Annotated in this window: 52 protein-coding genes and 1 tRNA gene (2 of these 53 cut by a window edge); 21 read left to right on the top strand and 32 right to left on the bottom strand. The window is 60.5% G+C overall.

Annotated elements, in window-relative coordinates:
* On the bottom strand, positions 1-837 hold the start of the coding sequence (locus F6X24_RS18310) for a gliding motility-associated C-terminal domain-containing protein (RefSeq protein WP_151089366.1). 2,832 nt of this gene lie to the left of the window's left edge; 837 of the gene's 3,669 nt are visible here — the first part of the coding sequence; the start codon lies at positions 835-837; its stop codon lies off the left edge, out of view.
* Positions 838-978: 141 nt separating this feature from the next.
* Between F6X24_RS18310 and F6X24_RS18305 the strand changes: the two genes are divergently transcribed.
* The 3 genes from F6X24_RS18305 (at position 979) to F6X24_RS18295 (ending at position 5,014) form a co-directional block, all read left to right on the top strand.
* Positions 979-2,121 (top strand): endonuclease/exonuclease/phosphatase family protein, encoded by a 1,143-nt coding sequence (locus F6X24_RS18305; RefSeq protein WP_151089365.1) that lies wholly within the window; start codon positions 979-981, stop codon positions 2,119-2,121.
* 219 nt (positions 2,122-2,340) lie between these two features.
* The gene (cysS, locus tag F6X24_RS18300) at positions 2,341-3,852 is read left to right on the top strand and encodes a cysteine--tRNA ligase (RefSeq protein WP_151089364.1); all 1,512 of its coding nucleotides are present in this window, start codon (positions 2,341-2,343) and stop codon (positions 3,850-3,852) included.
* Positions 3,853-3,982: 130 nt separating this feature from the next.
* Entirely contained in the window at positions 3,983-5,014 is a 1,032-nt protein-coding gene (locus F6X24_RS18295) for a M28 family peptidase (RefSeq protein ID WP_151089363.1), read from the top strand.
* Between the two features lie 56 nt (positions 5,015-5,070).
* On the opposite strand, the gene F6X24_RS18290 is transcribed toward F6X24_RS18295, so the two are convergent.
* Positions 5,071-5,652 carry a DinB family protein gene (locus tag F6X24_RS18290; RefSeq protein WP_151089362.1) on the bottom strand — a complete coding sequence of 194 codons (582 nt, stop codon included), beginning with the start codon at positions 5,650-5,652 and terminating at the stop codon, positions 5,071-5,073.
* A gap of 99 nt (positions 5,653-5,751) precedes the next feature.
* Here F6X24_RS18290 and F6X24_RS18285 point away from each other — a divergent pair, with 99 nt between their 5' ends.
* The gene (locus F6X24_RS18285) at positions 5,752-6,750 is read left to right on the top strand and encodes a hypothetical protein (RefSeq protein WP_151089361.1); all 999 of its coding nucleotides are present in this window, start codon (positions 5,752-5,754) and stop codon (positions 6,748-6,750) included.
* Positions 6,751-6,826: 76 nt separating this feature from the next.
* Here the strand turns inward: F6X24_RS18285 and F6X24_RS18280 are convergent, their stop codons facing one another.
* A complete protein-coding gene (locus F6X24_RS18280; protein WP_151089360.1) occupies positions 6,827-8,131 on the bottom strand; it encodes a hypothetical protein in 1,305 nt (434 codons plus the stop codon).
* A 195-nt stretch (positions 8,132-8,326) separates the two neighbouring features.
* Between F6X24_RS18280 and F6X24_RS18275 the strand changes: the two genes are divergently transcribed.
* A complete protein-coding gene (locus F6X24_RS18275; protein WP_151089359.1) occupies positions 8,327-9,961 on the top strand; it encodes an amidase in 1,635 nt (544 codons plus the stop codon).
* 45 nt (positions 9,962-10,006) lie between these two features.
* Here F6X24_RS18275 and F6X24_RS18270 read toward each other — a convergent pair whose 3' ends face one another.
* Complete coding sequence (locus F6X24_RS18270) at positions 10,007-11,416, bottom strand: FAD-binding oxidoreductase (RefSeq protein WP_151089358.1); 1,410 nt, start codon at positions 11,414-11,416, stop codon at positions 10,007-10,009.
* Between the two features lie 46 nt (positions 11,417-11,462).
* Between F6X24_RS18270 and F6X24_RS18265 the strand changes: the two genes are divergently transcribed.
* The 5 genes from F6X24_RS18265 (at position 11,463) to F6X24_RS18245 (ending at position 20,213) form a co-directional block, all read left to right on the top strand.
* Positions 11,463-12,173: a C40 family peptidase gene (locus tag F6X24_RS18265; protein WP_191906384.1), complete on the top strand. Its 711-nt coding sequence runs from the start codon at positions 11,463-11,465 to the stop codon at positions 12,171-12,173.
* A 147-nt stretch (positions 12,174-12,320) separates the two neighbouring features.
* Complete coding sequence (locus F6X24_RS18260) at positions 12,321-15,839, top strand: TonB-dependent receptor (RefSeq protein ID WP_151089356.1); 3,519 nt, start codon at positions 12,321-12,323, stop codon at positions 15,837-15,839.
* 328 nt (positions 15,840-16,167) lie between these two features.
* Positions 16,168-19,368 (top strand): TonB-dependent receptor, encoded by a 3,201-nt coding sequence (locus F6X24_RS18255; protein ID WP_151089355.1) that lies wholly within the window; start codon positions 16,168-16,170, stop codon positions 19,366-19,368.
* 177 nt (positions 19,369-19,545) lie between these two features.
* A tRNA-Ala gene (locus F6X24_RS18250) sits at positions 19,546-19,619 on the top strand.
* Between the two features lie 150 nt (positions 19,620-19,769).
* Positions 19,770-20,213 (top strand): DUF4890 domain-containing protein, encoded by a 444-nt coding sequence (locus tag F6X24_RS18245; RefSeq protein WP_151089354.1) that lies wholly within the window; start codon positions 19,770-19,772, stop codon positions 20,211-20,213.
* Positions 20,214-20,245: 32 nt separating this feature from the next.
* Here the strand turns inward: F6X24_RS18245 and F6X24_RS18240 are convergent, their stop codons facing one another.
* The gene (locus F6X24_RS18240; protein WP_151089353.1) at positions 20,246-20,659 is read right to left on the bottom strand and encodes an EamA family transporter; all 414 of its coding nucleotides are present in this window, start codon (positions 20,657-20,659) and stop codon (positions 20,246-20,248) included.
* Between the two features lie 160 nt (positions 20,660-20,819).
* Positions 20,820-21,263 (bottom strand): Fur family transcriptional regulator, encoded by a 444-nt coding sequence (locus F6X24_RS18235; RefSeq protein ID WP_151089352.1) that lies wholly within the window; start codon positions 21,261-21,263, stop codon positions 20,820-20,822.
* 151 nt (positions 21,264-21,414) lie between these two features.
* On the opposite strand from F6X24_RS18235, the gene F6X24_RS18230 reads away from it, so the two are divergent.
* Together F6X24_RS18230 and F6X24_RS18225 are read left to right on the top strand one after the other, a co-directional pair.
* Positions 21,415-23,028: an ArnT family glycosyltransferase gene (locus tag F6X24_RS18230; protein WP_151089351.1), complete on the top strand. Its 1,614-nt coding sequence runs from the start codon at positions 21,415-21,417 to the stop codon at positions 23,026-23,028.
* Entirely contained in the window at positions 23,025-23,912 is an 888-nt protein-coding gene (locus tag F6X24_RS18225) for a lysylphosphatidylglycerol synthase transmembrane domain-containing protein (protein ID WP_151089350.1), read from the top strand. The genes F6X24_RS18230 and F6X24_RS18225 overlap by 4 nt, the downstream gene beginning before the upstream one ends.
* A 15-nt stretch (positions 23,913-23,927) precedes the next feature.
* Here the strand turns inward: F6X24_RS18225 and F6X24_RS18220 are convergent, their stop codons facing one another.
* From F6X24_RS18220 to F6X24_RS18210, 3 genes are read right to left on the bottom strand one after another with little or no spacing between them, the layout of a single operon-like run.
* A complete protein-coding gene (locus F6X24_RS18220; protein ID WP_151089349.1) occupies positions 23,928-24,821 on the bottom strand; it encodes a carbohydrate deacetylase in 894 nt (297 codons plus the stop codon).
* Positions 24,818-25,198 (bottom strand): four helix bundle protein, encoded by a 381-nt coding sequence (locus tag F6X24_RS18215; RefSeq protein ID WP_151089348.1) that lies wholly within the window; start codon positions 25,196-25,198, stop codon positions 24,818-24,820. Before F6X24_RS18215 ends, F6X24_RS18220 begins: the two co-directional genes overlap by 4 nt.
* Before the next feature lie 6 nt (positions 25,199-25,204).
* Entirely contained in the window at positions 25,205-26,215 is a 1,011-nt protein-coding gene (locus F6X24_RS18210) for a glycosyltransferase family 2 protein (RefSeq protein WP_229725227.1), read from the bottom strand.
* A gap of 106 nt (positions 26,216-26,321) precedes the next feature.
* On the opposite strand from F6X24_RS18210, the gene F6X24_RS18205 reads away from it, so the two are divergent.
* The 3 genes from F6X24_RS18205 to F6X24_RS18195 all read left to right on the top strand — a co-directional run bounded on the left by F6X24_RS18205 (position 26,322) and on the right by F6X24_RS18195 (position 31,268).
* The gene (locus F6X24_RS18205) at positions 26,322-28,160 is read left to right on the top strand and encodes a penicillin-binding transpeptidase domain-containing protein (RefSeq protein ID WP_151089347.1); all 1,839 of its coding nucleotides are present in this window, start codon (positions 26,322-26,324) and stop codon (positions 28,158-28,160) included.
* 104 nt (positions 28,161-28,264) lie between these two features.
* A complete protein-coding gene (rodA, locus tag F6X24_RS18200; protein ID WP_151089346.1) occupies positions 28,265-29,560 on the top strand; it encodes a rod shape-determining protein RodA in 1,296 nt (431 codons plus the stop codon).
* Positions 29,561-29,648: 88 nt separating this feature from the next.
* The gene (locus F6X24_RS18195) at positions 29,649-31,268 is read left to right on the top strand and encodes a hypothetical protein (protein WP_151089345.1); all 1,620 of its coding nucleotides are present in this window, start codon (positions 29,649-29,651) and stop codon (positions 31,266-31,268) included.
* Here F6X24_RS18195 and F6X24_RS18190 read toward each other — a convergent pair.
* Complete coding sequence (locus tag F6X24_RS18190; protein WP_151089344.1) at positions 31,172-32,221, bottom strand: hypothetical protein; 1,050 nt, start codon at positions 32,219-32,221, stop codon at positions 31,172-31,174. The genes F6X24_RS18195 and F6X24_RS18190 overlap by 97 nt on opposite strands.
* Positions 32,222-33,439, bottom strand: a complete 1,218-nt coding sequence (locus F6X24_RS18185) for a hypothetical protein (protein ID WP_151089343.1) — start codon at positions 33,437-33,439, stop codon at positions 32,222-32,224.
* Between the two features lie 49 nt (positions 33,440-33,488).
* Between F6X24_RS18185 and F6X24_RS18180 the strand changes: the two genes are divergently transcribed.
* From F6X24_RS18180 to recO, 4 genes are all read left to right on the top strand, one after another.
* Positions 33,489-33,770 carry a 2Fe-2S iron-sulfur cluster-binding protein gene (locus F6X24_RS18180; protein ID WP_151089342.1) on the top strand — a complete coding sequence of 94 codons (282 nt, stop codon included), beginning with the start codon at positions 33,489-33,491 and terminating at the stop codon, positions 33,768-33,770.
* 185 nt (positions 33,771-33,955) lie between these two features.
* Positions 33,956-34,579, top strand: coding sequence for a thymidine kinase (locus F6X24_RS18175; protein WP_229725226.1), 624 nt, complete (start codon positions 33,956-33,958; stop codon positions 34,577-34,579).
* Between the two features lie 113 nt (positions 34,580-34,692).
* Positions 34,693-37,053 (top strand): type IX secretion system anionic LPS delivery protein PorZ, encoded by a 2,361-nt coding sequence (porZ, locus tag F6X24_RS18170; RefSeq protein WP_151089341.1) that lies wholly within the window; start codon positions 34,693-34,695, stop codon positions 37,051-37,053.
* Between the two features lie 79 nt (positions 37,054-37,132).
* On the top strand, positions 37,133-37,858 hold the full coding sequence (gene recO / locus F6X24_RS18165) for a DNA repair protein RecO (protein ID WP_151089340.1): 726 nt from the start codon (positions 37,133-37,135) through the stop codon (positions 37,856-37,858).
* 55 nt (positions 37,859-37,913) lie between these two features.
* On the opposite strand, the gene F6X24_RS18160 is transcribed toward recO, so the two are convergent.
* The 4 genes from F6X24_RS18160 to F6X24_RS18145 form a co-directional block, all read right to left on the bottom strand.
* Positions 37,914-38,627, bottom strand: coding sequence for an FKBP-type peptidyl-prolyl cis-trans isomerase (locus F6X24_RS18160; RefSeq protein WP_151089339.1), 714 nt, complete (start codon positions 38,625-38,627; stop codon positions 37,914-37,916).
* Between the two features lie 53 nt (positions 38,628-38,680).
* The gene (locus F6X24_RS18155) at positions 38,681-38,878 is read right to left on the bottom strand and encodes a hypothetical protein (RefSeq protein WP_151089338.1); all 198 of its coding nucleotides are present in this window, start codon (positions 38,876-38,878) and stop codon (positions 38,681-38,683) included.
* A gap of 71 nt (positions 38,879-38,949) precedes the next feature.
* Entirely contained in the window at positions 38,950-40,005 is a 1,056-nt protein-coding gene (locus F6X24_RS18150; RefSeq protein WP_229725224.1) for an FKBP-type peptidyl-prolyl cis-trans isomerase, read from the bottom strand.
* Between the two features lie 41 nt (positions 40,006-40,046).
* Complete coding sequence (locus F6X24_RS18145) at positions 40,047-41,102, bottom strand: DHH family phosphoesterase (protein ID WP_151089337.1); 1,056 nt, start codon at positions 41,100-41,102, stop codon at positions 40,047-40,049.
* Positions 41,103-41,285: 183 nt separating this feature from the next.
* Between F6X24_RS18145 and F6X24_RS18140 the strand changes: the two genes are divergently transcribed.
* Positions 41,286-41,693 (top strand): nucleoside-diphosphate kinase, encoded by a 408-nt coding sequence (locus tag F6X24_RS18140; protein WP_151089336.1) that lies wholly within the window; start codon positions 41,286-41,288, stop codon positions 41,691-41,693.
* A 128-nt stretch (positions 41,694-41,821) separates the two neighbouring features.
* Here F6X24_RS18140 and F6X24_RS18135 read toward each other — a convergent pair whose 3' ends face one another.
* The 6 genes from F6X24_RS18135 to F6X24_RS18110 all read right to left on the bottom strand — a co-directional run bounded on the left by F6X24_RS18135 (position 41,822) and on the right by F6X24_RS18110 (position 46,718).
* Complete coding sequence (locus tag F6X24_RS18135) at positions 41,822-42,865, bottom strand: AAA family ATPase (protein WP_151089335.1); 1,044 nt, start codon at positions 42,863-42,865, stop codon at positions 41,822-41,824.
* Between the two features lie 112 nt (positions 42,866-42,977).
* Entirely contained in the window at positions 42,978-44,264 is a 1,287-nt protein-coding gene (locus F6X24_RS18130) for a nucleoside permease (protein ID WP_151089334.1), read from the bottom strand.
* A 188-nt stretch (positions 44,265-44,452) separates the two neighbouring features.
* On the bottom strand, positions 44,453-45,061 hold the full coding sequence (locus F6X24_RS18125; protein ID WP_151089333.1) for a superoxide dismutase: 609 nt from the start codon (positions 45,059-45,061) through the stop codon (positions 44,453-44,455).
* Between the two features lie 99 nt (positions 45,062-45,160).
* Complete coding sequence (locus F6X24_RS18120; RefSeq protein ID WP_229725222.1) at positions 45,161-45,610, bottom strand: nucleoside deaminase; 450 nt, start codon at positions 45,608-45,610, stop codon at positions 45,161-45,163.
* Between the two features lie 3 nt (positions 45,611-45,613).
* Positions 45,614-46,162 (bottom strand): hypothetical protein, encoded by a 549-nt coding sequence (locus F6X24_RS18115; RefSeq protein WP_151089332.1) that lies wholly within the window; start codon positions 46,160-46,162, stop codon positions 45,614-45,616.
* A 112-nt stretch (positions 46,163-46,274) separates the two neighbouring features.
* Positions 46,275-46,718 (bottom strand): T9SS type A sorting domain-containing protein, encoded by a 444-nt coding sequence (locus F6X24_RS18110; RefSeq protein ID WP_151089331.1) that lies wholly within the window; start codon positions 46,716-46,718, stop codon positions 46,275-46,277.
* A gap of 209 nt (positions 46,719-46,927) precedes the next feature.
* On the opposite strand from F6X24_RS18110, the gene aspS reads away from it, so the two are divergent.
* Positions 46,928-48,691, top strand: a complete 1,764-nt coding sequence (aspS, locus tag F6X24_RS18105) for an aspartate--tRNA ligase (protein WP_151089330.1) — start codon at positions 46,928-46,930, stop codon at positions 48,689-48,691.
* A gap of 10 nt (positions 48,692-48,701) precedes the next feature.
* On the opposite strand, the gene F6X24_RS18100 is transcribed toward aspS, so the two are convergent.
* The 11 genes from F6X24_RS18100 to F6X24_RS18050 all read right to left on the bottom strand — a co-directional run.
* A complete protein-coding gene (locus F6X24_RS18100; protein ID WP_151089329.1) occupies positions 48,702-49,259 on the bottom strand; it encodes a hypothetical protein in 558 nt (185 codons plus the stop codon).
* A gap of 107 nt (positions 49,260-49,366) precedes the next feature.
* Positions 49,367-50,410, bottom strand: coding sequence for a phytanoyl-CoA dioxygenase family protein (locus F6X24_RS18095; protein WP_151089328.1), 1,044 nt, complete (start codon positions 50,408-50,410; stop codon positions 49,367-49,369).
* A 90-nt stretch (positions 50,411-50,500) separates the two neighbouring features.
* On the bottom strand, positions 50,501-51,007 hold the full coding sequence (locus F6X24_RS18090; protein ID WP_151089327.1) for an NADH-quinone oxidoreductase subunit J family protein: 507 nt from the start codon (positions 51,005-51,007) through the stop codon (positions 50,501-50,503).
* A gap of 123 nt (positions 51,008-51,130) precedes the next feature.
* The gene (locus tag F6X24_RS18085; RefSeq protein ID WP_151089326.1) at positions 51,131-51,715 is read right to left on the bottom strand and encodes a NuoI/complex I 23 kDa subunit family protein; all 585 of its coding nucleotides are present in this window, start codon (positions 51,713-51,715) and stop codon (positions 51,131-51,133) included.
* Positions 51,716-51,732: 17 nt separating this feature from the next.
* Positions 51,733-52,005, bottom strand: coding sequence for a hypothetical protein (locus F6X24_RS18080; protein ID WP_151089325.1), 273 nt, complete (start codon positions 52,003-52,005; stop codon positions 51,733-51,735).
* Positions 52,006-52,022: 17 nt separating this feature from the next.
* Positions 52,023-53,120, bottom strand: coding sequence for an NADH-quinone oxidoreductase subunit NuoH (gene nuoH / locus F6X24_RS18075; protein ID WP_151089324.1), 1,098 nt, complete (start codon positions 53,118-53,120; stop codon positions 52,023-52,025).
* A gap of 18 nt (positions 53,121-53,138) precedes the next feature.
* Complete coding sequence (locus tag F6X24_RS18070; protein WP_151089323.1) at positions 53,139-54,164, bottom strand: 2Fe-2S iron-sulfur cluster-binding protein; 1,026 nt, start codon at positions 54,162-54,164, stop codon at positions 53,139-53,141.
* Positions 54,165-54,233: 69 nt separating this feature from the next.
* Positions 54,234-55,571, bottom strand: a complete 1,338-nt coding sequence (gene nuoF / locus F6X24_RS18065) for an NADH-quinone oxidoreductase subunit NuoF (RefSeq protein ID WP_151089322.1) — start codon at positions 55,569-55,571, stop codon at positions 54,234-54,236.
* A 1-nt stretch (position 55,572) separates the two neighbouring features.
* Positions 55,573-55,938, bottom strand: a complete 366-nt coding sequence (locus F6X24_RS18060; RefSeq protein ID WP_151089321.1) for a hypothetical protein — start codon at positions 55,936-55,938, stop codon at positions 55,573-55,575.
* Between the two features lie 12 nt (positions 55,939-55,950).
* Positions 55,951-56,523, bottom strand: coding sequence for an NADH-quinone oxidoreductase subunit NuoE family protein (locus F6X24_RS18055; RefSeq protein ID WP_151089320.1), 573 nt, complete (start codon positions 56,521-56,523; stop codon positions 55,951-55,953).
* On the bottom strand, positions 56,520-56,737 hold the 3' portion of the coding sequence (locus F6X24_RS18050) for a HepT-like ribonuclease domain-containing protein (protein ID WP_151089319.1). The gene runs 4 nt beyond the window's last position; 218 of the gene's 222 nt are visible here — the last part of the coding sequence; its start codon lies beyond the right edge, outside the window — the gene reads right to left on this strand; its stop codon occupies positions 56,520-56,522. The genes F6X24_RS18055 and F6X24_RS18050 overlap by 4 nt, the downstream gene beginning before the upstream one ends.

Genomic DNA, 56,737 nt, shown 5'->3' with positions numbered 1-56,737 from the left:
AGAGAACACGACCGTAGGGTCGATGACCAGGGGCCGGCTGTGGTCGTAGGCCCCGAGCTCGAACGATACCCGCGCTTCGGCGGTGTTCAGGCGGTAGCGGCAGGCCACCGCGCGGCGGCTGCCAGTAGCCGGGTCAAGCTGATAGGCGTGCGGCGCCAGCTCGGTGAGGCTGCCCACTGTGGTGCCCACGTGCAGCTGGCCATCTGGGCTGAGGGCCAGCCGGGTGGCTCCCTCATAGCGCAGCTGTACCCGGCCGGCATACGCGCCGGCCGCCACCTCAAAGTCGTATTCGAGGTGCTGGGTTGCATTCTCGTAAAAGCGGGTGGCAATGCCCGGCCAGGGAGCCTGGTAGCGCACCTGCCGGTAGCTGGGCACGGCGCTCGCCCACTGGGTGGCATCGCTGCCGTGCAGGTAGTTGCGTACCTCGCCGGTAGCCTCAGCCGGGGTAAGGCTGGTGGTGGTATCAGCTCCTACAAAGCGCACCCGCAGCTGGTGGCCCCGGATGGCTCCCGCAGGCCCGGCGCCCGCCGCCCCAATGCCGGCCGCCGAGGTGGCCGCCGGGCCTGCGGTGCCGCCCTTCCAGGGCTGGGGGTGCTCAACGTGCTGTAGCAATATATAGTGCAGGCCGCCTGGCTCCAGGCACAGGTGCCCGCCGGGCACGGCAGCCGCATAGCGCACGGCGGCCGGCCACTGCCCTTTGTTCGGTACAAACTCCAGGCTTGCCGGGGTTTCGGGTGGTAGGGTGGGCATAATGGCTGGCGCAGCGGCCCGCTGCCCCCGGACCGGGCCGCTAAGTGCTACCAGGAGGCATAAAATGGCGTAGATTTTTTTCGACATAGCAAATACTATATAAGGCGCACGCGTAAAGCTAAGCTGTGGTGGCCAAGCCCTGACTATCGGCGCGGCCCGCCCGCGCCGTCGCCGTATTTTTGCCGTGCCCAAGGCGTGCTGATGCGCTGCTGGCTTGCTGTGCGCCGTTTGCTTTCCCATCGTTTTACCCTGCTGGTGCTGCTTGGTCTGCTGCTGAGCGTAGCGGCCGAGCGGGTGCCGGGCCGGCAGTTTTCACTGGCTCCGCTGCTGGCGCTCACGGTGCCGCTGTGGCTGGTGCTTACCGGTTTGACGGCGCTATACTGGGCGTTGCGCCGGCAGCGCATCACGCTGCTGCCGCTGGTCGTGCTGGTGCTGGCCTGGCCCCAGGTGCAGCGCGGACTGCCGCTACACGCAGCCGGCTTGCGGGCTCTGGCATCGGGCTACGTAAGCGACCCCCTTGCGCAGCAAGGCCGGCCTAGAGCCACCCTGCGGCTGCTTTCGGCCAACGTGCGCATTTTCAACGTGTATGCGCAGCTGCGTAAGCCCGACCCTGCCGCGCCGGCCAACTTTATCAGCTGGCTGGCCGCCAGCCGGGCCGATGTGCTGTGCCTGCAGGAGTTTTATCAGGAGCCGCCCGGTACCCGCTCGGCCGATGGCAGTCTGTTTCGGGTGGGGGAGCGCGTCGGGGCCGAGAGCGGCCGACAGGTATTCGTTTCCAAAAGCCTGACGAACAGCAGTGGCGCGCAGTTTGGCTTGGCTATTTTTTCGCGCTTCCCCATTGTAGGGCGCGGCGAAATCGCCTTCGGTCGCCTTAGTCAGAACCACGCCATGTGGGTCGATGTGGCCGGCCCCGGCCCGCTCGACACCGTCCGGATTTTCAACGCCCACCTCCAGAGTATGAGCATCGACGAGAGCGACCTGGTAAAAGCCAGCTCTTCCAAAGCCGGCTTCGAGAGCAAGGGGCGGGGCTTGCTTGGTCGCTTTATTCGCGGGGCCGCCGCCCGGGCCTGGCAGGCCGATACCCTGCTGGCGCACATCCGGCGCGCGCCCTACCCGGTGCTGCTGGCTGGTGATTTCAACGATGTGCCCTATTCTTATGCCTATACGGTGTTGGCCGGGCAGCTGCAGAATGCCTGGGCCACTACCGGCTTCGGGCCCGGCAATACGTACCACGGCAGCCTGCCGCCGCTACTGCGCATCGACCAGCAGTTTGCTGGCTCGCCGTGGCAGGTGCTGGGCTGTCGTATCCACACCGAAATTCCGTATTCCGACCATTTTCCGGTGGAGGCGGTCTATGAGTTGAAAAATTGAGCTATGAAATAACGCCTGAGCATCCGTTAGTGTGAGCGCAGCAGCGGTATGCTACCCAGACAACCCATACGAGCGCGGCTGCGTCGCGGCACTCGCCATGACCGATACTCAGCCATTTCTACTGAACTTTGCCGCACCTTCGCCGTTCGGTCATCTACATCACTCCGCGCCGGGAGCCGCCGCTAAAAGCGGCTTGCTGCTTATTGTTTACTACTGTCCATGTCGCTGACGCTCTATAACACGCTGTCCCGCAAGAAGGAAAATTTTGAGCCCCTGCACCCGCCGCTGGTGGGCCTGTACCTGTGCGGCCCCACGGTTTACAACGATGCGCACCTGGGCAACGCGCGCGGGCCAATTGTGTTCGATGTGCTTACCCGCTACCTGCGCTACCTGGGCTACCAGGTGCGCTACGTGCGCAATATCACCGACGTCGGCCACCTGGTAGGCGATAGCGATGAGGGAGAGGATAAACTTGCCAAAGCGGCCCGCGCCCAGAAGCTGGAACCCATGCAGGTAGCCCAGCACTATACCGTGCGCTACCGCCAGGCCATGGCCGCCCTCGGCTGCCTGCCGCCCGATATCGAGCCCCAGGCCAGCGGCCACATCACCGAGCAAATCGGCCTGATTACCGAAATTATCGGTCGGGGCCTGGCCTATGAGGTCAATGGCTCGGTGTATTTCGACGTGCCCAGGTACAACGCCGAGGGCCTGAACTACGGCCGCCTTTCGGGCCGCGTGGTAGAAGAGCTGCTGGCCAACACGCGCGCCGAGCTGGCCGGGCAAGACGAAAAACGCTCGCCCACCGACTTTGCGCTCTGGAAAAATGCGGCCCCCGAGCACCTCATGCGCTGGCCCTCGCCCTGGGGCGAAGGCTTTCCCGGCTGGCACCTCGAATGCTCGGCCATGAGCCGGAAATACCTCGGGGCTGAGTTCGATATTCACGGCGGCGGCCTGGATTTGATGTTTCCGCACCACGAGTGCGAAATTGCTCAGAACGAGGCCTCTAACACCCCCGGCACCGGCGCTCGCTTCTGGCTGCACAACAATATGCTGACCGTGAACGGCCAGAAGATGAGCAAATCGCTGGGCAACTTCGTGACCCTGAATGAGATGTTTCAGGGGCAGAGCGCCGTGCTCTCGCAGGCGTATTCGCCCATGACGCTACGCTTCTTCTTCTTGCAGGCGCAGTACCGCTCGCCCATCGACCTTTCCGACGAGGCCCTGCAAGCGGCGCGCAAGGGCTTCCGCAAGCTCATGAACGGCCTGCGGCTGCTGGACAGTGGGAAGTTAACGGTTAAAAGTGAAGAGCTAAAAATTGACGAGCAAAAGCTGGCTGCCAACAGCCAGCAGCTAACCGCGCTGGCTGCCAAGCCCTTCGACTTTCTCAACGACGACCTCAATACGCCCCGCGCCGTGGCCGCCGTGTTCGACCTGCTCAAGCGCTTCAACACCCTGGCGGCCAGCCCCGCCGCCCTGGCCGAAGTAAGCCCCGAAGCCGTAGCCGAAGCCGCCGCCGCCTACCGCACCGTGGTTAGCGACATTCTGGGCCTGCGCGACGAGCCCCGCGCCAGCGCCGAAGACCTGCTGGCCCTGGCCCTGGGGTTTTACCAAGAAGCCAAGTCGGAGAAAGCTTACGATAAGGTCGACCAGATTCGCACTGCGCTTAAAGGGCAGGGCATTGTAATTAAAGACACCAAAACCGGCGTCGAGTGGGCCTATAGCGAGGAGTAGCGCCTACCAGCAAAAATTTGTCTGCTGACGAAGGAAGCATCTTATCACGGCGGCTTTCATCAGCCTACTACTCAATGCGGCGCGGGCGTGATAAGGTCCTTCGCCAGCTCAGGATGACAGTCATAATTTTATGCGTTTCCAACCCCTTCGCTACTCTTTGCTCGCCGCGTCTGGCTTAGCCCTGCTCACGGCCTGCCCCTCCGAAAAGCCGGCCGAAACCACCGCGGCCAGCCAGCCGGCGGCTACTAAAGCCCCCAAGGTGCCCGCCTTCAACGCCGACTCGGCCTATGCTTACACCGCCAAGCAGGTAGCGTTTGGTCCGCGCGTGCCCAACAAGCCGGCCCATACGGCCTGCGGCAACTACCTGGTGGCGAAGCTGAAAAGCTTTGGCCTGACGGTGCATGAGCAGCCTTTTCAGGCCATGACGTTTGATGGAGTGCAGATTAGCGGCCGCAACATCATTGCCCAATACCAGCCCGCGGCGGCCCGGCGTGTAGCCCTGTTTGCCCACTGGGACACCCGCCCCTTTGCCGACGCCGACAAGCAGCACAAAAATGCCCCCATGGACGGGGCCAGCGACGGGGCCAGCGCCGTGGCCACGGCCCTCGAAATAGCCCGCGTGCTCAGCCTGCAGCCGGCCAGCCTGGCGCCCAACGTCGGCGTGGATATTATTCTGGTTGATGCCGAAGACTGGGGCCACGATGATACGACCCAGGCCGACGTGAAAAACCAGCTCGCCGGCAGTGGTACCGACTCGTGGTGCCTCGGCTCGCAGTACTGGGCCAAACACCTGCTGCCGGCCGGCTATAAAGCCGAGTACGGCATTCTGTTTGATATGGTGGGGGCCAAAGGGGGGCGCTTTACCCGCGAAGGGGCCTCGCTGAAAAATGCCCGCTCGGTAGTAGATAAAATCTGGAATACGGCCGCTAAGATTGGCTATTCCGATTATTTCCTGTTCTCCGACACCGGCGAAATCCTCGACGACCATGTATATACCAGCCAGGCGGGCATCCCGACGGTCGATATCTACGACCACCCGCCCTACGGCGGTGACTACTTCCCGGCCTACCACCACACCACGGCCGACAATATGAGCATCATCGACCGCAAGACGATGAAAGCGGTGGGGCAGACGGTGCTACAGGTGCTTTATGATGAGTAAATAGCGTAATGGGAGGACTGTCGTGCAAGAACACAGAACGACAGTCCCCCCATTCCTTATTTCCTGGTAGCGATGGCGGCCTGCTCGGCCTGCTTTACGTAGCGCTGCATGTGGGTAACCAGCGCCTCAAACACATCGGTGAGGCGCAGGCGCAGCCACGGATACAGCGGGTTGGGGATGCGCACCGTGCCGGCATCTACCTGGCGGGCCAGCAGCAGCAGGCGCAGCAGCTCGTCGAGCTGGCGGTTAAAGGCCTCTACTACGGTGCCGGTAAGACGCACCCCAGTGGGCGCAAACTGTTTGGGGCGGCGCAAGAGATTGTCGCCCAGGCCATTGTTGCGTTGGGCAGTAGCCGTAAAGTAACGTCCCAGCCAGCCGCTGCGCACCTGGGCGCCGGCTACCGAGCCACTGGCCTGCGCTAGCCGCAGGCGCGCTTTTAAGTTGGGTAAATAATATCCATTTACTATATTTAAATGCTCCAGACATTGAGCCGCGCTCCATTTATCGAAGGCCGGGCGGCGGTTGAGCTGCTCGGAGGTGAGCGGACGCAGGCGTTGGTGAGAGAGCACGCGCAGGGCCAGCACCTGGTTGGTAAGCTGGTCGAAAAACTCGTTAGTGTCGCGTGCGGAAGCACTCATAGCGAAAGAATAGCAATCAGAACGGAACGTTTGAGTTGTAATATTACGGCGAAGCCCGGGATAATACCCTAGTTCTGCACTGGCTTTTTGCTTCCGATTATGCGCTCTTATGCTTTCTGCCTGAATCGTGTGCTGGGGTTACTGGGATTATTACTCGGGGCAGTGGCCGGAGCCGCCGCCCAGGCCGTACCAAATCCGGGGGAGAAAATTGAGAGCCTGGTCACCTTCGGCCCGCAGGCGCCCGTCACGAGCGGCGACGACGACTTTACCCAGACGTTCTTCTTTCTGGTGCCCGCTACCGAGCGGCGGCCCATCTACATCCGGGTATTTGACCCCGATTGTGGCGGCCAGCTCGATGCGAAAGTGGGGCAGTTTAACACCCGTACCGAGTTCAGCCTGTATGGCGGGCCGGGCACGCACTCGGCCAAAGGAGCTACCGACCCGCGCCCGGCCAGCCCGGCCGGACCGCCCAGCGGCCGGCTAATCAAGCAGCAGACCTTTGGCGTGGAGCCGGCCTACGATGGCGGCTACTTCACCTTCGGCCCGCTCAACCCGCTGGAAGGCGAGCTGGTCGAGCAGTTTCAGGGGTATGTGTATAAGGTAGTGGTGCGGGGCGTCAGCGGCAATGACGGCAATCTTTATCGCTTTTTTCTGAGTAGCAGCCCCAATCTGAACGTGCCCATTCCGGGCGGCAACGCCTTCACCTACGAGTATTGCTTTCGCATTCCGGCCGCGCCACCCACGGGCCGGCCCGTTACGGTGCATCTCTACCCGTTTGCCAGCGAGCACGTGGTCAGCATCAAGCAAAGCAACTTTGATGTCGACAACTCGGCTACGCTTACTATCTTCAGCATTGCCAAAAACGGCCATTCCGCGCCGGTCAGCGGCGATGGCCAATGGACGAGCAGCGTGCTGCCCATCGACCCCAAAGAGTTTGGCTTATCCCTCGATTTTCGGCTGGTAAGCAAGGCCACCACGTTCAACGACGTGGTTTTCTACGTCACTGACCAGTACGATACCGCCCTGCCGTTCTTCGCCGTGCCGCTGGGCGGCCCGCCAAAGTATAAGTACGATATTGATATGAAGGTGCATCGCTAGAAACAGGTTGGGGACTTGGCTTGACTGTGCTAACTTACCGAGCAGCACAGTCAAGCCAAGTCCTCAACCTGTTTACTCAGGCTTCGTCCCGCCCACCGTTGCGGCGGGGTGTAGGACCGTAGTCGCCATCCTTGGGCTGGTCGTTTTCTGCGGGGCGAAAGTCGGCCCGGTTTTCCTGACCATAATTGCCGGCTTTATCCTGGGTGGTAACTGCATCCTGCTCGGCAGGACGAGCGCCAGGATTGTGGTCGTCGTAAGAGCCCCCCTTGGACCCAAAGCCCTGGCTGGTATTGCCTTCCTTCGAGCCGGAGGGGCCGAAGCCGTTGCGCGAGTCGCCGGTCTGAGGATTGCCGGGCTGGGCCTCTTCGCTGCGGGCGTGGCCGTAGCCATAGCCGGGGTTTTGCAGCGCATCGGGCGAGTTGACGGGCGCGGCGGCTCCCTGGCCGGCGGGCGCACCGCCCTGGCTGCCCTGGTTGTCGTAGCCCCCACGCGAAGAGCGCTGGTCCTCGTGCTGATTGCGGCCGGCTACGCCCGCCTCTACGTGGTTATCGGTAGTGCCGGCCGGCAGGCCCACGCCCGAGGTATGGCCGTAGTCGGCCGCGTAGGCGCCACCCACGGTAGGCGCCCCATTATCATTCTGAAAGGCCGCCACTTCCCCGGTTTTGTCGGGCAGGTTGCGATTGTCCTGCGTATTGCCGCGGCCATCGGTAGGCTGCTGCCTGGGAGCGCTGGTGTCGCCAAAGTCGATGCTCGTCGGCGCCGGGGTATCACGCACGGCGTGGCCCTGCTGCTCGGGCCGGGCGTCGCGGCCATCGTAGTTGCGGTAGGCATTGTGCTGCGGGCCGGGCGCGGCCGCGCCCTGGCCGTAGTATTTTTCCTCGTTGGCCTCGGCAGCCGGGCGCTCGGCCGCCGTCTCAAACTCGCGGTACTGGTTGCCAAAGCCTCCGTGGGTAGCGCCCTGCGTGCCCTGCTCGCCAAATTCGCCCCGGTTGGCATCGCTGCGCTGATTGCTGGCCCGGTCGTGGTCCTGAAAGCTGCCCTGCACATCATTGCCGAAGTTGCCGCCATAAATGTTGGGCTGCTGCGAAGACAAGGCCGGTGCTGGGGCAGCCGTGAGGTCGGCCGGATTAGCTTCGCGGTTTTCTTGTTCGCCGCCGGGCTCTACGGCTCCTTTGCCAGCTTTCATCTCACTAGCAAACAACTCTTTGCCTGAAGGGGGCTGGGTAGTATCGGTGCCCGGCTGCATGGCGGGGGTAGGTCGTTGTAAGGAACTGTTAGCTAGCGCATCCTGCGCATTATCTCCCGCTGCAGCGGGCTTGTCGGTTGGCTGGGTGGGTTTGTTGCCGGCTATTTCGTTGGGTTGGTCGTTGAGGCTAGGCATGAGAAAAGACAGAAGAGGGTGGAGGAGTCGATAGCGCGCAGCGCAACTCTGCTTACCTATACGCCCCGGCGCGGCTGGTGTTCGGCCCGGCTGCCGGGCTTCGGAAAATAGCGGGACAGCAGCCTTGCGGGCGTCGTCGGTGTCCTTACTTTTGACTTCTTACTTCTCTTGCCTATCAGCCGCTTTTTTACCTTCATGCAACGCCGCCAATTTCTTCAGCATGGCACGCAGGCCGCACTGGCCTCGACTCTGCTTCCGCTCGCCGCTGCCGCCGCGCCTACTGCGCCAGCCCTGGCCCCTGCCGACAGCAAGCCTGCCGTAGCTGCTGCTCCTTTTGCGCTTAGTGAGCTATCCATCGCCGACCTGCAGGCGCAGCTGAGTAGTGGCAAGGCCACCAGCCGCAGCCTATGCCAGCAGTACCTGGCCCGCATCGCGGCCATCGATAAAGCCGGCCCCGGCCTGAACGCCGTAATTGAGCTAAACCCCGATGCGCTGAGCATCGCCGATGGCCTCGACAAAGAGCGCAAGGCCGGCAAGCTGCGCGGCCCGCTGCACGGCATCCCGGTATTGATAAAAGACAATATTGATACCGGCGATAAGATGCAGACCACGGCCGGGGCGCTGGCGCTGGCCGGCCACCACGCCGCCCACGATTCGTTTGTGGCCAAGCAGCTGCGGGCGGCCGGGGCCATTATTATGGGAAAAACTAACCTGAGCGAGTGGGCCAATTTCCGCTCGACGCACTCGGCCAGCGGCTGGAGCAGCCGGGGTGGCCAGACGCACAACCCGTACGTCATCGACCGCACGCCCAGCGGCAGCAGCGCCGGCTCGGGCTCGGCCGCGTCGGCCAGCTTGTGCGCGGTAGCCGTGGGCACCGAAACCAACGGCTCTATTGTGTCGCCTTCGTCGGTGAATGGCCTGGTGGGGCTCAAGCCTACCGTGGGGCTGGTGAGCCGCACGGGGATTATTCCCATTTCGGCCACGCAGGACACGGCGGGCCCCATGGCGCGCTGCGTGCGCGACGCGGCCCTGCTGCTGGGTGCGCTGGCCGGCCCCGACCCGGCCGACGCCGTGACCGTATCGGCCAGCAACCCCGCGAAAGCGGCCGACTACACCCGCCTGCTGCGCCCCGACGCCCTGAAAGGCCAGAAGCTGGGCGTGGAGAAGGGCCACCTGACCAGCCAGACCGCCGGCGGCGAGCTGCTGCGCCAGGCCGTGGCCGTGCTCAAAGCCCAGGGCGCTACTATGGTCGAAGTGGATGTGCGCACCGCCACCCAGCCCATCGGCGAAGCTGAGTTCGACGTGCTGCTCTACGAGTTTAAGGATGGCGTAAATAAGTACTTGGCCAATACCAAAGCTCCGGTTAAAACGCTGGCCGACGTCATTGCCTTCAACAAAGCCAACGCGGCCAAGGCGATGCCCTTCTTCCAGCAGGAAACGCTGGAGCTGGCCGAAAAAACGGATGGCCTGACGGCCGAGAAATACACGACGGCTTTGCGCAAGGTGGTCGATATCTCGCGCCAGGCCCTGGATGCGGCCCTGAAAACCGACGGCGGGCTGGCGGGCATCGTAGCTATCACTACCGGCCCGGCCGCCTGCATCGACCTCGTAAACGGCGAGTACAACACCGGCCCCGGCTACTCGGGCGCGGCCGCCATGGCCGGCTACCCACACCTGACGCTGCCCATGGGCTACGTGCACGGCCTGCCCATCGGGCTTTCCATCGTGGGCGGCCCTTACAAGGAAGCTGAAATATTAGGTTTGGGCTATGCTTACGAGCAGGCTACCAAGCATCGGAAAGCACCGGAGTTTAAGGCAGTGATTGGGTAATGTTAGTTAGCAGTTAGCAGTTATTAACTGCTAACTGCTAACTAGTTAAAATATCTTGCCCGGATTCAGAATGCCATGCGGGTCAAATACCTGCTTGATGCCGCGCATGAGGTTCAGGTTGGCCTCGGCCAGGGCAATGTGCATGTAGGGCTTTTGCACCAGGCCAATGCCGTGCTCGCCCGAGATAGTGCCGCCGAGCTGCACGCAGAGCTGGAATATCTCGGAGATGGGTTGGCGCAGGCCCACGTTCCACTGCTCATCGGTGAGCGCGCCGCGAATGATGTTGACGTGCAGGTTGCCGTCGCCGGCGTGGCCGTAGCACACGCTTTTGAAGCCGTAGCGCTGGCCAATTTCCTTCACGCCTTTGAGCAGGGTAGGTAGCTCGGCGCGGGGCACTACCGTGTCTTCCTCCTTATACACCGAGTTGTAGCGCACCGAATTGCCGATGTTGCGCCTGATTTTCCAGAGGTCGTCCTTCTGCCCGGCTGTGTCGGCCAGCAGAATTTCGCCTACATCGTAGCCTCCCAGCACTCCGTACACCTGCTCGGCCTCCTTATACAATTCGTCAAGGTCCTGGCCATCGAGCTCAATGAGCAGGTGGGCAGTGATGTCTTCGGGCAGGGTGAGCGGAATTTTCAGGTAGTCGGACGACCAGGCAATGGCCTCGCGCTCCATAAACTCCATGCCCGACGGAATAACCCCGGCCCGGAACACCGCCGACACCGCCTCGGCCGCCTGCGCCTCCTGCCGGAAGGGCACCAGCATCAGAATAGTGTGCTTGGGGTAGGGCAGGAGCCGGAATACCGCCTTGGTGATAATACCCAGCGTGCCTTCCGAGCCCACCATCAGCTGCGTGAGGTTGTAGCCGGTGGCATACTTCAGGGTGTTGGCACCGGTCCAGATAATATCGCCGGTGGGCAATACTACCTGTAGGTTCAGGACGTAGTCGCGGGTGGTGCCGTACTTTACGGCCTTGGGGCCACCGCTGCTCTGGCTCAGGTTGCCGCCCAAAAAGCACGAGCCCTTGCTGGCCGGGTCGGGCGGGTAAAACAGGCCCACATCCTGCACTGCGTTCTGAAACGCCTCGGTTACGACGCCCGGCTCCACGGTGGCTTGCAGGTTGCGCTCGTCAATCTTCAGAATTTTATTGAAGCGCTCCATGCTCAGCACTACCCCGTTGTGAACAGGCAGCGCCCCGCCGCTGAGGCCGGTGCCGGCCCCGCGCGCCGTAACCGGCACGCGGTGCTCGTGGCAGAGCTTCAGGATGGCGCTTACTTCTTCCACAGTGCCGGGGCGCAGCACCACATCGGGGGCAAAGTGGAAGTCCTCGGTGTGGTCGCGGCCGTAGCTTTCGTACTGCTGTGCCTCGGTAGTGGCGGCCGTGAGTACGTGCGCCGTGCCGACGACTTGTTCAAAAGCAGATACTAGCGCGGGAGTAAGGGCGTTGAATGACATGCGTGTAAAAGAACGGCTGGCAGCCGCCGGGCTATATTTGCCAGTAATGCAGAGTGAGAAAACGAAGGTAAGGCCAATAGCGAAAGCACGAATTGCGGCTTGCCGCCCGGCTGCCTACCCAACCTGGCAGCGCTACTATGGCCTGGCGCTGGTGTTGTTGCTGCTGGCCAGCAGCTGCCAGCGCAAGCTTAACCAGCTTAACGGGCGCTACTACTCGGCCCGCGACATGGCCCGTATGAAGCACGGCCAGCGGATAGCTGGCCCGAGCGCGGCCAAAACGAAAACCAAGACTACTACGGCCGGTAGTAGCGGCGTGGCAACTACTACTAAAGTGGTGGTGAAGCGGCCTTTTCGCACCGGCAACGCTACCGGGGTGCTGGCCAGCGTCATCGACAATGCCCGCGCCTACCAGGGCACGCCCTACCTGTTTGGCGGCACCACCCGCATGGGAATGGACTGCTCGGCCCTGCTCCAGCTGTCATTCGCCGAAGCGGGCATCACTATCCCGCGCTCATCAAACGAGCAGGCCGCCTGGGGCGACCCCGTGAAACCCACCGAGCTGCGGCCCGGCGACTTTTTGTTTTTTGGCGCCTCCCCCGGCTCACAGGTAATTACGCACGTTGGCATGGTGACGGTAGTCGATGAGGAGGGCGTCGAGTTTATCCACGCCTCTACCTCGCTGGGCGTGATAGAAAACAGCTTCGAGGCCGATTATTACCTGAGCCGCTTCATTCGGGCCGTACGACCGAAGTTGTGAGTTTTTAGTGAAGTTAAAAATGAAGTTAAGATGAACTAATCAATTTATCTTCAGATTTTTAACATGAGCATAATGTGTAAGTCTGAAGGATAGGAAGTAATTTTGCCGGCAGACCAGCTAGCTTTCCTTCCATTTTTAATTCTTCTTATGAAGCTTCACTACTTACGACAGACGCTGCTGTTGGCATTGTTGCTGTTGACAGCTCAGCTTGGCTGGAGCCAGGGTGCCACTACGGCCGCTATGAGCGGCACTATTACCGATGCCAAAGGGCAGGTGTTGCCCGGTGCAACCGTAATTGCCGTGCACACGCCTACCAACACGCAGTACGTGTCGCCAACCAACGCTGATGGCCGTTTCAACATCCAGAATATGCGAGTGGGTGGCCCGTATACCGTGAAGGTTACGTTTGTAGGCTTTCAGGATTTTACCCGCACCGGTATCAACCTGACGCTGGCCGAAAACTTCCGCCTCGATGCCAAGCTGGGTGAAAGCACTACGCAGCTGGCTGAAGTAACGGTAACGGGTAGCCAGAACCCGATTATCAATGCCGACCGCACGGGAGCAGCTACCACGGTGCAGCGCCAGCAGATTGAGCGCCTGCCAACCATCAACCGCTCATTCAACGACTTTACCCGTTTGACTCCTCAGGGTAGCGGCACCAACACCCAGAGCTTTGCCGGCCGCAACAACCTCTACAACAACCTGACCATCGACGGGGCTATCTTTAATAACGCCTTCGGCTTGTCGTCGACCATTGGCGGCCAGGCCAGCGCCCAGCCGGTTTCGCTCGACGCTATCGACCAGATTCAGGTGAGCCTGGCTCCGTACGATGTGCGCCAGGGCTCGTTTACCGGCGCCGGCATCAACGCCGTAACCCGCTCGGGTACCAACAAATTTTCGGCTTCGGTTTATGATTATTATCGTAACCAGAACTTTGTAGGACAGAACGTCGGCAGCTACCAGGCAGCTTATCCCAATTTTAACCTGAACAACATAGGCTTCCGCCTGGGTGGTCCTATCGTGAAGGACAAGCTGTTCTTCTTCGTAAACTTCGAGCAGGAGAAGCGCACGGACCCGCCCTCCGGTAACTACACGGCTACCCGCGCCAATGTGACGTCCGGCCCGCAAACCTCGCAGGCCAATGCGGCTGATTTGGATGCGCTGAGCGCTTTTTTGATGAAGCAGTACGGCTATAACCCCGGCGCTTACGAGAATTACAGCCTGCGCTCAAACAGCTACAAGGCCACGGCTAAGCTGGACTGGAACATCAACAATAACAACCACTTCAATATCAAGTATAACTACCTGAAGTCTTACGCCGATATTAATCCCAGCTCATCGGGGGGTAGCATTGGTGGCTCGCGCGCCGAAACGGCCTACGGCCTGCCATTCTTCTCTTCGTACTATACTATCAATAACAACCTGAACTCGATTATTGCCGAGCTGAACAGTACGCTGGGCGGTGGCAAATACTCGAACAACGTGACCGCGGGCTACATTGGCAACCGCGATTACCGCGAGTATCCGGCCGGGGGCAGCCCCTTCCCGATGGTGGATATCGGAAACCAGGTAGGCCTTACGCCGTCTACCAGCACTACAACGGGTGTGCGTTCGGGCCTCAATAGCCTGACGACCTTTGGCTCGGAACTGTACTCGGCCTACAACGTGCTGAACTCGGATATCTACCAGTTTGGCGATAACTTCACCGCTTTCCTGGGCAAGCACAGCGTAACGCTGGGTACCTACGATGAGCTGTACAAGTTCTCGAACGGTTACGCGCCAAACTACTACGGTACGTATCAGTACAACTCGCTGGAAGACTTCTATGCTTCGGCTGGCTACACGTATGACCGTAACAGTCACCAGGTTGGCGCTCCTTACACCGGCTCGCCGGTTGGTGCTGCCCGCTATGCCCTGCAATACTCAACTCAGGCTGGCTTCCCTTATGCCGTGACGAAAGCAGCGCAGCTGGGTTTCTACGTACAGGATGAGTATACGCCAACGAGCAACCTGAAACTAACCTTGGGTCTGCGCGGCGATATTCCGATTATCTTCTCTGACATCGACCGCAACCCCACCGTATCCGGCGCTGCTACTGAGGGCAATGGTGCCGGCCCCGGTGCCCTGACCTTCCGCAATGGTGTGCAGTTCAGCACCAGCCAGCTGCCAGCGCGTAAGCTGCTGTTCTCGCCCCGTATTGGCTTCAACTGGGATGTGAACGACGATAAGAAAACCCAGGTACGCGGTGGCACCGGCATTTTTACGGGCCGGGTGCCGTTTGTATGGATTTCCAACCAGGCCGGCAACAACGGGGTGCAGTTCAACTCAATTGACGTATCGGGCTCAGGCACTGCAGGCGCTACCTATGTTAACTCGGTCGGCGTGCGGGTTCCCTATACCTTTAACCCCGATGTAAATGCTTACCGGCCTGCAGCTGGTGGCGGCAGCACGTCGTATAGCCTGGCAGTAACGGACAAAAGCTTTAAGTTTCCGCAGGTATGGCGCTCTAACTTTGCCGTTGACCAGGTATTGCCGGGCGGTGTAGTAGCCACTGTCGAAGGTCTGTACACGAAGGACATCAACGCGATGTATATCCAGAACGTTGACTTGCCGGTTACGACAAACCGGGCTGCCCCGGTTGGCACCAATACGGGCGACCAGCGGCCGATTTTCTATACCACCAATCCTTCGACCGGATTGACTACCACCACGAAGTACAACCGAATCTATAACCCCTCGACGCCCACGATAGCTACCCCGGTAATTACGGATGCTGAGCTGCTGACTAACACCAGCCTGGGCTACTCGTACTCCATCACCGGCCAGCTGAGCAAGAGCTTCAGCAACGGGCTTTTCGCCAGCTTAGCCTACACCTATTCTGACTCGCGCTCGGTAAACGACGGTAACTCGTCGGTGGCTTACTCCAACTGGAGCGCCCGCCAGGTATCGGGCGACCCGAACGCCAACGTGCTGAGCTACTCGCAGTGGCTGACCCAGCACCGCGTGATTGCTTCGCTTTCGTATCGGCATGAGTACCTCAGCCACCTGGCTACGACCTTCTCCATGTTCTACGACGGTGAGCCTACCGGCCGCTTCTCGTACGTGTACAACGGCGACATGAACGGCGATGGCGTGACCAACAACGACCTGATGTATATTCCGCTCAACCAGAGCGAGATTAACCTGGCTCCAATCTCGACGACTGTCAACGGGACTGCCGTGGTGTACAGCGCGCAGCAGCAGTGGACCGACCTGAACAACTTCATCAACCAGGACCCTTACCTGAGCAAGCACCGCGGCCAGTATGCCGAGCGCAATGGCGCAGTCTATCCGTGGCAGCACCGCATCGACGTGAAGATGATTCAGGATATTTTCACCAATATTGGTGAAAACCGCAACACCTTGCAGTTTAGCGTTGACGTTTTCAACATTGGCAACCTGCTGAACCGCAACTGGGGTGCTTTCCCTACTACGTACAAGACCAACCCGCTGAACTTCGTGGGGTATAACGCTCAAAACCAGCCGATATTCTCCTATGGTTACTACGCTAACCCTTCGGCCAGCTCACCCACGGGCACTGTCCTGACAGATACCTACCGTGCCAACACGGGCAGCATCTCGTCGCGCTGGCAGATTCAGCTAGGTCTGCGCTATATCTTCAACTAGTCAGGCCGCTGGCGACCAGCCAGTTTGGCTACCCGGAAGCGGGGCAGGAAGCAATTCCTGCCCCGCTTTTTTGTGGCTGCTGCCACTCGCTTCATAAAATGCTCATGTCTTCCCAAAAAACGCCCTAAACAAAAGCCTAAACTCATAAAAAATTCGGGGTGCCTAACCATCAGATTACGTGAATAATAATTATGAATTTAATGTGAGCATTCCTCATAATTAGTTCACGTTAAGGCGGGTTTAGATGTAGGTATGATGAAAAAAGGTATTGATGCGGCTTAACTTTGTGGCATATTGGCACCTGTGAGCCTTTTACCTTTTTCATTTTATGAGAAATCTACCTTTACGCCACTTCACGCTGCTCCTGTTTTTGCTGTTTACGGCCCGTTTGGGCTGGGGGCAGGGAGCCACCACGGCCTCCCTTAGCGGGGCGGTAACCGATGCGAAAGGCGAGCCGCTGCCAGGGGCCACCGTGCTGGCTGTTCATACGCCGACCAACACGCAGTACGGCGTGGGTACCAATGCTGATGGCCGCTACAACATTCAGGGTATGCGCGTTGGCGGGCCGTACACGGTTAGAGTAACATTCGTAGGCTATCAGGATGTGGTGAAAACGGGCATTATTCTGTCGCTGGGCGAAAACAAGCGTATTGATGCGCCCATGAGCACCTCGACTACGGAGCTCGGCGAAGTAACTATCACTACCCGCCGCGACCCGGTCATCAATGCCGGCCGTACCGGGGCCGAGACCAACGTAAGCCGCGAGCAGATAAGTCAGCTACCCACGTTGAGCCGCTCGCTCACCGACTTCACGCGCCTTACCCCGCAGGCTGGCGGTGGCGGCAGCTCATCATTTGGCGGTGCCAACAACCGCTACAACAACATTACCATTGATGGCGCCGTGAACAACGACGTATTCGGGCTGGCTTCTTCCGGCACGCCCGGCGGGCAGGCGGGCACCAACCCTATCGCCCTCGATGCCATCGACCAGATTCAGGTGGTGCTGGCCCCTTACGACGTTACAATGGGCAACTTTACCGGGGCCGGGGTAAACGCTGTTACCCGCTCGGGCTCCAACGATTTGTCGGCTTCCATCTACGGCTTTGGGCGCAACCAGAACACGGTGGGAAAGAGCGTAACCGATGGCTCCAAGGCAGATAAGTTCTATAACTACCAGACGGGCTTCCGCGTGGGAGGGTCTTTGGTGAAAGACAAAGTATTCTTCTTTCTGAATGCGGAGATACAGCGCGTTAATACGCCCCTGGGCTACCTGCCGGGGGGCGCCGACTCACGCGCCAGCGTTAGCGTTATCAACGCTATTCGGGCGGCGGCCCTGCTGCCTACTGCCAGCGGCGGCTTCTATGGTGGCTACGACCCCGGCACGGTAGGCGATATCACGCGCCTCACCGAAAGCAATAAGATTTTTGCCCGCCTCGACTTCAACCTCTCGGAGAATAACACCCTGACGCTGCGTCATAACTTCGTAAAGGCGTTTGACGACAACATCACCCGCACGGGTACCAACGTCCGCTTCAGCAACAACGCCTACCGCTTCAGCAACCTGCAAAACAGTACCGTTGCCGAGCTCAATAGTCGCTTCGCGGGTGGCTTTTCCAACAAGCTTATTTTAAGCTATAGCGCCATCCGTGATTCGCGCGATGTAGTAGGCGCCCCCGGCCCCGCTTATCAGATTTCGGAGGGTGGCGTTACCTATAGCCTGGGGCAGGAGCGCAGCTCCGTAGCTAACCAGCTCGACCAGGACATTATTGAGATTACCGATAACCTGACCAAAGCCATTGGCAAGCACACCTTTACGGTGGGAACCCACAACGAGGGCTTCAAATTCCGCAACCTGTTCCTTAACAATGGGGCCGGCTACTACACGTTCTCTTCGCTGGCCAACTTTCAGGCCGGCAAGGCTACCCAGGTTCAGTCGAGCTACCCTACGGCCAATAATGGGGAAGCAAGCTTCAAGGCGGCGCAGCTTGGCTTCTATGCGCAGGACGAGTACACCCCCGTCGAAAACCTGCGCCTGACGCTGGGTATGCGTATCGACGTACCCGTGTTTGTGGACAAGCCGGGCTACAACGCCGGCGTAACTGAGGGCTCGAAAGCCGCCAACGGCACCTTCAATGCCGGTTTCGGCAGCCAGTACAAAACCAGCAATACGCCTAACGGCCAGGTTCTCTACTCGCCCCGCCTGGGCTTTAACTGGGACGTAAACAATGATACCAAAATTCAGCTGCGCGGTGGTTCGGGTATTTTCTCAGGCCGCGTGCCCTTCGTGTGGATTTCGAACAGCTATACCAACAGCGGCCTGGTGCAGGGCTCGGTAAACCAGACGGCGGCCACTGGCACTACGCTGCCGGTGCAGATTGACCCTGCCAAGATTGCGACTTCTTATACCCAGGTGCTTACCAGCCAGATAAACTTAGTAAGCGACAACTTTAAGCTGCCCCAGGTATGGCGCTCAAACCTGGCGGCCGACTTCCGCCTGCCGGGTGATGTAGTCGCCACCGTGGAAGGAATCTATTCCAAGACCATTAACGATATATATTATAAGGATATTAACCTGACGGCTCCGGTAGGTCGCCTGGCCGGCCCCGACCAGCGTCCGATATATGCGGCTACTACGGCCCTGCGCCGGGTTAACCCGAACTATACCAACGTTTACCTGCTCGACAATACCAACCAGGGCTATCGCTACAACGCCACTTTCCAGCTTCAGAAGCGCTTCCTGAATGGCCTGAACACTACAGCCGCCTACACCTACGGCGTATCAAAAGAGGTGAACAGCGGCACGAGCAGCACGGCCTCGTCGAACTACGCTTTCAACCAGGTGGCGTATGACCCCAATAGCCCCGAGCTGGGCTACTCGCGCAACGACCAGCGCCACCGCGTTATCGCGAGTACGGGCTACAACTTCCGCTATGCTAACAACAAGCTTGGCACTACTATTACGATGTTCTACGAAGGGCTGTCGGGCCAGCCGCTGACGTACATCTACGGCCAGAGCACCGACCTCAACCGTGACGGCAACACGGGCAACGACCTGCTGTACGTGCCAACCGACGTGCGCGACCCCAACCAAATCCGCCTCGTGGCCACCGAAAACCGCGACCTGACTACGGTCCAGAACCAGCTCGAAGCATTTATCCAGAACGACCCTTACCTGAGCAGCCACCGCGGGCAGGTAGTGGAGCGCTTCGGCGCCCGCCTGCCCTGGACGCACGAAGTTGACCTGCGCGTAGCCCAGGACATTTTCTTTACGGCCGGCGGCAAGCGCAACAGCCTGCAAATCACGTTCGATATCTTCAACCTGGGCAATCTGCTTAACAACAACTGGGGCCGTCAGTATGTGGTGTCTAACAATGCCGTAGAGCTGCTGAAAGTAGAATCGACCAACGTGAATGCGCAGCCCACCTTCTCGCTGCCCTCGGCCTATGGCAACAGCGGCCGCTCCTACGATTTTGCGTCGTTTGGCTCGCGCTGGCAGGGGCAGCTGGGCATACGCTACAGCTTCAACTAAGTACTCGGGTAATTGTGAAAGGTGCTGAAAAAGGGCGGGAGATTCTCCCGTCCTTTTTTTTGCGCCTGATTTTGCGTTAGTTGTGAAGAATATTGACTCAGGGACTTGCACAAGCCAAAAGCCAGCGTACTTTTGCACAACCAAAGCGCAACCGGCGCAGTGGTAAAGCCCTAAAACGGGGGATTAGCTCAGCTGGCTAGAGCGCTTGCATGGCATGCAAGAGGTCATCGGTTCGACTCCGATATTCTCCACATCCGTTTGCTGAAAGGCACCTGCGAGCATTGCTGGCAGGTGCCTTTTTCGTTGTGGCAGTTCTGAGGTGGCATCCTGCCAAGGATATACTTCATTAGACGTTCAGCTGGCAGCAGCAGTTTTACGGCTTCTACCAACTTCTTTCACTCATGACTACTTCCTTTCGTATCGGCGCTTTTTCGCTGTTGCTAGCTGGGTTGACTCTCTCTACTGGTGCACAGGCACAGCAGGCACCAGCGGCTCCAGCCTCGGCCCCTGCCACCGCCAGCCGCTCCACCGCTTACCACGCCGCGGCACCCGAGCAGCGCGCCGATAAAATGAGCCAGGAGCTGGCCCGGCAGCTGAACCTTGATGCCGCAACCACGGCCAAAGTTCGGGCCGCCGCTCTGACGCGCGACCAGAAAATAGATGCCATTCAGAATGGCACCACCAGCAATAAGGAAAAGAATACGGCCCTGCAAGCCAATGCGCAGGAGTTTAAGGCCGCGTTGCAGGGCATTCTGACCCCGGCGCAGTTTGCGCAATACGCATCGCAGGGTGGTAAGCACCGGGCTGCTAAATCATCTCCAGCCGCTCCGGCTACAAATCAGTAGCTTGCATACCGGCCGCGCTGGGACGGGCCTCCTCAGAGGATGAGCACCAAAGTGCCCCCAATGATGAGGCCCGCGCCCAGCGCGGCTTTCAGCGTCAGGGTTTCGCCCAAAAAGACCACGGAAAGCGCAATAGCCAGCGCCACGCTTAGCTTATCGACCGGGGTTACCTGCGATACTTTGCCTAGCTGCAAGGCCCGGAAGTAGCACAGCCACGACAGCCCCGTGGCAATACCCGAGAGCACCAGAAACAGCCAGGTGCGGGGCTGAAGCGTGAATATATCGGCAGGATTATCTTTGAAAAATACGATGCCCCAGGCCACTATCAGGATAACCACCGTGCGGATAGCGGTGGCTAAATCGGAGCTGACCCCTTTAATACCAACCTTGGCCAGTACAGCAGTGAGGGCCGCAAATACGGCGGATAGCAGGGCGTAGGTCCACCACATTAGCAGTTAACAATTAACAGTGAGCAGTTTTCGGCGCGGCTGGCTGCCCCGCTTTCCGCAGGCTACTCTCTACGCAGGCGCTGCCGGAAAGGACATTTTTGCGTAATTACAGTGCAGGTCTCCGGCTGGCAAGAACTGGCTACTCAGTGAGGCTGCCTAATCAGCTCTGGCAAAACTGGCAGGTGCCGGAAAGCAGAAAGTCGCGCCGCTGCGCCTGAAACCCACCGGGCAGCTGCACGGCCGGAATGGCGACCTGGCTCAGGCAATACGTGTGGCTGCACACTCCGCACTTAAAATGCACGTGGTTGTCGAAGTGCGCGTCGGCTGAGCACTCGATGGAGCAGGCGGCGTAGCGCAGCACGTCGGTATCGTCGATAACGCGGTGAATGAGCCCCTGCTGCTCGAAGCTCTTGAGGGTGCGGTAGAGCGTAATGCGGTCGGTATCAGCCCCTATTTCCTGCTCAATCTCGGCACCGGTAAGGGCATAGCCTTTACCGGTGAGGGCGGCCAGCACGGCGCGGCGCACGGGCGTCTGACGCAGGCCGTGGCGTAGCAGCGTCTGGGTGAGGCGGTCGGGGAAGGTAGCAGGGGTGGGAGACGACATAAGCCAAACTTACGAAAAGATAGGAGCCTTGGCCAACGCAAACTGCCCCGCGCCGGAGGCAGCCGTACCTTTGCCGGGCCTGCGCCGCCAAGGGCCGGCCTATCGGGTGGCGGCCCTTGGGGGGCTGCTCCCGACCAACCTAACCAAACTTGTGGTAGAATCGTTAGCTCGCCGTCTAATTACCTTCCTCAGCCAGCATCCGGGGTGGGTGGTAGTCTTTACGTTGCTACTGGCTTTGCCGGCGCTGCTGGTGCACCTGGGTTGGCAGCCGCTGCTCGTCGATGAGCCCATCCGGGCACTGGTGGCGCTCGAAATGCATTACTCGGGCAAGTTTTTTGCGCCCACGCTGCAAGGCCTGCCTTATTATAACAAGCCGCCGCTGTTCAACTGGCTGCTGGTGGCCCTGTTTCGCCTCACGGGCCGGCAGGATGAGTGGATACTGCGCCTGCCTACCATTGCGGCGCTGCTGCTGTATACTACCGCCCTGTGGCGGGTATTGCGCCCGCAGCTGGGCAGCCGGCTGGCCTTTACGGTAGCGCTGGCTTTTGCTACTACGGGCCGGGTCCTCTTCTACGATTCGTTTCTGGGGCTTATCGACCTCTGGCACGCCTGCCTGACGTGGCTGGGCTTCATGGCCGTGTGGTACCTGGGGCAACGCAAGCAGTGGGTGCGGCTCTTTGTGCTTACTTACGCGCTTACCGCAGTCGGCTTTCTGCTGAAAGGGCTGCCTTCGGTTGTGTTCCAGGGCCTGGCCCTGCTGGTTTATTTTCTGGATACCCGCCAGTGGCGGCGCTTGTTTGGCTGGCAGCACGTGCTGGGCGTGCTGGTGATGCTACTTATTCTGGGCTCGTATTTTTTTATATATAGTAAACACAATTCGCTCGAAGTGGCCCTGGCTACGCTCTGGTCGCAGTCGAGCCAGCGCACGGTAGCGGCCCAGCCGCTGGCCGAGTCTGTTCAGTACGTGCTGCTGTTTCCGTTCGACTTCATCAAGCACTTTCTGCCCTGGTCGCTACTGGTGGGGTGCCTGCTGGTGCCGGGAGCGCGCCGGCTGGTAATGGCCCAGCCATTTTTGCGCTACAACGCGCTGCTGTTTCTGGCCATCTTACCGGTGTACTGGCTGTCGCCGGCTACCATTCCGCGCTACCTGTTTATGCTGGTGCCGCTGGGCCTCACCGTAGTAATTGCGTTGTATGCGCAGTATCAGCCGGTGGGTACGCTCCCCACGCGCTGGCTCGATGGGCTATTGCTGGGATTGCTCACTGTGAGCGCCCTGGCTCCGTTGGTGACGCCTTTCGTGTCGCTTACGCGGGTAGTGCCGGGCGTATGGGCCTGGGCGGTAGCAATGTGCGCGGCGCTGGGGGCCGGCGCTTACCTGTTCTGGCGCCTGGCCGACTACCGCCTGCTCGTACTGGCGTATTACCTGCTGATACTACGCCTGGCCTTCGATATTTTTATTTTTCCGGCCCGTATGCAGACTTCCTCCGAGGTACCGTACCGCACGGCCGCCATTCGGGTTGGGCGTGAAACCAAAGGCCGGCCCCTGGTGCTGTACCCCAGCGGCTGGCCGCTCGACAATGTGGAGGCCTTTTACATAGCGCGGGAGCGGGGCGAAACCCTGACGATTGCCCCGCTGCCGCTGCGCCCGCATACCCTGTACCTGGCCGACGAGCGCCAGCTGCGCGGAATGCATTATCGCACGCTTGACCGGTTCCGGATTGACGACGGCATCCTGTTCGTGCTGGTGGAGTTTCAGCAGCCATGAGGGCTACCGACGAAACCCCGAACGCGCCCATACCGGCCTGGCGCCGCTACGTGCTGCTGGTCGTGAAGCTGGCCTTCATGGCCGGGGCGCTCTGGCTGGTGGCCCGTCACCTCGACCTGCCCGCGCTGGGCCGCACCCTGCGCTACGCCCGGCCGGGCTGGCTGGGGCTGGCCACGGGGCTGTTCACGCTCTCAAAGCTGATTTCCTCGGTGCGGCTCAATACCTTTTTCCGGGCCGTTGGTATTCAGCTTACCGAGCGCTACAACCTGCGCCTCTATTGGCTGGGTATGTTTTACAACCTGTTTCTGCCCGGCGGTATTGGCGGCGATGGCTACAAGGTGTACCTGCTGGGCAAGGAGTTTCCGGGCCGACGGGCCCTCATCTTCCGGGCCCTGCTGCTCGACCGGCTAAGCGGCATGGTGGCGCTGCTGGTGCTGCTGTTGGGGCTGTTTGCGGCCACCGACTACCCCGGCTGGTGGCGGGCCGGCGCCCTGGCGCTGGTGCCGCTGGGCCTGGGCGTCAGCTACGGCCTGGGCCGCTGGGGATTTGGCGAGTTTCGCTCGGCTTTTGGGCGCACCTCGTGGCAGGCGCTGGGCGTGCAGGGAGCACAGGTGCTTTGCGCCTGGGCCCTGCTGGCGGCGCTGGGCGCCGCCGGCGGGCCGGTATTGCCGTATCTGCTGGTATTTCTGGCGTCGAGTATCGCGGCGGTGCTGCCGCTCACAGTTGGTGGGCTAGGAGCTAGGGAGTTGACATTTCTATACGGCGCCAAGCTGTTTGCCCTGAGCGTGCCGGTGGCCGTAAGCGTAAGTGTGCTGTTCTACGTAATTACGGCGGTAGTATCGCTGGTGGGAGCGCTGGTGCGGGTCGAGCGCCGGGTAGCGTAGGCCAGCGCGTTTGCTTTACACTGCCGCGTAGCTCACCAGCTCACCGCCCAGCTCGCGCAGTAGTTCGCGCAGCTGGCCCCCGCGCCAGAACTCATATTCCGGCACTCGCATCAGCGGCGAGCCGGGCCGCTCGCTCAGGCCGGGATGGCTCATAAACTCCACTACGTCGGCGTGCCGGAAAGCCGCCGCCACGCCTCGCCGAAAGCCGTCGGCACTGGCCGGCTCGGTTGAAAACGTACTCACCAATGCGCCCGGCGTGGCAAAGCCCCGCAGGGCAGGCCGGCTGCTGAGCGCAAAGGCTTGCAGTACCAGTCCGCGCGCATCGAAGCGGCCCGCCGCCGTGAGCCGGCGCACCCGGCGCACGCCCAGCTCGCGCAGAATAGCGAGCAGCGCCGGCCCCAGCAATGGATATTGGTGCAGGTGCTGGTGGCTATCGGCGTGGGTGGGTGCCAGCCCGGCGGCCGCCAGCCGGCGGAGCTGGGCAGCTACTTCGGTTTTAAGCTCCTGAGGCCGCACCTGACCGCGCAAAAAACGCAGCCACAGCTGGCTGGACGAATAAAACTGCCCGTCAATATCTGTTAAAGACGATACTTTCGAGGCAGCGCTTAGCGGGTGGCCGGCATTCAGGGTAAGGTGCAGGCCTACCGAAAAAGAAGGAGAAACCAGCTTTTGCAGCGCCCGTAGCTCGGCGTCGGTGGCAAAGTTGGCCATCACCGTGGTGCTGCTTACCTGCCCGGCGGTGCCCAACTCCAGAATGGCCTGGGTAGCTGGCGCGTCCCAGCCATAGTCATCGCAGTTGATGATAAGCTTTTTTTTAATGGGCAGTGGGTAATGGGTAATGGGTAATGCTGTTCTGGTTGGGTGAACAACACTATCTATTGGCCGCGGCTCATCACTAATTGTGCTCATAACTGCTTTGCGAGTTTGCGGGCGGTGGTGAGGATGGCCGTAATGGCGGCGTATTCCTGCTCCAAATCACTTAGCCGTACTTTCGGAAAAATGCCGGCTTGCCCCAGCAACTCCAGCCAGAACTGGGTTTCATCGGCTTCCTCTACGCAGATGCAGCGCTTGGCGTAGTACTCGCAGGACGAGCGGGCGCGGCAGGAAGCCCGATAATTGGCCGCTACCGACGTAGCAGCCCGCAACAGCTGCTTGCCTAGCGTTTCGGCTTCGCCCCATCGCGGCAACTGCTGATAGAGCTTAATAACTCGCAATGCGGCCGCCTGGGTGCGCTGCCGAAACGCCTCGTTCCAAGTCAATGAAGCTGCCTTTGCTTCGTTTATCATTACCCATTACTTATTACCCACAAGTTGTCGCACCACATAAGGCGTGCGCGTGCGGCGCGAGTAGTAATTGTACATCCCAATCTCGGCCAGCACGCCGAAACAAAGCAGGAAAATACCGGCCATTATCAGGAAGAGGCTGAAAATGAACTCAAGCGGGTAAGTAGCCTCAATATTCAGTTTAAAGAATATTGAGCGGATGAGAAATTGACCCGCCAGTATGCCGCCGGTAAACAAGCTCAGCAGCCCGGCCAGCCCAAACAGGCGGAACGGCTTGCGCGAGTGCACAATAAAAAAGCGCAGGATAAACAGGTCGAGAATAACGTAGAAGAGCTTGCTAATCTTGTAGTTGCTCTGCCCGAACTGCCGCTCGTGAATCTCAATCGGAAACTCGCAGTAGCGTAGGTTTTTGCGCGCCACCAGCGCGCCCAGAAAGCGGTGCGCATCGCCGAGCATCTCCACGTTCTTTACCAGGTAGCTGCGATACGCCTTATAGGTAGCCCCGAAATAGCGCAGCTGCACCCCCGACAAGCGCCGGATAATGCCGTGCGCCGTGGTGGCCAGCGCCGTGGCAATCGGCCCCTCGGGCCGCTTGGCCTTGGCGCCGCCCACCATGTCGTAGCCCTCGTTGATGAGGCTGATAAACTGCGGAATGTAGGCCGGGTCGTGCTGCAGGTCGCCGTCCATGGCAATAATAACCTCGCCCCGCGCCTGGGCAAAGCCGGCGCGCAGGCTCAGCGTCTGGCCGTAGTTGCCGGCTAGGTCAATGGCCACCAGGTGGCGGTCGTAGGCGGCCAGCTCCTGCATCACGGCCCAGCTGCGGTCGGTGCTGCCGTCGTTCACCAGTATCAGCTCGTAGTCGTAGCCATGCTGCTGCATCACGGCGCCCACGCGGCTCACGAGCTGGGCCACCGTGTCGGCTTCGTTGTAGAGCGGCGCGACGACCGATATGAAACCCGTAAAGGCGGTGTTGGCAGTAGGAGTAGCGAGCGGCGGCATGAGCAGGGGGCTAAACCACAAAGGTACTGGCCGAAAGTAGCGTGGACTCTGCGAGTCCGCACGTTCGGGTAGCGTACTACGCGCGGACTCGCAGAGGCTACGCTACTTCCGGGCGTAACTTTACTGTATGCAATACCTGGAAGGCCGGCGCTACGTGGTGCTGGCAATATTTACCCTGGTGGGTCTGCTGTTCGTGAGCCGGCTGTTTTACCTGCAAGTGCTCGACGACTCCTACAAAACGGCGGCCGACCGCAATACGCTTCAGCGGCAGGTGCAGGTGCCGTACCGGGGCCTCATCTACGACCGGCACGACTCGCTGCTGGTTACCAATACGCCGGTGTACGACCTGATGGTGGTGCCCCGCGAAGTGAAGCACCTCGACTCGGCCAAGTTTTGCCAGGTGATGCAGCTGCCCCTCGAAGACCTGCGCCTGGGCTTGCAGGCGGCCCGCGCCTACTCGCGGGTGCGCCCCTCGCCCCTGATTCAAAACCTGAGCACGCCCGAGCTGGCCGCTATTCAGGATAACCTGATTGACTTTCCCGGCTTTCGGGTGCAGGCCCGCATGGCCCGCGCCTACCGCACCCAAAACCTGGCCCACGCGCTGGGCTACGTGGGCTCCATTACGCCCAAGCTGCTCGAAATGCCCAAGTACGCGCACTATTCGCCGGGCGAAAACGTGGGTATCTCGGGTCTGGAATCGTATTACGAGCCTATTCTGATGGGCCGGCGCGGCGTGCAGTACCGGCTGGTAAACGTGCGCGGCATCGACAAAGGGCCGTTTCGCGGGGGCGAGTTTGACACGCTCTCGCAGGCCGGGCAGGACTTGCACCTGAGCATCGACGCCGGCCTGCAGGCCTACGGCGAAAAGCTGCTGGCCGGCCGGCGCGGCTGGATAGTGGCCATCGACCCCAAAACCGGCGAGATTCTCAGCTTTGTGTCGGCCCCGCACTACGAGCCCCAGATGCTGACCGGCAAGGGGATGGGCAACCGCTACATGGATTTGCTGCGCAACCCCGACCGCCCGCTTTTCGACCGCCCGCTGATGGCTACCTTCCCGCCCGGCTCGGTATTTAAGCTGGTAAACGAGTTGGTGGCCCTGCAAATGGGGGTCGTTACGCCCGGCACCGGCTTTCCCTGCGACCAGCGCCTGGTGCGCTGCACCCACCGCCACGAGTACCCGGCCAACGTCAACATTGCCATTAAAAACAGCTGCAACCCGTATTTCTACCAGGTGATGCGGGCAGCCGTGGTGCGTGGGCAATCGCCCAACAAGTTTGAGGATGCCCGCCTGGGCCTGGGCCAGTGGCAGAAAATGGTCAAAACCTTCGGCCTGGGCGAAAAGCTGGGCGTGGATATGGGCCACGAGAAGCGCGGCCTCATCCCGTCGCCCGATTTTTACGACAAGCTGCGCGGCTTTCACCACTGGAATTTCAAAACGGTGTACTCGCTCAGCATCGGGCAGGGCGAAATAGGTATTACGGGCCTGCAAATGGCCAATGTGCTGGCCACCATTGCCAATCGGGGCTACTACTACTCCCCGCATTTTGTGCGGGCCGTGGGCAGCAGCGGCCAGCCGCTGCCCGAGTTTCGGCAGCGCCACTACACGGCCGTCGATACCACGCTTTTCAAATACGTTATTCCGGGGATGCAGGAAGTAGTAGACGGGCGCGGCGGCACCGGCTCATTTGCCAGCCTGGCGCAGTACGGCATTTCGGTGGCTGGCAAAACCGGCACCGTGCAGAACGCGCACGGCGAGGACCACTCGACGTTTGCCGCCTTCGCTCCCGCCAACGACCCCAAAATCGCCATTGCCGTTTTCATCGAGAACGCGGGTTTTGGCGGCACCTTCGCCGCGCCCGCCGCCGGCCTGATGATGGAGCGCTACCTGCGCGGCAAAGTAGCTCCCAACCGCAAGCGCTGGGAAGACTGGGTGATGTACGGCACAGCGCCCACTCACCGGCATTAGCGGCTGGTTGTAAAGCCGCTGGCTACCGGGCATTGCCCAGGCTGCAAGCGCTACGCGGGGTGGCGCTGCGCTACTTCTCCCGACCTTTGCCGAAAGTTTCTTACATGTCTCCCGTTACCACCCGTTCTTCGCGCAGCATCGACTGGCCGCTGCTGCTCATTTACCTGCTGCTGGTGGGGCTGGGCTGGGGGGCTGTGTACGCGGCCAGCTACTCGCCCGATGCGCCGGCTAGTCCGCTCTCCTCGCTCAGCTTTTCGGAGCTGATGGCCTTCAACTGGTTTAAGCAGCTTATCTGGATGGGTACGGCGGCCGTGCTCATCGTGATTCTGCTGGTAGTCGACTACAAGGCCTACGACGCGCTGGCCTACGTACTCTACGGCGGCATGATAGTGCTGTTGCTTGTGACGCTGGTGGTGGCACGGCCCATTGCGGGCTCGCGCTCGTGGCTGGAGTTTGGGCCGGTGCGCCTGCAGCCGGCCGAGTTTGCCAAGTTTACGACTGCGCTGGCGGCCTCGCGCTTTATGGCCGGTATTAACCTGCGCAACCAGAACTGGCGCGACCAGGCCGTGCTGGCCGGCCTCACGCTGCTACCGGTGGCGCTCATCCTGGCTTCCAACGAAACCGGGCAGTCGCTGGTGTTTGCGGCCCTGCTGCTGGCTTATTTCCGGGAAGGCATGTCGCCGCTTATTCTGCTGCTGCTGGCGGCGGGCGGCATTATACTACTGCTGGCGCTGCTGGTGCCCAAGGTGTGGCTGGTGGGCGGCTTTACCCTGGTGCTGGGTATAGCGTTTTTGCTGAATTCGCGGCTGTGGCGCCACCATCTGCCGCTGAGTCTAGGGGCCTGGGCGCTGGTTATCGGCATGGTATTCGGGGTCGATTTTTTCTTCAACCATGTATTGCAGCCCCACCAGCGCCAGCGCATCGAGATGCTTATTGACCCCGGCAAAGACCCCCTGGGCAAAGGCTGGAACGTGACGCAAAGCAAAATTGCGCTCGGCTCGGGTGGCTGGTTTGGTAAAGGATTCCTGAAAGGCACCCAAACCAAGTTCGATTTCGTGCCCGAGCAAAGCACCGATTTCATTTTCTGCACCGTGGGGGAGGAGTGGGGCTGGACCGGCTGCCTGGTCGTTATTGCCCTCTACCTTACCCTGCTCTGGCGAATCTTGTGGGTGGCCGAGCGCCAGAAGTCGGTGTTTGGGCGCACCTACGGCTACTGCGCGGCCAGCATCCTGTTTGTGCACTTTACCGTGAACCTGGGCATGACAATGGGCCTGATGCCAGTGGTAGGTATTCCGCTGCCGTTTTTCAGCTACGGGGGCTCGTCGCTGTGGTCGTTCACCATCCTGCTCTTTGCCCTGCTGGCGCTCGATGCCCACCGCAAGCAGGATTTGGAGCGCTAGGACGCAGTAATTTGTCAGTTGGGTAAGTACCACCGAAGCCCGGCGCAACGCCTGCCCATTAGCGTCCAGCACGTAGCTTGTGGGCTTCATGCAGCATCGCCTAACCGCTTTTCGCTTACGTACCGGCCGCACGTGGCCCAGCATAGCTGTCGCTGGCCTGCTGACTGCTGTCTGCCTGGCCCTACCCACCCGCAACCCCACCGGCGACGCGTGGTACTACGCGGCCTGCTCGCGCTGGGGGCAGGAGCTTTGGCAGCCCCACCACCTGCTCTACAATGCCATCGGCTGGCGGTGGCTGCAGCTGGTAGGAGCCAGCGGAGCCGCGCCGGCCGGCGAGCTGGCCATCACCTGGCTGCAAATGCTGAACGCCCTGGCGGCCGGCGCCTGCCTGCTGGTGCTGGCCCGGCTGCTGGCGCGGGCCGGCGCGCCCGGTGCCGCCATCCCGGCCTGGCTATTGCTGGTAGGCAGCTGTTTCGGAATGCTGCGCTTCGCTACCGAAAATGAGACGTACATACTCCCGCTGTTACTGGCGCTGCTGGCCAGCCTAGCCTGGGCGCGGGCCAGCGATACCCTGGTGGCCAGTTGGCGCTGGCTGGGGCTGGCCGGGCTGCTGGCGGCGCTGGCCTGCCTCGTGCACCAGCTGATGGTGTGGTGGTGGCTGGGCTTGCTGCTGGGGCTGCGGCCCTGGCAGGGGCATGCTGGTGTGCGCCTGGGGCTGGTGTATGGGCTGCCGGCCCTGGTAGTGCCTGTTGCGTATGGGCTGGCGGCCCCGGCCAGCGGCGTGGCCGGCATAGTGCGCTTTGCCCTGCACGACTACCTGACCGGTAGCGCCCGCGTGGAGCTGGGCGGGCGTAGCCTGCTGCTTACAGGGATTAGCGTGGCACGGACGGTGGGCCAGGTACACGGCAACATGGGGCCGCTGCTGGCCCACTGGCCGGTAGGGCTGGGGCTAACTGGTTTGGCAAGTATAGGGTTAATTGTATATGGTGTCCTGGGCTGGTACGGGGTGCGGGCGCTTCCCCACCCAGGCAGCCCTAGCCCCGCCCGTGGCATCCGGCGCACGCACGCCCTGATTGGGGGGCTGCACCTGGGCTTTGCGGCCCAGGCGGCCGGCAATGCCGAGTTTATGGTCATGCTGCCGGCCCTGGCGGCAATAGCCATGGCCGGCGGGCGGCTGCGAGCCTGGGCCCCGCGCCGGGTAGCAGCCGTGGGCACTGCGCTGTTGAGCTGGAACCTGGCTTTCGCCTTGCTTCCGGCCCATCGCCTCGTTTACACAGGAGCCGGGCCCGCGCTGCGCCTGCGCGTGCTGCGCCAGCCGGCCGCGTGGTTTTTGCTGCGCGACCCTAACCTGCTGCGCAACCAGCTGCAGTATTATACCGGGCGGGCCGACAGCGCCCCGCGCATTGTCGGGCTGCCCGTGCGCCCCGATAAGGCGTTTCGGCTTTGGCTGGCGGCGCGGCTGGCTGCGGGCGAGGTAGTGTACACCGATGCGCTGGGCGGCTACCGGCCGCTCGACCGTGCGCAGCTTACCCAGGGCGACGGAGCAACCCAGACGCTGAGCGGCTTTGCCGCCCGGCGCGTCGATTCTATTGCAACGTTCTTCGGCCCGTACTACCTCACGCGGCTGGGTCCGGCCGCCCCGCAAACGCGCCCCAGCCAGCTACCGGCCAACGCCAGCGCCGCCGTAAAAACCGGCGAAAACAGGTAGCCCATCCGCCCGAGGTCGCCCGAGAGGGCCATGTGTAGCAATACAATGAGCGCCAGGCCGGCCTCGGGCCAGCCGAGCAGCGGGGCAAGTGCCCGCCGGCCATCGGGCCGCATCAGGGCCGCCGCTACCGGCAGCCAAAACAAGCCCCAGATACTGAAAATCTCGGCTATGCCTTTCAGCGAGGCTACTTTTCGCAGCGAAAACCAGAGGTTCTCAACGTGTGAAAAGGCGTTGCTGACAGATGCTGCTGCCGGCGCGCCCGCCGCTTTATCTACCCACCAGTGCACGGCTGCCAGCGCCAGCAGCCCCAGCGCCAGGGCCGCCGCCTGCCCCCGCCAGCTCAGCGCCCCGCGGCCGAACCATAGCAGCCACGGCAGCAGAAAAACGAAAGATTCCTTGGCCAGCGGCCCCACCAGCAGCGCGACGGCCACCGCCCAGCCCGCCCCCGGCCCCCGACGGTAAGCATAGTAGCTCAGGCCAAAAACCAGTAAGTAGAGGCTGTCGGTGAGCGGCAGGCCGGCCATGTAGGCAGTCCAGCGGCTACTCAGCACCAGCCCCAGGGCCAGGGCCGCGGTCACGGGCGCGGCCCCCGCCAGGCGGGCGCTCCGGAAAAAGCAGGCCCCCGCCGCTCCCACCAGCAGAGAATTAAGCAAGTAGAAAGCCAGGCGCAGGGGCCATTCGCCGGCCGGCCGGGGCGAGCTGGGCGGGTCGCCGAGTAGTGCCAGGGGCCGGGCCAGCAGGCCTGCTGCTACCGGCACCAGTACCCGGTAGCGCCGCGTCACGTTCACGCTATCGAAGCGCCCGCTGGCCAGGCGCAGGTAGCTGCGCGTGTCGAGCGAGTGCGAGAAGTCGTAGTGCCGATACATCGGATAAGCTGCATTCAGCAGCACTCCCAGCGCCAGGGCCCACGGCAGCAGCCAGCGCCGGGCCCGGGTTGCGGTCAGCAGCGGCATTTAGGCTCCGGCAAACTTGCGCTCAATCAGCTTGAGCAGCTTGCCCACGTGCTCTTCCTTGCGGCTCCAGTCGTGGCGGCTGGCCAGCTCCTGGCGCACGTAGGCGAGGGCCGCATCTGCATCGGGCAGGGTATCGAGGTGCTGAATGGCCGCATGGTACTCCATATTCTCGCCATTAAACAGCTCATTGATAAAGCTGAAGCGCTGGTTGATAGAAATGGCCTCCCGCAGGCTTACTACCTTGGGCGCCCCCCGCTCGGCCAGGGGGGCAGCGCCGGCGTGGGCCGCCTCGCGCAGCGTATCGGCCAGGTGCGGCGTGCTGGGCTGAGTTGCTTTGAGCTTGGCATAAAGTGGGGTTTCTGCGGAGGCTGCATTGGCCAGCGATACGGGGGGCACAGGTTCAGCAGCGGTGGGTGCTGGGGCTGCTACCGGCGGTGCTGCCACGGCCGGCGGGGCCGGCTGCGCTGCGGGGCTAACTCTGGCGGGAGCTGGCGGAGCAGCGCTGAAAGGAGCGGCGGGTACCGGGGCTGGCTGGGCTCCGGCAGGCGCCGGGGCCGGCTTGGCCGGACCATCGCCCCAGAGGTCGGCCTCGGTAAGCGGCAGCAGGGCGCTGAGTTCCGTCACGAGCTGCGAAAGGGCGGGCAAGGCTTTGGCATTAGCCGTGAGGTACAAGTCGAAGCGCTGGCGCAAAAACTCGCGGCTGAGCGGCGCATTGCTGGGGGGCAGACTGTTCACAAAGCCCTCAAAGAATGTTTTGGCGCGGTCCAGGTAGCGCAGGTGGTCGCGCAGGTAAGCCAGGGGAATGGCCTCCTCCGCATCGGGGCCGGCCGGTGGCAGTACCAGGCGCTCGAAGGCGGTCGCCGGGTCGGTAGCCAGCACCAGCGTATCGCTGATGGCCTGCGCCAGCAACGGCTCCAGGGCTGCCCGGTTGAGGCGGATATGCCGCGAAAGCACGTTCATAAACTGCCCCAGCGCCGCCCGTACCGGCTCGGCCTCAAAGTTGAAATAAGGGCTGCGTAAGGCATTGGCTTCCTGCTGCCAGCGGCCCAGTAGCTGGCGCAGCACCAGCAGGTTGACCTGCCGCACGGGTGTAAATTTGAGCAGCGCCGGGCCATCAAGGGTAGCCTCGGGCTGGGTACCAAAAAACTGCTGGCTGAGCCGGGTAGCCAGCCGGCGGCCGTACTGCTCGCACTTGGCGAGGCTATATTTGTCCTGCATAGCATGTGCCGGCCGCGGGGCCGGATTCGTGCGCCAAGTTAGCCACAAAATGCCCCTGCTGACCATTGCGGGCCTGCCCGGCCCGCCCCTCAACGTGCCCGTAGGTACTACGGTGCTGGCGGCCATTCACGCGGCGGGCCACGATTGGTGGCACGCCTGCGGGGCCAAAGGCCGCTGCACTACCTGCCGGGTGCGCGTGCTGAGCGGCGCCGAGCTGCTGGCGCCGCTCACCGAGCCTGAGCTGCGCTACCGGGCCGCCGGCCGCCTGCACGAAACCGAGCGGCTGGCCTGCCAGGCCAGGGTTAGGAGTGAAAAGTCAGGAGTTGACTAGAAAAGCAGGGCGGGCGGGGCGGCAGGCTCCCAATCGGAAAGCTTTGAAGCAGGAGCGAGGTCAGGGGCGTTCGCTACCGCGCATTAGCGGGCGGTGCCGTACTTTGTAAACGTCTTTTCGCTGGCCGAGTAGTCAGGCAGCGCTTCCCAACTCCTGACTTTTCACTCCTAACTTTTCACTCCATCTTGTTTACCGAGCCCCGCCGTCTGTCCGATTTTCCGCGCCGCCGCGGCTGGCTGGAAGTTATTTGCGGCTCCATGTTTTCGGGTAAGACCGAAGAGCTGATTCGTCGCCTCACCAGGGCTCGCATTGCGCGGCAGCGGGTCGAGATTTTCAAGCCCGCCCTCGATACCCGCTACCACGCCCAGGATGTGGTGAGCCACAACCAGACCAGTATTCGCTCTTCGCCGGTGCAGTCGCCGGCCGAGATACTGCTGCTGGCCGGCGGCAGCACCGACGTTATCGGCATCGACGAAGCCCAGTTCTTCGACGAGTCGCTGGTGGAGGTGTGCCGGCAGCTGGCCGACGGCGGCACCCGCGTTATCGTGGCCGGCCTCGATATGGACTACCTCGGCCGGCCATTCGGACCCATGCCGGCACTGCTGGCTACGGCCGAGTTTGTCACCAAGGTGCACGCCGTATGCGTGTGCTGTGGCGAGCTGGCGGCCTACTCGTATCGCATTGCCGCCAGTGCTAACCAGATTCTGCTGGGCGAAACCGATAGCTACGAGGCCCGCTGCCGCCCCTGCTTTCTGGCGGGTGAGGCGGCGCAGTCGCACCGACCCGACGTGGCCCGCGCCACGCACTAAGTTGGGTCGGTTAGCAGTTACCAGGCAGCCGCTGCGCCAGCAAGCAGGTCCGGTAGCTGCACAAACATATAATAGCCTGCTCCGCAAACGTTTTACTGCCATTACCTTCGCCTATGCCTCGTTTTTTCGCCTGGATGCTATTGGCCCTCCTGAGTGCTGCCCGGGCCTGGGGCCAGGGAGCTGCCTACGGCGATTGGCAGCTGCACCTACCCGCCCGGCACCCGCTCAACCTGGCCGAGGCCGGCAATCGGCTGTACGTGGCTGATGAATCATCTTTTTATATATATAATAAAGAACTACACACCACGCAGCTGCTGTCGCGGCGCGATGGCCTGAGCGATGTGGGCGTGGCGGCCATTGCCTTCGACTCGGCTTCGGCCCAGCTGGTGATTGTGTACCGCAGCGGAAATATCGATTTGCTGGGCTCCAACGGCACCGTGCGCAACATAACCGACCTGTTGCGCAAAGAAAGCCAGACGGCTAAGGTTATCAACCAGGTTCAGATTTATAACGGCTTGGCTTACATCGGTACCAGCCTGGGCGTGGTGGTGCTCGACCTGGCCAGGCAGGAAGTGCGCGACACGTACAGCGCCATTGGCGCGGGCGGCCAGGTTATAACTTCCTACGCCACTGTTGTGCTGCACGACACTATTTACGCGGCTACTTCGGCGGGCGTGCTGCGCGGCCGGATTGCCGCCGGGGTAAACCTGCTCGACTACGGTAGCTGGACGCAGGAGCTGCCCAATCCGGCGCAGCCCGGCCAGACGTACACGCAGCTGGCGGCCTACCGGGGCCATGTGCTGGCTGGCAGCAACTTTCGGGGCGTCGATTACCTGGCCGGCGTAGGGGCAGCCCGCCGCTGGCGCTCTTCGCCCAACAGCTACGGCAATGAGGTGCTGCGGCTGCGGGCCAGCGGCGGCCAGCTGCTGCTGGCCTTCAACGGCAGCCCCTTGCGGCGCTTCGACGCCGCTACTGGCATGGTGGTAGATGTACTGCCGCTGGCGGCCACTGGCCGCCAGATAAACGACGTGCTGCGCGAAGCCGACGGCACCTACTACGTGGCCAGCTACTATAATGCTATGCAGCGCTATGCGCCCGGTACTACCAGCGCGCCCGAAGTTATTTTGCCCAACGCCCCCGAAACGGCTGCGGCCTACGGCCTACTGGCCAACGCGGCCACCAACACCGTTGACGTATTCAGCGGCGGCTACTCGGGCGACAGCGGGGTGCAGTTTGGCAGTCGTAATGGGTTTTATGAGTACCAGGGCGGGCAGTGGACGAACTACACGGCCACCGCTTTCCCCTCGGCCACCGATTTTCCCAATCTGCTCGATATCTCGCATGGTACCCGCACGGCCGATGGCACGCTCTACCTGGCCAGCTACGGCAATGGCCTGCTCGAATGGAAAGGGCCGGGCAACTACCGGCAGTTTACGGCCGGCACCCCCGGCTCACCCCTGCGCAGCAGCCTCGACCCCGACCTGAGCAACCTGAACTACGTGCGCGTTACCGACGTGGCGGCCGACCCCAACGGGCCGTACGTGTGGGTAGTAAACCGGCACCAGCGGGCCAACGTGCCGGGCCTGTTCCGCTTTCAGCCGGCCAATGCTACCTGGAAGGCGGGCCCGGCCAACGGCTTCGAAAACCTCGACCGGGTAACGGTCGATACCTACGGCAATCCCTGGGCTACGCAATCGCGCAAGGGCGGTAATGGCCTGGTTGCGTACGATACGACTACGCAGCGGGCCTTTTTCTTCAACACCGCTGATAAGCTGCCCAATAACCTGGTATATGCCGTCGTGTGCGACCGTGCCGGGAGCATCTGGGTTGGTACGGCTACCGGAGTAGCCTCCATCGACGCCAGTGCCGTGGTAAGCGCCGCCGCGCAGAACACGGCTCAGCCCAGCTTCAACGTGCCCAATGCGCAGAGCGGCAACGGCTTATTTCCAACGCTCTATAACGAAACGGTACGCTGCATCGCCATCGATGGTGCCAACCGCAAGTGGTTTGGCACTCCCAATGGCCTGTGGCTGTTCAACGACAAGGCTTCGGAGGCGCTCCTGCACTTCACCACGGCCAACAGCCCGCTGCCCAGCAATAGTATCGTAGATGTGGCCGTGAACGACAAAACCGGGGAGGTATTCGTGGCTACCGATGCGGGCGTGGTCAGCTACCAGGGCTCGGCCAGCGTAACGGATGGCGCGCCGAGCTGCGCCCAGGTGTGGCCCAACCCCGTCCAGCCCGAGTTTGCGGGCACGGTGGGCATCAGCGGAGTAGCCAATAATGCGCAGGTACGCATCACCGACGTGGCCGGCCACCTCGTATACAGCACCCACGCGGCTGGCGGCACCGTTACCTGGAACCTGGCCGATACGGCCGGCCGCCGGGTGCGCTCGGGCGTGTACCTAGTGCTTACGTCTGATGCCGACGGCAAAAATACCTGCGTCAGCAAGGTCGCCGTACTCAGTAAGTAGTTAGGGGTTAACAGGTATGAGTTGGCCGGCGGGCTAACCATAATCTCAACTCATAACTCATAACTTTTAACTCAACCAAATGCTAATCAAAACCCGCGGTATTGTTCTGAGCTACCTCAAATATCGTGAAAGTAGTATAATTGCCCGCGTTTATACCGAGCAGCGCGGAGTGCAGAGCTACCTCGTAAACGGGGTGCGCCGCGCCAAGCCGCCGGGGCGCATTGCCCTGTTTCAGCCGCTCACGCTGCTCGAGCTGGTGGCCTACGTGCCCCGCCAGGGCGGCGGCCTCACGCGCCTGGCCGAGTTTCGCTGTGCCGAGCCGTTTCGGTCGCTGCCCTACGAGATGCGCAAAAGCAGCGTGGCGCTGTTTCTGTCGGAAGTGCTGAGCAAGTCGGTGCGGGAGGAAGAGGAAAACCCGGCGCTGTTCCGCTTTCTGCACGATTCCATTCTGGCATTCGATGAGCAGGACGCGGGCGTCGAAAACTTTGCTCTGCTGTTTCTGCTGCATCTGGCCGGCTATCTGGGTTTTGGGGCCGAAACCGGCGCCGAAATCACTGACCAGGTAGCTATGGCCGGCGCGGCCCCGGCGGGCAGCGGCTTTAGCAGCGGCCCGGCCACCTTACGCCTGCGCGAGTTTGAGCATTACTTTGATGAGCTGCTCCGCACGCCGGCCGCCGCCACCATCCCCAATGGCCAGGTGCGCCGCGAGCTGCTGGCCGTGCTCATGCGCTACTACCAGCTCCACGTCGAAAACCTGGGCGATATCAAGTCGCTCGAAATCCTGAGCGACGTGCTCGGCGGGTAGAGTCAATGGTTAATGACTAATGGTTAATAATATATTAACCATTAGCCATTAACCATTACTTCACCCCCACCAGCTCTACCTCGAAGCGCAGAACTGAGTTGGCAGGAATATCGCCGCCCGCGCCGCGCTCGCCGTAGCCGAGCGGGGAGGGGATAAGCAGCACGGCCTTGCTGCCCTTGGGCAGTACGGCAATGCCCTGGTCCCAGCCCTTAATTACCTGGCCCTGGCCCAGCACGAAGTCGAAGGGCGTGTTGCCGTGCTTGGCAGTCGAGTCAAACTCTTTGCCGGTAGCCAGCAGCGTGCCCCGGTACTTTACGCTTACCGTTTGCCCGGTTTTGGGAAGTGCGCCCTTGCCGCGCAGCGTAATCACGTACCAGGTGCCGCCCAGGGTCTTCTTAGCTTTAGTAGTCAGCTTGTTCTTTTTGATATAGGCCAGAATAAGCGCGTCGTCCTTCACCAGCTGCTTGGCCGCGCGGGCCTTGAGTTGGCGCTGCTGCTCGTCGAGCATAGCTTTTTGGCGAGCCTCCATCTGTGCGGGCGTGAGGAGCTGTTTGGCGGCCACCGTCAGGCGCAGGGCATTGCCCGAGCGCTTGATAAACAGCGGCACCGGCTGCCGCAACGACTTGGTAAACACCGTATCGGCATTGAAGCGAAACACGGCGCTGTCGCCGGGCAGCAGCAGGCTCATGGCTTCTTCAATGCTGCCGCGCGGCACCGTGGGGCCCAGCGGCACGGGTAGCGGCTCGGGCCGCATCTGCCGCGAGTCCATCAGCAAGGAATCGCGGTCGGTCCGGTACTGAATATAAATGAGCAGTATCTGGCCTACCCGGCTGGCATAGGGCGCATCGCCGGCCGGAGCCAGCGGCCGGGGGCATAATGACCAGCTGCATCGCGCCGAAACAGCTGATACTCGGTACCGCTGGCCGTGCGCTCGAAGCCGGTGGTCGGGGTGGTTTGGGCAGAAGCCGGCCCCAGGGCCAGGCCGGTAGCCAGCAGCAATAAAAGCAGGAAGCGTTGCATTGACAAAGGGTAAAATAAAACCGCCACGCCAGAACGGCGTGGCGGCATACAAACTAAAGCGAACCTAAAGCCTAGCGGCCGGCCGGCGGGGCCATTGCCGGGGCCTGGGCCTGCGCCGGAGCATCCTTTACGTCGGTGAGCTCGATATCGAAGCGCAGGGGCGAGTTGGCCGGAATGGCGGGCGGCGAGCCCTGCTTGCCATACGCCAGCGACGACGGGATGAGGATGGTAGCCTTGCTGCCTTTGTTGAGCTGCGCCAGCGCGGCATCCCAGCCCGGAATAACCTGGCCCCGGCCCAGCGGGAACGAGAATGGCTGCCCGCCGTGCTTGGCCGAGGCATCAAACTCCTTGCCGTCGAGCAGCAGCCCGCGGTACTGCACCGTCACAATCTGGCCGGCTTTGGCGTTGGGGCCAGTGCCGGGCTGCGTGGTGATAATGTAGACGCCGCTGCCACTGGGGTCTTTCTTGGCGTTGGTCAGGTTGTTTTTCTTGATGTAGTCCTGGAGCACGGCGTCATCGGCCTTGTCCTGGGTGGCGGCGTAGGCGCGCATCTGGCGCTGCTGCTCGGCCATCATCTTCTGCTGGTCGGCCATGGCTTCGGCCATTGCCGCGTCGCGGGTTTGTAAGGCTACGGCCTTCACCGTGAGGATAATAAAGTTGCCTTTCTTCTTCAGGTTAGCCGGGGCCAGCTGGTGGGCATTGCGCTTGTACAGCGTGTCGGCATTGAAGCGGAATACCCCGCTGTCGCCGGGCTGGAGCAGCGAGAAAGCCTCGGGCTCAGCGCCCATTTGCTTGGCAGTCAGGGTTTCGAGCGGAATGCGCACCGGAATGCCGAACTGGCGCTCACGCGATTTCATCATGACCGAGTCGCCCGAAGTGAGGTACTCAATGTGGGCCGACATTACCTTGCCCACGCGGTCTTTGTAGCTGGCGTCTTCGCCACCCGCTACCTCGCGCGACTCATACTTGCCGCCGACATTTTTGAAAATCTTGTACTCGATGCCCGACTTCGTTTTGGCAAAGTCGCCTCCACCTTTAGTACACGAAGACAGGAAGGAAGCTACGCTGAGCACACCAGCCGCCAGGGCCAGTTGCCGGGCCACGCCGGGCCGGAGAGAAAACTGCATGAAAACAGAAAAATTGGAGTAGAGACGAATGCGCCCCAAAGTTAGGCTACGGGCGGCGCAACTGCTACCGGCGCGGCCGGGGTGCTCACCAGCTGCGCCTGATACTGCGGCAACAGCCCCAGAAATCGCTCCACGGTAGCATCGAGCGAGTCGGTGCTCACGCCACCCGAAGCGTTGTGGTGCCCACCCCCCTCAAAATGATTGCGCGAAAAGTCGCTCACCGAGAAATCGCCTACCGAGCGGAAGGAAATTTTTACCGCCGAGCCCCGGTCGATAAATACCGCCGCGAACACGATGCCCTCAATGCTGAGGGCATAGTTTACCAGGCCCTCGGTGTCGCCGGTTTTGCTGTCGTACTCGCGCAGCTCATCTTTGGTAACTGCTATATAAGCCGTGTTGAATTCGCGGCGCACTACGAGCTTGTCTTTCAGGATGTAGCCCAGAAAGCGCAGCCGGATTTCGGAGTGCGAGTCGTAGATGCGGCGGTGTACCGAAGCCAGGTCGATGCCCGTGTTCAGCAGCTCGGCGATGATGAGGTGCACATTGCGCGAGGTGCTGGGGTGCCGAAACGAGCCCGTATCGGTCATTATGCCCGCGTACAGCGCTTCGCCCATGCCCTGGTCGATGAGCGCCTGGTCGCCCAGCGCCCGGATTATCTCAAACACCAGCTCGGCCGTGGCCGCGGCCGTGGCGTCCGAAAAGCTGAGGTCGGCAAAAGCCTCGGGGCGCTGGTGGTGGTCGATGAGCACTTTGGTGCCCGGCGCCCGGCGCACGTACTCGCCCAGCTCGTTGATGCGGCCCAGGCAGTTGAAGTCAAGGCAAAAAATAACTTCGGCGCGGTTTACCAGGTCGCGTACCTGCCGGTCGTTCTGGCGGGGCTCGTATATCACGACTTCGTCGTTGCCCTGCATCCAGTTGAGGAAGCCTGGGTAGTCGGAAGGCGTGACAACGGTCACCGAATGACCTTTTTTCTTTAAATAAGTGGCCCAGGCCAGCGACGAGCCCAGTGCGTCAGCGTCGGGCTTGTGGTGGGTAGTAATAAATATCTGCCGGGGCTGGGCCAGCAGAGCTTGCAACTCGGATACGGAAGGAAACATCGACGACGTAAATAGCCTACGGATGCGAAAAAAGTAGCGGATAGCTCAGGCTGAGCAAACAGGCCGGCAAAGGTCGGCATGAATTGGGTTTCAACAACCAACCTGCTCCGGAAGGTTCGGGTGCTTGCCGCTTGGTGGCCCTACCTTTACGGCACCAATCAACTCTTTTTTATTTCCCAAAGAATGGCAACCAACCGCACCTTCACGATGATAAAGCCCGACGCCGTGGCCGAAAACCACATTGGCGGCATCCTGAGCATGATAGAGCAGGGCGGCTTCCGCATCGTGGAGCTTCAGAAAGTAACCCTCACTGCCGAGCGCGCCGGCCAGTTCTACGCCGTGCACTCGGAGCGTCCTTTCTACAACGACCTCGTGAAATACATGTCGAGCGGCCCCATCGTGGCGGCTATCCTCGAAAAAGAAAACGCCGTAGCCGACTTCCGCACCCTCATCGGAGCTACTAACCCGGCCCAGGCCGCCGAAGGCACCATCCGGAAGAAGTACGCCAAGAGCATCGAGGCCAATGCCGTGCACGGCTCCGACTCGGATGAGAATGCCCAAATTGAAGGCCAGTTCTTTTTCGGCAAATAAGCTACCTGCTCCCATCACTGGTATAACAGATGGGAAAAAAGCCGAAAAAGCCGCTCTGCAGTGCGCAGAGCGGCTTTTTCTTTGTACTCAAAGTGGACCTTTTTTGTGCCAATCTTATATCGACGAGCTTAGGCCGGCCGCCCAAAGCCGATGCGGCCCGACCCTTTCGGTTCGCTCACGAAGGTAGCGTCTTCCCGGTTGTAGAGGTCGGCCAGCGTCATTGCTTGCGTAACCGGGGCCGTTTGGCCGAGCGTGGTTGCCAGGGCTTGCGCCTTGGGCTGCGCCAAGGCCTCAAAGGCATAGGAGGCAATGAGCCGGCCCTTGCGCAGCAGCGCTTTGTCGATGCGAGCCAGGTCGGCGTTGAAGGTGCAGATAATCTGAATATGGAAGCCGTCGCTCAATAGCCCGTCGCTCAGGTTGAGCAGGTTGCTCACGGCGTTGCTGCCGGTAGCTTCGCGCTTGGTCAGGAGCTCCTCAGCATCCTCGATGAGCAGGATGGAGTTGGTGTGGTCGTGCAGCAGGTTGATAAATTCGGGGTCAGCAATGCGCAGCGCCAGGTTGGGCGGAATGAACAGCTTGGGCTTGTTGGTAAGGCCGCACAGGTGGCGAATGTAGCTGGTTTTGCCGGTGCCGGGTGGCCCGTGTAGTATCACGAGGCCCTTGTCGTCGGGCTTTTGCAGGCGCTTCACGATGGCCTCGTGCACCGGCAGCAGGTCGTCGTTGTAGTTGGTGGCGAGGTCGAGGGCTGGAATAGTGAGTTTGAGCGGTGAAAAATGAAGGTCATTGCCCCGCAGGCGGAGCACCCTTATGCGCGTCTGCTCGGCTGTGCTGCTCTTGAGCCGTGCCACCAGCAGCGCGCGTACCTGCGCCACTAACGCCTCATTGGCGCCAGGAGCGAAGAGCAGCTGCACGCCTTGCTCATCAAAGGGGCCATCATCCTCGAAGCACACCAGCACGCCCGGGCCCGGCGTAAGAGCCAGCAGATGGAGCTGCGCGGGCCGCCCGACCTCCGCAAAAAACTCGTGCCGTAGAACGGTGCTTTCAGCTAGTGGTCGGAGGCTCGCCAGTGCCTCCAGCAATTCGGGGCGGGCCTCCGTGTTTTCAAGCTGATACACCTCCCGGTGTGCCAGCTCGCCAAACTTCTCCAAAAACCAATCCAAAAACCATTTCATAGGCACAAATTGCCCGTACTCTGCCAGCCCGTGTTTCAAGGGAAAATCTGTTTTATTTGTATTGTCTTCCAAATTAGTAGTAATATAAGTGTAGTAAAGTATACCAGAAAGGTTAAGCCGCCGATATAGCTGGCTCAGTCAGCATATTTTCGTTGGTGGCCTGTTGCTGCGGCTCGTGCTTATGCTTAAAAATGAGTACAAACAGCACGGCAATCACCAGGGCGTAGGCGGCAAACGTGAGCCAGATGCCGTGCCAGTCCTTGTTGCCGCCGGCATCGGTGAAGTAGTGCTGGATAACTAGGCCGCTCACCGAGCTGCCCAGTACCGCCCCGAAGCCGTTGGTCATCATCATAAACAGGCCCTGGGCGCTGGCCCGGATGCTGGGCTGGGTCTGGGTTTCGACAAATAGAGAGCCCGATATATTGAAAAAGTCAAATGCCATGCCGTAGACGATGCACGAGAGGATAATCATCCAGAGGCCGCCGCCGGGATTGCCAAAGGCAAACAGCCCGAAGCGCAGCACCCAGGCCAGCATGCTGAACAGCATTACCTGCTTGATGCCGAAGCGCCGCAGAAAGAACGGAATGGCCAGGATAAACAGTGTTTCCGAAATCTGCGAAATCGACATGATGATGGCCGGGTAGCGCACCGTGAGCGTGCCCTGGTAGGCCGGATTCTGGTCGAAATCGTGCAGGAAGGTGTCGCCGTAGGCATTGGTGAGCTGAAGCGCGCCGCCGAGCAGCAGCGCAAACAGGAAGAAAGTGAGCATCTTGCGGTCGCGTAGGATGGCAAACGACTTCAGGCCCAGGATTTCCACCAGGCTTTGGCTGGAGGTGTTGGCCGACTGCGGCGGGCACTTGGGCAGCGTGAACGAGTACACGCCCAGCACGAAGGCCGCGCCGGCCGCCACGTAAAACTGGCTGGCCGACTTCTCGATGTGCAGCAAACTCACCGTCCACATGGCCACGATGAAGCCGATGGTGCCCCACACCCGGATGGGCGGGTAGTCCTTCACCACGTCCATACCCTGGCTTTTGAGGGCCGAGTACGACACGGCTATCGACAGCGCCAGGGTGGGCATGTAAAAAATCATATTTAACAGTATCACCCAGAAAAATACGCCGGGGTCCGTAACCAGGGGAATGGTGCAGAGCACCGCGCCGCCCAGCAGGTGCAGCACACCGTAAAGCTTCTCGGCATTTACCCACTTATCGGCCACGATGCCCATGAGCGAGGGCATAAAAATGGACGCGATGCCCATGGTGGAGAAAATGGCCCCAAACTGCGCGCCCGACCAGTGCTTGGTCTGAAACCAGTACGCGCCAATCGTAATCAGCCACGCGCCCCAGATAAAGAACTGGAGGAAGCTCAGAATAGTAAGTCGCAGCTTGATGCTCATGCCGACGCAGCTTTAAAGTTTAAGGGAAGGCTTTTGTGCCGAAAGTTACACTGATTTCTGTTTGTACCGTGAAATTGGCGTAGCGCCGGGGCAACACGGGCGGACCGGCGGCCGGACGGGGCTAAAAGCCAAAAAAGCTCTTCTGCACGAAGCAGAAGAGCTTTTTTGTAAGCCGGGCGACGGGCGCCCTACTTAGCTGCGGCGTAGCGCTTGTTTACTTCTTCCCAGTTGATGAGGTTGAAGAAGGCCGCGATGTAGTCGGGCCGGCGGTTCTGGTATTTCAGGTAGTAGGCGTGCTCCCACACGTCGAGGCCCAGGATGGGGAAGCCTTTGCAGCCGGCATCGGGCATCAGGGGGTTGTCCTGGTTAGGAGTTGAGCAGATTTGCAGCGAGCCATCGGCCTGCTTACAGAGCCAGGCCCAGCCCGAGCCAAAGCGCGTAGTGGCAGCTTTGGTAAATTCGGTCTTGAAGTTGTCGTAGCTGCCAAAAGCCTTCGTGATAGCGTCGGCTACCGCGCCGGTGGGTTGCCCGCCCCCGTTGGGCGAGAGGATAGTCCACCACAGCGAGTGGTTCCAGTGCCCGCCGCCGTTGTTGCGCACGGCCGGAGCCGCAGTAGCGATGTTATGCAGGATTTCCTCCAGGCTCTGGTTTTCCATTGCCGTGCCGGCAATAGCGGCATTGAGGTTGGTTACGTACGCCTGGTGGTGCTTGGTATGGTGAATTTCCATCGTTTGGGCGTCAAACGTAGGTTCGAGGGCGTCGTAGGAATACGGCAGCTTGGGCAGTTCAAAAGCCATGATGCGAATGTTTTAAAGTGAAAAGATGGGAAGCGTGACGGTATAACCCCCAAGGGGCCGCTGGGGTTGCGGCAACTGGTTGGGGAGCCCAAAAGTAAGCTAGCTGCGCTTGCCCCCGAAAAATGCCTGCATAAGGGCCGCGCATTCGGCGGCGCACACGCCCGCCCGCACCTGGGTGCGCGGGTGCAGCAGGCCCAGCGTATGCCGACGGTAGCCGGTTTTGGGCTCCTCGGTCCCAAATACGACCGTGCCGAGCTGCGCCCAGGCGCTGGCCCCGGCGCACATTACGCAGGGCTCCACGGTAACGTAGAGTATACAGTTTGTCAGATACTTATTGCCCAGGTAATTGGCGGCGGCCGTCAGGGCCAGCATTTCGGCGTGGGCCGTTACGTCGTGCAGGCGTTCGGTCTGGTTATGGCCCCGACCGATTATCGTTTGGTTGAGCACGACCACTGCCCCAATCGGGATTTCCCCCTCGGCCAGTGCCAGGTGCGCCTCGGCCAGCGCCTGGCGCATGAAATAGTCGTCGGTCAGCAGGGCCGGAGACATTACCTATTTCAGGCTGATGTCAGCCATCACGGCCTGGGCCACCGGGCGCCACTGGGCCTGCTCCTCGGCCGGGGCCGAGAAGGAGAAAATGTACAGCTGCTGGCCCTGCACAGCATATTCGATATATTCGTACTTCTTAATGGGTGCCAGCGCGGCGGCCGAGCGGCGGCTGTCGCTGAGCATGGACACAAACTCCAGCGCCACTACGTCGCGGCCATTGACCTTGCGCACTTCCTGGGTTAGAAAATCGACCTTGGTATACAGGCGCTGCACGCTGGCTTTGTACATGGCCAGCAATACGTTATAATCGGGGCCAAACGTGGTAGGCCGTACCGACACGCTGTAGTCAACGCGCCCGCTGGGGTTGCTGTACACGGCCAGCGGCTTGCGCGGCGATGGATACTTGAGAGCAATGCCCTGGTCGGGCAGGGGCGCAAAGCCTACCGGCACCGCCACCGACAAGCCAGGCGCCAGCTTCACCGTCGTCAGCCTGGGTTTGGGGGCAAAGCTGGTGAGCGCCAGGAGCGCGACGAGCAGCGGAAGGATTTTCATAGGTAGGGCAAAAGTAGGGAATACGCAGTTGGGGTTTTTGAAAAGCCAGAACGTCATGCGGAGCTGCTTCGGCAAGCGCTGCATGACGTTCTATGGTAAAAAATACGGCCGCCTAGCGGCGCACTACCGTCGGGTACTTGATGCGTACCTTCTTCCAGTACACGTAGTTGCCGGTTTTGGCTTCCACCAGATAGGTGCCGGCCTGGATGTGGCCCAGGTCGACCGGCGCGCCGGTATTGTCGGCCGGGTCCAGTGCCTGCTGATAAACTACTTTATCTTTATAGTCCGTCATCACCAGCGTACCGGGCTTGGTAAACTGCTGCGTAAAGCTGAGCAGTACGCTGTTGGAATTGGGCTTGGGAAAAACGTCAATGCCGGAGAGCGTTTCGACGCGCTTGATGGGGCCGTCGAGCGTAACCGGGGCCGGCGCCTGACCTGTGGTCCTGATTGCAGTACCGTCGTCGTACTTGGTTTTGGTCTTGACCTTGGTTTGGGCCTGGGCCGCGCCGGCCGTGAGCAAAGCGGCCGCCAGGGCCAGCGAAGGAAGGAATTTCATATCGGGAGAAAGAAAAAAGGAGGGGAGCCCAGGGGCACGCCGCCTTCTTTTACATACTTCATACCAAATCAGGCAATTTCAGCCTGCTAACCCGAAGTAACTTTGCCCCCATGCGGCCCACCCCAAAAGCGGCCCGCCCACCCAAGGATAGCCAGCCTGCGCAGCAGGCGTATCTGCGAAATCCGTTAAATCCGTTAAATCTGCGGTTTATGTTAAGAACGCACACCAACGGCGAGCTTCGCCAGGAACACATCGGCCAAACTGTCACCCTCGTGGGCTGGGTGCAGCGCACCCGCGACAAGGGCGGCATCCTCTGGATTGACCTGCGCGACCGCTACGGCATCACCCAGCTGGCCCTCGAAGAAGGCGTGGAAAGCGACGCCGTACGCGAAACCGCCCGCACCCTGGGCCGCGAGTTTGTGATTAGCGTTACCGGCAAAGTGGCCGAGCGCTACTCCAAGAACGCCCACATCCCGACCGGCGACATCGAGGTGCGCGTCGAAAAATTAGCGGTGTTGAATCCGGCCAAGCTGCCGCCCTTCCTCATCGAAGACGACACCGACGGCGGCGACGAGCTGCGCATGAAGTACCGCTACCTCGACCTGCGCCGCACGCCGGTGCGCAACAACCTGATGCTGCGCCACCGCATGGCCCAAGCCGTGCGCCGCTACCTCGACGGCCAGGACTTTATCGAAGTTGAAACCCCCGTGCTCATCAAGAGCACCCCTGAAGGCGCCCGCGACTTCGTGGTGCCCTCGCGCATGAACCCCGGCGAGTTTTACGCCCTGCCGCAGTCGCCCCAGACGTTCAAGCAGCTGCTCATGGTGTCGGGGTTCGACCGCTACTTCCAGATTGTGAAGTGCTTCCGCGACGAAGACCTGCGCGCCGACCGTCAGCCCGAGTTTACGCAGATTGACTGCGAGATGGCCTTTGTGGAGCAGGAGGACATTCTCAACACCTTCGAGGGCCTGGTGCGCTACCTGTTCAAGGAAATCAAAAGCCTCGATTTTCCCACCGTGCCCCGCATGGAGTACGCCGACGCCATGCGCTGGTACGGCAACGACAAGCCCGACGTGCGCTTCGAAATGAAATTCGTGGAGCTCAACGACGTGGTAAAAGGCCAGGGTTTCCCGGTTTTCGATGGCGCCGAGCTGGTAGTGGGCATCAACGCCGCCACCTGCGCCGCCTACACCCGCAAGCAGCTCGACGAGCTGACCGCCTTCGTGAAGCGCCCGCAGCTCGGGGCCACCGGCCTCGTGTACGCCCGCGTAGAGGCCGGCGGCGTGGTAAAATCGTCGGTCGATAAGTTCTACTCGCAGGAAGAGCTGCAGAAGTGGAAAACTGCCTTCAATGCCAACGAAGGCGACCTGCTGCTGCTGCTGGCCGGCCCGGCCGACAAAACTCGCAAGGCACTGAGTGAGCTGCGTCTCGAAATGGGCCAGCGCCTCGGTCTGCGCGACAAGGACACGTTTGCCCCGCTGTGGGTCGTCAATTTTCCGCTGCTGGAGTACCTCGAAGAGGAAGGCCGTTACTTCGCCATGCACCACCCCTTCACCTCGCCCAAGCCCGAAGACCTGCACCTACTCGATAACCCCGCCACCATCGGCCAGGCCCGCGCCAATGCCTACGACTTGGTTATCAACGGCGTAGAAGTAGGCGGCGGCTCCATCCGCATCCATGACCGCACCGTGCAGGCTCGCATGTTTGAGCTGCTAGGGTTCTCACCCGAAGAAGCCCAGGCCCAGTTCGGCTTTCTGCTCGACGCCTTCGAGTACGGTGCCCCGCCCCACGGCGGCATCGCCTTCGGCTTCGACCGCCTGTGCTCGCTCTTCGGCGGCGCCGACAGCATCCGTGACTTCATCGCTTTCCCCAAAAACAACTCGGGCCGCGACGTGATGATAGACTCGCCCTCGCCGATTTCGGATAAGCAACTGACGGAGCTGAGTATCAAGACGGCTGTGGTAGCGAAGTAAGCAGCAAAAATTACTTATTTGTTACCCGATAGCTCATAAGGCACGAACCGCTGTAACTACAGCAAGTAATATAGACTAACTGCTTGAGAGAGTCAATTTTAGCCAAGTCAATAGTATTTCCTTCTGGAGCTATACGATACCGGGTACTGAATACGGTATAGTCAGCATCTTCGGGTAAGTAATTGTCTTGCTCGGCAATTGACTTTAATTTCCAAAGTTTTGGGATGGTGCCGATGGCAACATTAGCACCATCCCGAAGTCGCCAGACGGCCATTTTATTAAGCGAAAAAATATGCTGTCCAGACTTAATAACTAAATCAACAGTATCGGTTGATACTAACCTGTCAAACTTCAAGAATCCTAAACTGTCGCTAGGAAAAATAAGCTGGCCGTGTCGACGCAAATAGACATTGTGATGATAATAAAAAGGCTTACTTTTTTTGTCTTTAAACTTACTGACAAGTAAGAAATAATTAGCCTTGTGGTGCTGTGCTGCATTACTTTGTTGAGCGTAAGAGACAGCATAGGTAGGAAACAAGAGGCCTGTCAGTAAGTATATTTTCTTCATATAGCCAAGGCAGTAGTGAGGTGGCTAATAGCAGATGCTAAACCATTGCCATTTGCATAATTGGTAAGAGAATATTTTGCTAGGATTCAAATGGAAGCCTATTTGATTTACAACCAATCCACATTCTCTTTAAAATCCATCGGGTACATGTTGAGGTACTGCACGATGCGCGGGTAGCTGCCGCTGTTGGCGCTGCTGCCGTGGGGCAGGAAGTGGTGCCAGATAACCATGTCGCCGGCCTCGGCGGCAATGGGCTGGGCTAGCCCGGTCAGGTCGATGCTGCGCGGGTCGGTGCCGGCGGGCAAGTTGGTTAGCCACGATTCCAGTTGGCGGTGAAAGCCGGGTACGCAGCGGAAAGCTCCCTGGTGAGCCGGCGTATCGCAGAGGTAAATCAGGCCCTGGGTACCAAAGTGAAAGGGTGGTTGCAGGCTCATATCCCAGTGCAGCGGTGTGCCCTGATGGCGATAGCTAGCCGTTTCGGGTGGGTTGAAGCTAGTGCGGTCGGTGGTGGCCCAGAGGTCGGAAGTGCCCCAAAGCTGGGCAAAAGCCTTCTGGATGCGGAGCGACCGCCGATTAGCCAAAAGCGTGGGGTGATGGTAAAAATCCATCATCATACCCTGGCCGATGGGCTTCTCGTACCAGGAGGCGGCCTTGTGCGGGTGCATCGCCAGGGCTTCCCACACGGCTGCTTCCGTAGCCTGGGCCTGCTCCTTGGAGATGGCCTCGTGCAAAATGACGTAGCCTTGCTCTTGCCAGTGCTGCAGGTCGTCGGCACTCAGCACGTCGGGGCTGGCATCGAGGGCACGTAGCGGGGCTATAACGGCCTCATCGTAGGGCTGGCCGGTAAAAGCGCTGCGAAGCCGGCCGGCTTGCAAAGCTGTGAGTTGCCCACCGTTGCGGGCCAATACCCACTCTTCAAACTCGGCCAGCGAAGGGCCAGTTTGCATAAGGTAACGCAGGGCTTCCTGTAAAGGCAAGCCTAGCCCGTTCAGCAATAAGTTGTCGGCTCGCCAGCTTTGCTCGCTAGGGGTAGCAAGGACGCCAGTGCGCTTGGCCAGCGTCTGCTGCCAAAAGCGTTTCAGGTGCGGAATACCTAGCTGCCCCCAATCGGTTGGGTTAGTGCTTGCAAGCTGCTTTGGCATGATGGACATAGTTAAGAACGGAAAAATACAGCCAAGGCCCTAAAAAAGGCGCCTTCCGCAGTAGCAGAAGGCGCCTTTTTAGGGCAAAAGCAAAAGGTACTAGAAATTCCGCTCGCCCGTTTCGCGCTTGCCCAGCATCACCGAGCCCACCATCGCGGCCAGCAGCAGGATAGAAGCCAGCTCAAACGGCAGCGAATACTGCTTGAATAGTACCATGCCCAGCCGGTCGACCATACCAATCTGCGAGTCGAAAGTGGCCGCATCGTAGCCAGCAGGATGCACGTTGCGCAGCGCAGCTACCATTATCAGCAGCAGTGAGCCCCCAGCGATAGTAGCCGCTATTTTGGCCAGAGCCGGCTTGTGCGGCTCGGTATCCTCGTTTAGGTTCAGGAACATAATCACGAACAGGAACAGCACCATGATGGCGCCGGCGTACACGATGATGTTGACGACGGCCAGAAATTGCGCGTTCAGCAGCAGGTAGTGGGCCGAGAGCGTGAAGAACGTGAGGATGAGGAACAGCACGCTGTGCACCGGGTTTTTAGCCAGCAGCACACCCAGCGCGCTCAACAAGGCCACGAACGACAGAAAGAGAAAAAGGTACATAGGTAAGGGTCATGCTGAACCTGCGAAGCATCTTATCAGGCTCGCAACGCTCGGGTAGGTACTGGTTCTGAGGAAGGCAGCCGTGATAAGATGCTTCGTTACTCAGGATGACAGGCGAGAAAGTTACGCCGGCTGCATTTGCCCGCGTAACTTATCAGCCTGCTCGGGCGTGAGCTGAATGCCGCGTTTCGAGCGACTGTCCGGCGATACGGGCTCTACCAGGCGGTCCTTGCCGTAGATGAACTCGTCGCGCTCGTAGCGCGGCGGGGCCATTTTATCGGCTTGCAGGTAAATGGCGGCCTTCGGGCAAGCCTCTTCGCAGAGGCCGCAGAAGATGCAGCGCAGCATGTTGATTTCGTAGCTGACGGCGTACTTCTCCTCCCGGTAGAGGTTTTGCTCGCCCTTCTTCCGCTCGCCGGCTACCATCGTAATGGCTTCGGCGGGGCAGGCTACGGCACACAGGCCGCAGGCGGTGCAGCGCTCGCGGCCCTGCTCATCGCGCTTGAGCACGTGCAGGCCCCGGAAAACGGGCGAAAACGGGCGCGTTTCCTCGGGGTAGCGCACGGTAATCTGCTTCTTGGTGGCGGCCCGGTAAAAGTGCCGCATCGTAATGGTCAGGCCCTGAAAAATCGCCGGCAGATAAGCGCGCTCGGCGAGCGTCATCGGCTTCTTTTCCAGTTTCTTGGCGCGGTTGCTTAGCGATTGCATAGTAGATAGTCGGGAGCTTAAGCTGCTTGGAGCGGTGGTTTGGGGAGAACAATATTTTCCAGCACCCGAACGCGGCGGTCTAATTCATGAATTTCCTCCACCCGGTCGGCCAGACGCATTACGGATAAGCGCAATTCGCCAACCGCTGCGGTGTTCTTAATCAATTGATTTTCCAGGCGGTCGAGCCGCTCGTTGGTTTTATCGAGCCGCTCGTTATTATCCGTGCGCATGTGATGCACCTCGGCTAACAGCTCGGCCATGATTCCGATTAAGCGATTATCTTCTGCCATGATGCTACGAAGTTAGCTTACCACCACTGCTTGATTTCGGGGATGATGCCGGTAGTGATGAGGCCGCCCGTGAGCAGGATGTTGAAGATAGCCAGTGGGATAAGAATCGTCCAGCCCAGGCGCATCAGTTGGTCGTAGCGGAAGCGCGGCAGCGTCCAGCGCACCCACATAAAGAAGAAGATGAACGAGAAAATCTTGGCGAATACGCTGACCACGCCCAGGATGGCGATGATGTTCTGCGCTGCGTCAATAGAAAAGCCCCGCGACGAGTGCAGCCACTCGCGCAGCTCGTACTGGAAGGGGAAGTTGAAGCCTCCGAAATAGATAACGCTCATCACGGCCGAGGCTACGAATACGTTGACGTACTCGGCAAACAGGTAGAGGCCCATCTTCATCGAGCTGTACTCGGTGTGGTAGCCGGCTACCAGCTCGGTCTCGCACTCGGGCAGGTCGAAGGGCGTGCGGTTGGTTTCGGCAAAGGCGCAAACCAGGAAGATGATAAAGCCCAGCGGCTGCTTCACGATGTTCCAGAAGTGCCACTCGCCGGGGACTGACTGCTGCAGGGTGATGTCGCGCAGCGAGAGCGAGCCCGACATCATCAGCACCGCAATCAGGGCCAGGCCCATCGCCAGCTCGTAGCTGATGTTCTGCGAAGCCGCCCGGATGGCGCCCAGCAGCGAGAACTTGTTGTTGGAAGCCCAGCCGCCAATCATGACGCCGTACACGCCCAGCGACACGATGCCGAAGACGTAGAGCATTCCGACGTTAATCTCGATACCCTGCAAGTGCACCACCGTTTCGCCGAACTTGAGAAAGCTGCCGAACGGAATAACTGCCGATGACATCAGCGCCGTTATCATGGCCAGGCAGGGGCCGAAGATGAACAGGGCCTTGTTGGCGCCGCTGGGGAAAAACTCCTCTTTGGTAAACAGCTTCACGGCATCGGCCAGCGGCTGCGCGAGGCCGAACGGGCCGGCGCGGTCGGGGCCCACGCGGTCTTGCAGAAATGCGGCAATAACGCGCTCGGCGTAGGTGCAGTAGGTAGCAATCAGCAGCGAGATGCCGAAAACTACCAAAATAACGAGGCCTTGCCAGCCTAAAGATTCGAGAGGCATAAAATGCAGATTATTAGCTTAAAAAGAAGTGCCATTGGGGCCGCCCAGCTTCAGCGGCGGGTTTTGCTCCAGCTCGCGCACCGTGCTTTCGGGCAGGTCGGCGATAACCTGCGGATTGATAACTGGCAATTCATAGTGATTAGCCGATATGACCGACGAGCGGTCGATGTGCGCCGGGCCCTCAATCGTCCAGTCGGCCGTTTCCTTTTTCTCGAAGCGGCACTCGTTGCAAATCCACTCCTTCACCTCGCCGTACTCGTCCTTGCGAGCGGTTACGCGCAGCACATCCTTGCCTTTGTACCAAAGCGTGACGTGGCCGGTGCATTTCTCATGGCCGCAGTCGCGGTGGGCGTTGACCGGCTTGGTAAACCACACGCGCTGCTTGAAGCGGAAGGTTTTGTCGGTCAGCGCGCCTACCGGGCACACGTCGATAACGTTGCCGCTAAAATCGTTAGATATAGTATTTTCTATATATGTGCCGATTTCGGAAGCATCGCCCCGGCCCAGCACGCCGTGCACGCGGCCGTCGGTGAGCTGGTCGGCGGTGTACACGCAGCGGTAGCACAGGATGCAGCGCGTCATGTGCAGCTGCACGTAGGGGCCGATGTCGATTTTCTCAAACGTGCGGCGCTCTTCTTCGTAGCGGGTAGTGCTCACGCCGTGCTCGTAGGCAAAGTTTTGCAGGTCGCACTCGCCAGCCTGGTCGCACACCGGGCAATCGAGTGGGTGGTTGATGAGCAGCATTTCCACAATACCCTTGCGCACGTCCATTACCTGCTGGCTGGTCGTGTTTTCCACTACCATGCCATCCTGCACGGTTGTGATGCACGAAGCCACCAGCTTGGGCATAGGGCGCGGGTCTTTTGCCGAGCCGGCCGCTACGCGCACCAGGCAGGCGCGGCACTTGCCGCCGCTGCCTTTGAGGGGCGTGTAGTAGCACATGGCGGGCGGCACCACGCTACCCCCGATTTTGCGGGCTGCGTTGAGAATAGTGGTGCCATCGGGCACTTCCACCTCAATTCCGTCGAAGGTTATTTTAGCCATTATAGTCTTTAGAAACAAGTGCTTCTGTCATACTTCACTACGTTTAGCATGACGTTCTTTTAATTGAAGTTACGCCATGACCAGGTTGCCCCGGTACACGGCGCCGGGCTGGGTGGCCTCTTTCGGGTGCGTCACGTGCCACTCAAACTCGTCGCGGAAGTGGCGCACGGCAGCCGCCACCGGCCAGGCGGCGGCTTCGCCGAGCGGGCAGATGGTATTGCCCTCAATCTGCTTGGCCACGCTCACAACCAGGTCGATGTCGTGCATCGAGCCGTGGCCGTGCTCCAGGCGGTGCAACACTTTTTCGAGCCAGCCGGTGCCTTCGCGGCAGGGCGAGCACTGCCCGCAGCTTTCGTGGTGGTAGAAGCGCGAGAAATTCCAGGTGTTTTTCACGATGCACGTCGTCTCGTCCATCGCGATAAAGCCGCCCGAGCCGAGCATGGTGCCCGTCACGAAGCCGCCATCGCTGAGCGACTCGTAGGTCATGAGGCGGTTTTCACCGGCCGCCGTCTTGAGAATCAATTCCTTAGGCAGAATCGGCACCGACGAGCCGCCGGCTACCACGGCCTTCAGCTCGCGGCCTTTCCAGATACCGCCGCAGTATTCATCCGAATAGATAAATTCTTCCACCGGCACGCCCAGCTCAATCTCGTAGATGCCCGGCTTGTTGAGGTGACCGCAGGCCGAAATCAGCTTGGTGCCCGTGCTCTTGCCGATACCGATTTTGGCGTACTCGTCGCCGCCCATGTTCAGAATGGGCACCACGGCCGCAATGCTTTCCACGTTGTTGACCACCGTGGGGCGGGCATATAAGCCCTGCACGGCCGGAAACGGCGGCTTGTTGCGCGGATTGCCGCGCTTACCTTCCAATGATTCCAGCAAGGCCGTTTCCTCGCCGCAGATGTAGGCGCCGCCCCCTGGATGCACGTGCAAATCGAGCGAATAGCCCGAGCCCTGGATATTCTCGCCCAAAAAGCCGGCCGCGTACGCCTCGGCAATGGCTTTCTCCAGAATGCGCAGCACGTACAGCAATTCGCCGCGGATGTAGATGTAGCTGGTGCGCGCGCCCAGTGCGTAGCTGCCCGCAATCATGCCCTCGATGAGCAGGTGGGGCAGCTTCGACATCAGGTAGCGGTCCTTGAACGTGCCGGGCTCGCTCTCGTCGGCATTACAGACGAGGTAGCGCGGCACGCCCTCGGGCTTGGCCAGGAAGCTCCACTTCATACCGGTGGGGAAGCCCGCGCCGCCGCGCCCGCGCAGGCCCGACTTCTTTACTTCTTCCACTACTTCTTCGGGCGTCATTTTCAGCGCCTTTTCCACGGCGCGGTAGCCGCCGTGCTTGCGGTACACGGCAAAGGTTTCGATGCCCTCGACGTTGACGTGTTCGGTTAATAGCTTGCGGCCCATATTACTTGGTTTCTAGACGTTCAAGGCGGTTTTCGAGGTTGTCGAAGCGGCGACCAATGACTGTGATAGCGCTTTGCAGAGCAGATGTCAGTAACTCTCTATCGCGTTGGCCAGCTTCCTGCAACAACTGAAAGTTACGGTTAGCAATATCCTGTCTTCTATCAGCGCTTTCAGCAGCTTCTTTCGTTACAGTGGTCAATTGCTGAATGTTAGTTACTACCTGCACCAGAACTTCCTCGACACTGGCTAAACGGTTTTCTACAACGACCAAGTGGTTTTCAACACCCTTGAGCCGGTCGTTCATGCCGTGCATCTCAATCAAGATTTCAGCTACCACCAGCGGCAATTCTTTGTCCTGTTCGGCCATCTCGGTAATAAGTTAATTATTTGGCAATGAAGTCGGCAGGCCAGCTTCTTCCCAGGGCAGGATGGGCCGGTGCACCATATTCTTCAGCTCCGTGAGCATGGCATTCACATTCTCCTCCGTGTCGAGCGACTCGTAGTACTTCTCACGCACCTGCACCACGGGCGCGAAGCCGCAGGCCGCCAGGCACTCCACTTCTTTCAGGGTGAAATTACCGTCGGGGGAGGTTTCACCGCCGACTTTGGCGCCGGTGATACGCTCCAGCTGGGCCGTCAGCTCGTCGGAGCCGCGCAGCATGCAGGGGCCGGTGCGGCAAATTTCCAGCACGTGCTTACCAACCGGCTTGAGGTTGAACATGGTGTAAAAGGTGCTCACCTCGTACACCTCAATCGGGCGCAGGCCCAAAGTCTCGGCTACCAGGTCCTGTACCTCGGGGCTCACCCAGCCGCCAAACTCGGCCTGCGCGATGTGCAGCACCGGCAGCAGGGCCGACTTCTTGCGGTCGTCGGGGTAGTGCGTGAGCAGGCGCTTGATTTCGGCCTGGGCGGCCGGGGAGAACTGGGGTTTGGCGGTAGTAGCAGGAGTCATTCGGGTAGAGTATCAATAATAGCTTGCAGCTGTGAGCGCAGGGGAGGAATGTGGTTCTCAATGACATCCCATACCCGGGACTCGTCAAGGTCGTCATATTCATGAACTACCACGTGGCGCATCGCAATAATTGGCCGCCAGGGAATTTCGGGGTGCGCTGCTCGGAATTCCCGGCTCAGCTGATAAGCGGCTTCGCCAATAATTTCAACCAAAC

Source organism: Hymenobacter baengnokdamensis, from assembly GCF_008728635.1.
Lineage (GTDB): Bacteria > Bacteroidota > Bacteroidia > Cytophagales > Hymenobacteraceae > Hymenobacter > Hymenobacter baengnokdamensis.
Note: the sequence above shows the minus strand (reverse complement) of the source record. Positions and strands in the feature narration are given on the sequence as shown.

Bases quoted from the DNA above. Each gene is read 5' to 3' on its own strand.
- cysS (WP_151089364.1), top strand. From the start codon at position 2,341: ATGTCGCTGACGCTCTATAACACGCTGTCCCGCAAGAAGGAAAATTTT.
- F6X24_RS18295 (WP_151089363.1), top strand. From the start codon at position 3,983: ATGCGTTTCCAACCCCTTCGCTACTCTTTGCTCGCCGCGTCTGGCTTA.
- F6X24_RS18290 (WP_151089362.1), bottom strand. From the start codon at position 5,652: ATGAGTGCTTCCGCACGCGACACTAACGAGTTTTTCGACCAGCTTACC.
- F6X24_RS18285 (WP_151089361.1), top strand. From the start codon at position 5,752: ATGCGCTCTTATGCTTTCTGCCTGAATCGTGTGCTGGGGTTACTGGGA.
- F6X24_RS18280 (WP_151089360.1), bottom strand. From the start codon at position 8,131: ATGCCTAGCCTCAACGACCAACCCAACGAAATAGCCGGCAACAAACCC.
- F6X24_RS18275 (WP_151089359.1), top strand. From the start codon at position 8,327: ATGCAACGCCGCCAATTTCTTCAGCATGGCACGCAGGCCGCACTGGCC.
- F6X24_RS18270 (WP_151089358.1), bottom strand. From the start codon at position 11,416: ATGTCATTCAACGCCCTTACTCCCGCGCTAGTATCTGCTTTTGAACAA.
- F6X24_RS18265 (WP_191906384.1), top strand. From the start codon at position 11,463: ATGCAGAGTGAGAAAACGAAGGTAAGGCCAATAGCGAAAGCACGAATT.
- F6X24_RS18260 (WP_151089356.1), top strand. From the start codon at position 12,321: ATGAAGCTTCACTACTTACGACAGACGCTGCTGTTGGCATTGTTGCTG.
- F6X24_RS18255 (WP_151089355.1), top strand. From the start codon at position 16,168: ATGAGAAATCTACCTTTACGCCACTTCACGCTGCTCCTGTTTTTGCTG.
- F6X24_RS18245 (WP_151089354.1), top strand. From the start codon at position 19,770: ATGACTACTTCCTTTCGTATCGGCGCTTTTTCGCTGTTGCTAGCTGGG.
- F6X24_RS18240 (WP_151089353.1), bottom strand. From the start codon at position 20,659: ATGTGGTGGACCTACGCCCTGCTATCCGCCGTATTTGCGGCCCTCACT.
- F6X24_RS18235 (WP_151089352.1), bottom strand. From the start codon at position 21,263: ATGTCGTCTCCCACCCCTGCTACCTTCCCCGACCGCCTCACCCAGACG.
- F6X24_RS18225 (WP_151089350.1), top strand. From the start codon at position 23,025: ATGAGGGCTACCGACGAAACCCCGAACGCGCCCATACCGGCCTGGCGC.
- F6X24_RS18220 (WP_151089349.1), bottom strand. From the start codon at position 24,821: ATGAGCACAATTAGTGATGAGCCGCGGCCAATAGATAGTGTTGTTCAC.
- F6X24_RS18215 (WP_151089348.1), bottom strand. From the start codon at position 25,198: ATGATAAACGAAGCAAAGGCAGCTTCATTGACTTGGAACGAGGCGTTT.
- F6X24_RS18205 (WP_151089347.1), top strand. From the start codon at position 26,322: ATGCAATACCTGGAAGGCCGGCGCTACGTGGTGCTGGCAATATTTACC.
- rodA (WP_151089346.1), top strand. From the start codon at position 28,265: ATGTCTCCCGTTACCACCCGTTCTTCGCGCAGCATCGACTGGCCGCTG.
- F6X24_RS18195 (WP_151089345.1), top strand. From the start codon at position 29,649: ATGCAGCATCGCCTAACCGCTTTTCGCTTACGTACCGGCCGCACGTGG.
- F6X24_RS18190 (WP_151089344.1), bottom strand. From the start codon at position 32,221: ATGCCGCTGCTGACCGCAACCCGGGCCCGGCGCTGGCTGCTGCCGTGG.
- F6X24_RS18185 (WP_151089343.1), bottom strand. From the start codon at position 33,439: ATGCAGGACAAATATAGCCTCGCCAAGTGCGAGCAGTACGGCCGCCGG.
- F6X24_RS18180 (WP_151089342.1), top strand. From the start codon at position 33,489: ATGCCCCTGCTGACCATTGCGGGCCTGCCCGGCCCGCCCCTCAACGTG.
- porZ (WP_151089341.1), top strand. From the start codon at position 34,693: ATGCCTCGTTTTTTCGCCTGGATGCTATTGGCCCTCCTGAGTGCTGCC.
- recO (WP_151089340.1), top strand. From the start codon at position 37,133: ATGCTAATCAAAACCCGCGGTATTGTTCTGAGCTACCTCAAATATCGT.
- F6X24_RS18160 (WP_151089339.1), bottom strand. From the start codon at position 38,627: ATGGACTCGCGGCAGATGCGGCCCGAGCCGCTACCCGTGCCGCTGGGC.
- F6X24_RS18155 (WP_151089338.1), bottom strand. From the start codon at position 38,878: ATGCAACGCTTCCTGCTTTTATTGCTGCTGGCTACCGGCCTGGCCCTG.
- F6X24_RS18150 (WP_229725224.1), bottom strand. From the start codon at position 40,005: ATGCAGTTTTCTCTCCGGCCCGGCGTGGCCCGGCAACTGGCCCTGGCG.
- F6X24_RS18145 (WP_151089337.1), bottom strand. From the start codon at position 41,102: ATGTTTCCTTCCGTATCCGAGTTGCAAGCTCTGCTGGCCCAGCCCCGG.
- F6X24_RS18140 (WP_151089336.1), top strand. From the start codon at position 41,286: ATGGCAACCAACCGCACCTTCACGATGATAAAGCCCGACGCCGTGGCC.
- F6X24_RS18135 (WP_151089335.1), bottom strand. From the start codon at position 42,865: ATGAAATGGTTTTTGGATTGGTTTTTGGAGAAGTTTGGCGAGCTGGCA.
- F6X24_RS18130 (WP_151089334.1), bottom strand. From the start codon at position 44,264: ATGAGCATCAAGCTGCGACTTACTATTCTGAGCTTCCTCCAGTTCTTT.
- F6X24_RS18125 (WP_151089333.1), bottom strand. From the start codon at position 45,061: ATGGCTTTTGAACTGCCCAAGCTGCCGTATTCCTACGACGCCCTCGAA.
- F6X24_RS18120 (WP_229725222.1), bottom strand. From the start codon at position 45,610: ATGTCTCCGGCCCTGCTGACCGACGACTATTTCATGCGCCAGGCGCTG.
- F6X24_RS18115 (WP_151089332.1), bottom strand. From the start codon at position 46,162: ATGAAAATCCTTCCGCTGCTCGTCGCGCTCCTGGCGCTCACCAGCTTT.
- F6X24_RS18110 (WP_151089331.1), bottom strand. From the start codon at position 46,718: ATGAAATTCCTTCCTTCGCTGGCCCTGGCGGCCGCTTTGCTCACGGCC.
- aspS (WP_151089330.1), top strand. From the start codon at position 46,928: ATGTTAAGAACGCACACCAACGGCGAGCTTCGCCAGGAACACATCGGC.
- F6X24_RS18100 (WP_151089329.1), bottom strand. From the start codon at position 49,259: ATGAAGAAAATATACTTACTGACAGGCCTCTTGTTTCCTACCTATGCT.
- F6X24_RS18095 (WP_151089328.1), bottom strand. From the start codon at position 50,410: ATGTCCATCATGCCAAAGCAGCTTGCAAGCACTAACCCAACCGATTGG.
- F6X24_RS18090 (WP_151089327.1), bottom strand. From the start codon at position 51,007: ATGTACCTTTTTCTCTTTCTGTCGTTCGTGGCCTTGTTGAGCGCGCTG.
- F6X24_RS18085 (WP_151089326.1), bottom strand. From the start codon at position 51,715: ATGCAATCGCTAAGCAACCGCGCCAAGAAACTGGAAAAGAAGCCGATG.
- F6X24_RS18080 (WP_151089325.1), bottom strand. From the start codon at position 52,005: ATGGCAGAAGATAATCGCTTAATCGGAATCATGGCCGAGCTGTTAGCC.
- nuoH (WP_151089324.1), bottom strand. From the start codon at position 53,120: ATGCCTCTCGAATCTTTAGGCTGGCAAGGCCTCGTTATTTTGGTAGTT.
- F6X24_RS18070 (WP_151089323.1), bottom strand. From the start codon at position 54,164: ATGGCTAAAATAACCTTCGACGGAATTGAGGTGGAAGTGCCCGATGGC.
- nuoF (WP_151089322.1), bottom strand. From the start codon at position 55,571: ATGGGCCGCAAGCTATTAACCGAACACGTCAACGTCGAGGGCATCGAA.
- F6X24_RS18060 (WP_151089321.1), bottom strand. From the start codon at position 55,938: ATGGCCGAACAGGACAAAGAATTGCCGCTGGTGGTAGCTGAAATCTTG.
- F6X24_RS18055 (WP_151089320.1), bottom strand. From the start codon at position 56,523: ATGACTCCTGCTACTACCGCCAAACCCCAGTTCTCCCCGGCCGCCCAG.